Annotated in this window: 52 protein-coding genes, 1 tRNA gene and 1 pseudogene (2 of these 54 running past the window's edge); 37 read left to right on the top strand and 17 right to left on the bottom strand. The window is 66.5% G+C overall.

Annotated features, from left to right (window positions below; genetic code table 11):
- The 9 genes in view from QRM96_RS03450 to xerD are tightly spaced (at most 27 nt apart) and all read left to right on the top strand, a layout consistent with a single transcriptional unit that may run on beyond the window.
- Nucleotides 1-523, top strand: the 3' portion of a protein-coding gene (locus tag QRM96_RS03450) for a hypothetical protein (protein ID WP_285318370.1). It extends 353 nt beyond the left edge of the window; 523 of the gene's 876 nt are visible here — the last part of the coding sequence; its start codon lies off the left edge, out of view; the stop codon is at nt 521-523.
- 6 nt (nt 524-529) lie between these two features.
- The gene (locus tag QRM96_RS03445; protein ID WP_018763497.1) at nt 530-1,519 is read left to right on the top strand and encodes an HAD-IIA family hydrolase; all 990 of its coding nucleotides are present in this window, start codon (nt 530-532) and stop codon (nt 1,517-1,519) included.
- A gap of 9 nt (nt 1,520-1,528) precedes the next feature.
- Nucleotides 1,529-1,780 (top strand): hypothetical protein, encoded by a 252-nt coding sequence (locus QRM96_RS03440; RefSeq protein ID WP_018763498.1) that lies wholly within the window; start codon nt 1,529-1,531, stop codon nt 1,778-1,780.
- Nucleotides 1,780-2,595, top strand: coding sequence for a TlyA family RNA methyltransferase (locus QRM96_RS03435; RefSeq protein ID WP_018763499.1), 816 nt, complete (start codon nt 1,780-1,782; stop codon nt 2,593-2,595). Before QRM96_RS03440 ends, QRM96_RS03435 begins: the two co-directional genes overlap by 1 nt.
- 13 nt (nt 2,596-2,608) lie before the next feature.
- Entirely contained in the window at nt 2,609-3,634 is a 1,026-nt protein-coding gene (locus QRM96_RS03430) for an NAD kinase (protein WP_026265079.1), read from the top strand.
- 4 nt (nt 3,635-3,638) lie between these two features.
- Nucleotides 3,639-5,378 carry a DNA repair protein RecN gene (gene recN, locus QRM96_RS03425; protein ID WP_285318348.1) on the top strand — a complete coding sequence of 580 codons (1,740 nt, stop codon included), beginning with the start codon at nt 3,639-3,641 and terminating at the stop codon, nt 5,376-5,378.
- A gap of 27 nt (nt 5,379-5,405) precedes the next feature.
- Nucleotides 5,406-7,181: a CTP synthase gene (gene pyrG / locus QRM96_RS03420; protein WP_133832200.1), complete on the top strand. Its 1,776-nt coding sequence runs from the start codon at nt 5,406-5,408 to the stop codon at nt 7,179-7,181.
- Nucleotides 7,182-7,208: 27 nt separating this feature from the next.
- A complete protein-coding gene (locus QRM96_RS03415; protein WP_285318346.1) occupies nt 7,209-7,868 on the top strand; it encodes an NUDIX domain-containing protein in 660 nt (219 codons plus the stop codon).
- On the top strand, nt 7,868-8,890 hold the full coding sequence (gene xerD, locus QRM96_RS03410) for a site-specific tyrosine recombinase XerD (protein ID WP_285318345.1): 1,023 nt from the start codon (nt 7,868-7,870) through the stop codon (nt 8,888-8,890). The genes QRM96_RS03415 and xerD overlap by 1 nt, the downstream gene beginning before the upstream one ends.
- A gap of 37 nt (nt 8,891-8,927) precedes the next feature.
- Here the strand turns inward: xerD and QRM96_RS03405 are convergent, their stop codons facing one another.
- A complete protein-coding gene (locus QRM96_RS03405) occupies nt 8,928-9,629 on the bottom strand; it encodes a hypothetical protein (protein WP_109864179.1) in 702 nt (233 codons plus the stop codon).
- Nucleotides 9,630-9,716: 87 nt separating this feature from the next.
- On the opposite strand from QRM96_RS03405, the gene QRM96_RS03400 reads away from it, so the two are divergent.
- Complete coding sequence (locus tag QRM96_RS03400; protein ID WP_285318342.1) at nt 9,717-10,199, top strand: 8-oxo-dGTP diphosphatase; 483 nt, start codon at nt 9,717-9,719, stop codon at nt 10,197-10,199.
- Nucleotides 10,200-10,313: 114 nt separating this feature from the next.
- On the opposite strand, the gene QRM96_RS03395 is transcribed toward QRM96_RS03400, so the two are convergent.
- The 4 genes from QRM96_RS03395 to QRM96_RS03380 form a co-directional block, all read right to left on the bottom strand.
- The gene (locus QRM96_RS03395; RefSeq protein WP_018763507.1) at nt 10,314-11,453 is read right to left on the bottom strand and encodes a bifunctional 2-methylcitrate synthase/citrate synthase; all 1,140 of its coding nucleotides are present in this window, start codon (nt 11,451-11,453) and stop codon (nt 10,314-10,316) included.
- A gap of 62 nt (nt 11,454-11,515) precedes the next feature.
- The gene (gene prpB, locus QRM96_RS03390; RefSeq protein WP_109864181.1) at nt 11,516-12,418 is read right to left on the bottom strand and encodes a methylisocitrate lyase; all 903 of its coding nucleotides are present in this window, start codon (nt 12,416-12,418) and stop codon (nt 11,516-11,518) included.
- Complete coding sequence (locus tag QRM96_RS03385) at nt 12,418-13,938, bottom strand: MmgE/PrpD family protein (RefSeq protein ID WP_285318341.1); 1,521 nt, start codon at nt 13,936-13,938, stop codon at nt 12,418-12,420. Before QRM96_RS03385 ends, prpB begins: the two co-directional genes overlap by 1 nt.
- The gene (locus tag QRM96_RS03380; protein ID WP_018763510.1) at nt 13,931-14,587 is read right to left on the bottom strand and encodes a GntR family transcriptional regulator; all 657 of its coding nucleotides are present in this window, start codon (nt 14,585-14,587) and stop codon (nt 13,931-13,933) included. The genes QRM96_RS03385 and QRM96_RS03380 overlap by 8 nt, the downstream gene beginning before the upstream one ends.
- Before the next feature lie 173 nt (nt 14,588-14,760).
- Between QRM96_RS03380 and QRM96_RS03375 the strand changes: the two genes are divergently transcribed.
- Nucleotides 14,761-16,665, top strand: a complete 1,905-nt coding sequence (locus tag QRM96_RS03375; protein ID WP_285318339.1) for a propionyl-CoA synthetase — start codon at nt 14,761-14,763, stop codon at nt 16,663-16,665.
- 26 nt (nt 16,666-16,691) lie between these two features.
- Here the strand turns inward: QRM96_RS03375 and QRM96_RS03370 are convergent, their stop codons facing one another.
- The gene (locus tag QRM96_RS03370) at nt 16,692-17,405 is read right to left on the bottom strand and encodes a response regulator (RefSeq protein WP_018763512.1); all 714 of its coding nucleotides are present in this window, start codon (nt 17,403-17,405) and stop codon (nt 16,692-16,694) included.
- Nucleotides 17,402-19,036, bottom strand: coding sequence for a sensor histidine kinase (locus QRM96_RS03365; protein WP_018763513.1), 1,635 nt, complete (start codon nt 19,034-19,036; stop codon nt 17,402-17,404). The genes QRM96_RS03370 and QRM96_RS03365 overlap by 4 nt, the downstream gene beginning before the upstream one ends.
- 158 nt (nt 19,037-19,194) lie before the next feature.
- On the opposite strand from QRM96_RS03365, the gene QRM96_RS03360 reads away from it, so the two are divergent.
- From QRM96_RS03360 to QRM96_RS03315, 10 genes and pseudogenes are all read left to right on the top strand, one after another.
- On the top strand, nt 19,195-20,538 hold the full coding sequence (locus QRM96_RS03360; RefSeq protein ID WP_109864344.1) for a cation:dicarboxylate symporter family transporter: 1,344 nt from the start codon (nt 19,195-19,197) through the stop codon (nt 20,536-20,538).
- A 231-nt stretch (nt 20,539-20,769) separates the two neighbouring features.
- The gene (locus tag QRM96_RS03355) at nt 20,770-21,669 is read left to right on the top strand and encodes a ParA family protein (RefSeq protein WP_018763515.1); all 900 of its coding nucleotides are present in this window, start codon (nt 20,770-20,772) and stop codon (nt 21,667-21,669) included.
- A gap of 8 nt (nt 21,670-21,677) precedes the next feature.
- Nucleotides 21,678-22,493 (top strand): segregation and condensation protein A, encoded by an 816-nt coding sequence (locus QRM96_RS03350; RefSeq protein WP_133832205.1) that lies wholly within the window; start codon nt 21,678-21,680, stop codon nt 22,491-22,493.
- Nucleotides 22,494-22,495: 2 nt separating this feature from the next.
- A complete protein-coding gene (gene scpB / locus QRM96_RS03345) occupies nt 22,496-23,164 on the top strand; it encodes an SMC-Scp complex subunit ScpB (RefSeq protein WP_285318369.1) in 669 nt (222 codons plus the stop codon).
- Between the two features lie 112 nt (nt 23,165-23,276).
- Complete coding sequence (locus QRM96_RS03340; RefSeq protein ID WP_018763518.1) at nt 23,277-24,488, top strand: pseudouridine synthase; 1,212 nt, start codon at nt 23,277-23,279, stop codon at nt 24,486-24,488.
- A 3-nt stretch (nt 24,489-24,491) separates the two neighbouring features.
- Entirely contained in the window at nt 24,492-25,601 is a 1,110-nt protein-coding gene (locus QRM96_RS03335; RefSeq protein WP_018763519.1) for a prephenate dehydrogenase, read from the top strand.
- Entirely contained in the window at nt 25,601-26,314 is a 714-nt protein-coding gene (gene cmk / locus QRM96_RS03330) for a (d)CMP kinase (RefSeq protein ID WP_285318335.1), read from the top strand. The genes QRM96_RS03335 and cmk overlap by 1 nt, the downstream gene beginning before the upstream one ends.
- Nucleotides 26,307-27,024: pseudogene (locus QRM96_RS03325) on the top strand (lysophospholipid acyltransferase family protein). Before cmk ends, QRM96_RS03325 begins: the two are co-directional and overlap by 8 nt.
- A 10-nt stretch (nt 27,025-27,034) precedes the next feature.
- On the top strand, nt 27,035-28,585 hold the full coding sequence (gene der / locus QRM96_RS03320; RefSeq protein ID WP_018763522.1) for a ribosome biogenesis GTPase Der: 1,551 nt from the start codon (nt 27,035-27,037) through the stop codon (nt 28,583-28,585).
- A gap of 147 nt (nt 28,586-28,732) precedes the next feature.
- Nucleotides 28,733-28,809 (top strand) — tRNA-Pro (locus tag QRM96_RS03315).
- Between the two features lie 97 nt (nt 28,810-28,906).
- On the opposite strand, the gene QRM96_RS03310 is transcribed toward QRM96_RS03315, so the two are convergent.
- Nucleotides 28,907-29,776 carry an Fpg/Nei family DNA glycosylase gene (locus tag QRM96_RS03310; protein WP_018763523.1) on the bottom strand — a complete coding sequence of 290 codons (870 nt, stop codon included), beginning with the start codon at nt 29,774-29,776 and terminating at the stop codon, nt 28,907-28,909.
- 167 nt (nt 29,777-29,943) lie between these two features.
- On the opposite strand from QRM96_RS03310, the gene gcvH reads away from it, so the two are divergent.
- The 5 genes from gcvH (at nt 29,944) to QRM96_RS03285 (ending at nt 33,031) form a co-directional block, all read left to right on the top strand.
- Nucleotides 29,944-30,330, top strand: a complete 387-nt coding sequence (gene gcvH / locus QRM96_RS03305) for a glycine cleavage system protein GcvH (protein WP_018763524.1) — start codon at nt 29,944-29,946, stop codon at nt 30,328-30,330.
- A 156-nt stretch (nt 30,331-30,486) separates the two neighbouring features.
- Nucleotides 30,487-30,963, top strand: coding sequence for an FHA domain-containing protein (locus tag QRM96_RS03300; protein WP_018763525.1), 477 nt, complete (start codon nt 30,487-30,489; stop codon nt 30,961-30,963).
- Between the two features lie 23 nt (nt 30,964-30,986).
- Nucleotides 30,987-31,703: a transcriptional regulator FtsR gene (ftsR, locus tag QRM96_RS03295; RefSeq protein ID WP_018763526.1), complete on the top strand. Its 717-nt coding sequence runs from the start codon at nt 30,987-30,989 to the stop codon at nt 31,701-31,703.
- Nucleotides 31,703-32,206: a bifunctional nuclease family protein gene (locus tag QRM96_RS03290; RefSeq protein WP_018763527.1), complete on the top strand. Its 504-nt coding sequence runs from the start codon at nt 31,703-31,705 to the stop codon at nt 32,204-32,206. Before ftsR ends, QRM96_RS03290 begins: the two co-directional genes overlap by 1 nt.
- A gap of 231 nt (nt 32,207-32,437) precedes the next feature.
- Nucleotides 32,438-33,031, top strand: coding sequence for a MerR family transcriptional regulator (locus QRM96_RS03285; RefSeq protein WP_018763528.1), 594 nt, complete (start codon nt 32,438-32,440; stop codon nt 33,029-33,031).
- A 66-nt stretch (nt 33,032-33,097) separates the two neighbouring features.
- Here the strand turns inward: QRM96_RS03285 and QRM96_RS03280 are convergent, their stop codons facing one another.
- Nucleotides 33,098-33,916, bottom strand: a complete 819-nt coding sequence (locus QRM96_RS03280; RefSeq protein WP_026265085.1) for a ParA family protein — start codon at nt 33,914-33,916, stop codon at nt 33,098-33,100.
- A gap of 303 nt (nt 33,917-34,219) precedes the next feature.
- Between QRM96_RS03280 and QRM96_RS03275 the strand changes: the two genes are divergently transcribed.
- Nucleotides 34,220-37,618 (top strand): pyruvate carboxylase, encoded by a 3,399-nt coding sequence (locus QRM96_RS03275; RefSeq protein ID WP_285318332.1) that lies wholly within the window; start codon nt 34,220-34,222, stop codon nt 37,616-37,618.
- A 71-nt stretch (nt 37,619-37,689) separates the two neighbouring features.
- Here the strand turns inward: QRM96_RS03275 and QRM96_RS03270 are convergent, their stop codons facing one another.
- Nucleotides 37,690-39,498, bottom strand: a complete 1,809-nt coding sequence (locus QRM96_RS03270; protein ID WP_018763531.1) for an AMP-dependent synthetase/ligase — start codon at nt 39,496-39,498, stop codon at nt 37,690-37,692.
- A gap of 171 nt (nt 39,499-39,669) precedes the next feature.
- Between QRM96_RS03270 and QRM96_RS03265 the strand changes: the two genes are divergently transcribed.
- Nucleotides 39,670-40,761, top strand: a complete 1,092-nt coding sequence (locus QRM96_RS03265) for an ROK family glucokinase (protein ID WP_285318331.1) — start codon at nt 39,670-39,672, stop codon at nt 40,759-40,761.
- Between the two features lie 18 nt (nt 40,762-40,779).
- Here the strand turns inward: QRM96_RS03265 and QRM96_RS03260 are convergent, their stop codons facing one another.
- Genes QRM96_RS03260 through QRM96_RS03250 form a run of 3 tightly spaced genes read right to left on the bottom strand, consistent with a single transcriptional unit; the run spans nt 40,780 to nt 42,915 of the window.
- Nucleotides 40,780-41,334: a hypothetical protein gene (locus QRM96_RS03260; RefSeq protein WP_285318330.1), complete on the bottom strand. Its 555-nt coding sequence runs from the start codon at nt 41,332-41,334 to the stop codon at nt 40,780-40,782.
- Complete coding sequence (locus QRM96_RS03255; RefSeq protein WP_285318329.1) at nt 41,321-42,130, bottom strand: alpha/beta hydrolase; 810 nt, start codon at nt 42,128-42,130, stop codon at nt 41,321-41,323. The genes QRM96_RS03260 and QRM96_RS03255 overlap by 14 nt, the downstream gene beginning before the upstream one ends.
- The gene (locus tag QRM96_RS03250; RefSeq protein WP_018763535.1) at nt 42,127-42,915 is read right to left on the bottom strand and encodes an alpha/beta hydrolase; all 789 of its coding nucleotides are present in this window, start codon (nt 42,913-42,915) and stop codon (nt 42,127-42,129) included. Before QRM96_RS03250 ends, QRM96_RS03255 begins: the two co-directional genes overlap by 4 nt.
- A gap of 111 nt (nt 42,916-43,026) precedes the next feature.
- On the opposite strand from QRM96_RS03250, the gene QRM96_RS03245 reads away from it, so the two are divergent.
- Both QRM96_RS03245 and QRM96_RS03240 read left to right on the top strand, forming a co-directional pair.
- Nucleotides 43,027-43,851, top strand: coding sequence for a lysophospholipid acyltransferase family protein (locus QRM96_RS03245; RefSeq protein WP_285318327.1), 825 nt, complete (start codon nt 43,027-43,029; stop codon nt 43,849-43,851).
- Between the two features lie 91 nt (nt 43,852-43,942).
- Entirely contained in the window at nt 43,943-45,337 is a 1,395-nt protein-coding gene (locus QRM96_RS03240; protein WP_018763537.1) for a class II 3-deoxy-7-phosphoheptulonate synthase, read from the top strand.
- 35 nt (nt 45,338-45,372) lie between these two features.
- Here QRM96_RS03240 and pknB read toward each other — a convergent pair whose 3' ends face one another.
- Together pknB and QRM96_RS03230 are read right to left on the bottom strand one after the other, a co-directional pair.
- A complete protein-coding gene (gene pknB, locus QRM96_RS03235; protein WP_285318325.1) occupies nt 45,373-47,472 on the bottom strand; it encodes a Stk1 family PASTA domain-containing Ser/Thr kinase in 2,100 nt (699 codons plus the stop codon).
- A gap of 108 nt (nt 47,473-47,580) precedes the next feature.
- Nucleotides 47,581-48,987 (bottom strand): lytic transglycosylase domain-containing protein, encoded by a 1,407-nt coding sequence (locus tag QRM96_RS03230; RefSeq protein WP_285318324.1) that lies wholly within the window; start codon nt 48,985-48,987, stop codon nt 47,581-47,583.
- Nucleotides 48,988-49,235: 248 nt separating this feature from the next.
- Here QRM96_RS03230 and QRM96_RS03225 point away from each other — a divergent pair, with 248 nt between their 5' ends.
- Nucleotides 49,236-49,589 carry an Rv2175c family DNA-binding protein gene (locus QRM96_RS03225; protein ID WP_026265088.1) on the top strand — a complete coding sequence of 118 codons (354 nt, stop codon included), beginning with the start codon at nt 49,236-49,238 and terminating at the stop codon, nt 49,587-49,589.
- 9 nt (nt 49,590-49,598) lie between these two features.
- Here QRM96_RS03225 and QRM96_RS03220 read toward each other — a convergent pair whose 3' ends face one another.
- Entirely contained in the window at nt 49,599-50,693 is a 1,095-nt protein-coding gene (locus QRM96_RS03220) for a polyprenyl synthetase family protein (protein ID WP_285318322.1), read from the bottom strand.
- Nucleotides 50,690-51,214 carry a hypothetical protein gene (locus QRM96_RS03215; protein WP_018763542.1) on the bottom strand — a complete coding sequence of 175 codons (525 nt, stop codon included), beginning with the start codon at nt 51,212-51,214 and terminating at the stop codon, nt 50,690-50,692. The genes QRM96_RS03220 and QRM96_RS03215 overlap by 4 nt, the downstream gene beginning before the upstream one ends.
- 105 nt (nt 51,215-51,319) lie before the next feature.
- Between QRM96_RS03215 and dinB the strand changes: the two genes are divergently transcribed.
- The 6 genes from dinB to QRM96_RS03185 form a co-directional block, all read left to right on the top strand.
- Nucleotides 51,320-52,552: a DNA polymerase IV gene (gene dinB / locus QRM96_RS03210; RefSeq protein ID WP_285318321.1), complete on the top strand. Its 1,233-nt coding sequence runs from the start codon at nt 51,320-51,322 to the stop codon at nt 52,550-52,552.
- A gap of 247 nt (nt 52,553-52,799) precedes the next feature.
- Nucleotides 52,800-53,171, top strand: a complete 372-nt coding sequence (locus QRM96_RS03205; RefSeq protein WP_018763544.1) for an SCO2097 family morphological protein — start codon at nt 52,800-52,802, stop codon at nt 53,169-53,171.
- A gap of 332 nt (nt 53,172-53,503) precedes the next feature.
- A complete protein-coding gene (mraZ, locus tag QRM96_RS03200) occupies nt 53,504-53,932 on the top strand; it encodes a division/cell wall cluster transcriptional repressor MraZ (RefSeq protein ID WP_018763545.1) in 429 nt (142 codons plus the stop codon).
- A 165-nt stretch (nt 53,933-54,097) separates the two neighbouring features.
- Entirely contained in the window at nt 54,098-55,090 is a 993-nt protein-coding gene (gene rsmH / locus QRM96_RS03195) for a 16S rRNA (cytosine(1402)-N(4))-methyltransferase RsmH (protein WP_018763546.1), read from the top strand.
- Nucleotides 55,087-55,782, top strand: coding sequence for a cell division protein FtsL (ftsL, locus tag QRM96_RS03190; RefSeq protein ID WP_109864328.1), 696 nt, complete (start codon nt 55,087-55,089; stop codon nt 55,780-55,782). Before rsmH ends, ftsL begins: the two co-directional genes overlap by 4 nt.
- Nucleotides 55,783-55,829: 47 nt before the next feature.
- Nucleotides 55,830-57,253 carry the 5' portion of a peptidoglycan D,D-transpeptidase FtsI family protein gene (locus QRM96_RS03185; RefSeq protein ID WP_018763548.1) on the top strand. Its footprint extends 382 nt past the window's final position, so the window shows 1,424 of its 1,806 coding nt (coding positions 1-1,424); its start codon is at nt 55,830-55,832; its stop codon lies beyond the right edge, outside the window.

Here is a 57,253-nt window from a genome sequence, read left to right as displayed (position 1 = left end):
AGCCGAGCTCGAGATCCAGCAGTTGGACATCAACCGCGCATTTTCCTACAGCCCGCGGCTGTTCCGCGCCTACGCTGACGCCCTCGCCGCTGTTGGCCGCCAAGCAGAGTCGGAAAAGTGGAGCAGGCAGGCCGTCGTTGCCGAAAACGCCCTCGGCCAGGGCGTCGATGAAGAACCCGAAATCATCGACCTCGGCTGGGACGAAGAGGAAGAAGCCCGGGAAGAAGCCGAACGCCGTAAGCTGCTGGACCGTGCGTCCGCGTCCCCGGAAGCACGGGGCTCCGAAACCGAAGACGCCGCCGCTCCTTCCCCGGAAAGCGCCCAGGCTGGTCGCGCCACCGCGGCCAAGACGGTCCAGGACAGCAACCTCGACGACCAGGACGCCGACTACTTCGTCTCCGACGACGCCGAATCCGACCCGGACTCGGTGGAAGAGGACGAGCTTGATACCGACGCCTCGGAACAAAGCCACGAAGACGGGGCAGACAGCGCCCAGCACATCGACGAACGCCGGGAGGACTGACACCGGATGAGTGACGCTTCCCTGGTTTCCCGCTTCGACGCACTCCTCGCAGACCTGGACGGCGTGGTCTACGCCGGCCCGCACGCCATCCCGGGAGCCGTCGATGCGCTGAAGCAGCTCTCCGGGCTGGGCATCGGGCTGGGCTACGTAACGAACAACGCCTCCCGCTCCCCGGCGGAGGTGGCCGGGCACCTTCGCGAGCTCGGTGCCCCGGCAGAGGACAACCAGGTGGTCAGCTCGTCCCAAGCGGCGGCGGACCTGCTGGCCTCGCTTCTCCCGGCCGGCTCACGGGTCCTGATTACCGGCAGTTCCGCGCTGGCCCGGGAAATAGAGTTGGCAGGCCTGGTACCGGTTGGCAGCCAGGACGAGGAACCCGTGGCCGTGGTGCAGGGCTTCAGCCCGTCCATCGGCTGGAAGGACCTGGCGGAAGCCACCTATGTGGTGTCCGCCGGTGCCCTGTGGGTTGCAACAAACACCGACATGTCCATTCCGCAGGCCCGCGGCATCGCACCCGGGAACGGGACCCTGGTGGCCGCCGTCGCGGCGGCGACCGGACAGAAGCCCAAAGTCGCCGGCAAACCCGAGGCGCCGCTGTTCCACTCCGCCGCCAAGCGCCTCGGTGCCGAGCGTCCCTTGGTCGTGGGCGACCGGCTGGACACGGACATCCTGGGCGGCAACAACGCAGGCTTTGCCACGGTCGCCGTCCTGACCGGCGTCGACACCCGGGAAAGCATCCTCGCGGCGCGGTCCGCGGAACGGCCCGACTACATCATCGAAGACCTTGCCGGGCTGCACCGTCCGTACCCGGACGTGACGCACGACGACGGCACGTACGCATGCGGCCAGGCGACGGCACGCGTGGCCAACGGCGCGGTGGGCATCATTGGCAGCAAGGAAGACCTTGATTCCTGGCGGGCAGCATGTGCCGCTTGGTGGGCTGCGACCCCGGACGCATCCGCCCCGCAGGCGCCCAAGCTGGTGTGGATGGATCACTAGGATGGTTCCATGACTGAGCTGACCGAACCGGACAACGTGCCAGCCCAGCCTGCTCCCGAGTGGCCGCAGGCCGTCGGACAGGACATCCCCGATCCAGGCGTGGCGCAGGCGGTCGACCGTCTCCAGGAGATACCCCGGCTTCCAACCGCCGGTCACGAAGACCTGTACAACCGGCTTCACGACGACCTGCTGGCCGCGCTCAACACCGACCCCACGGATAGCGCACCTGCCGCCAATGCTCCCGCAGGAGGCAGCGCCTGATGCCCGTCCGCCTCGACCAGGCACTGGTGGCCCGCGGCCTGGCACGGTCGCGCACGCACGCGGCGTCGCTCATCGCGGAAGGCAAGGTCAGTTCCGGCGGCCAGGTCCTCGCCAAAGCATCCCTCCAGATCGATGACGGCCGGGACATCGCCGTCGAGCATGATGACCAGGATGTTTACGCCAGCCGTGCCGGTCACAAGCTGGCCGGTGCCCTTGACGCCTTTCCGGCGATCACCGTCCAGGGCAAGAGGTGCCTTGACGCCGGCGCCTCCACCGGCGGCTTCACGGACGTCCTGCTCCGCCGCGGGGCCGCGCACGTGGTGGCGGTCGACGTCGGGCACGGCCAGTTGGTGCCGCACCTCCGAAACGACCCGCGCGTGGCCGTCCACGAGGGAATGAATGTCCGGTACATGGCGCCGGAGGACATCGTCGGGACGTGCGCCCTGACGGTGGCCGACCTCTCCTTCATTTCGCTCACCCTGGTGGTGCGGCCGCTGGCGGCCTGCACCGACCCTGGCGGCGACCTGGTGCTCATGGTGAAGCCGCAATTCGAAATCGGCAAGGACCGCCTGGGCAGGACTGGCGTGGTCACGTCGGAGCGCGAACGCAGGCTGGCCGTAGAGAAAGTCGCCATGGCGGCGCTCGACGCCGGCCTGGACCTGTGCGGGCTGGCGGTCAGCCCGCTTCCGGGACAGGATGGCAACGTCGAATACTTCCTGTGGATAAAACGCAGGAACACCCAAGACTTGCCTAAGATCGAAGAGCGAGAGGCAGCAGCCGCTGCGTTGCTCGGACAAATCTGGCCGAACCACTAGAGAGCGGAACCTGATGAGCAGGCGTGTATTGGTCCTTGCCCACACCGGCCGCGAGGAATCACTGAAGGCTGCCTGGGAAGCCTGCGCCCTGCTGCACGCGTCGGGCATCGTCCCTGTGATGCAGGAGTCCGAGCTGGGGGACATGGAGCGTTTTTTTGGCCACCTGGCCCAGCCGGTGGAGGTGCTCCACGACCATGTCCAGCTGTCCGACGTCGAACTCGTCATGGTCCTTGGCGGCGACGGAACCATCCTGCGCGCAGCCGAACTGGTACGCGAGGAGGACGTGCCCCTGCTGGGCGTCAACCTTGGGCACGTGGGCTTCCTGGCCGAAAGCGAACGGGCGGACCTGGCCCAGACCGTCGACTGGATCGCCAGCCGTGAATACACGGTGGAAGAGCGGATGACCATTGACGTCCAGGTGTGGGTCAGGGGACAAAAGATTTGGCACACCTGGGCTTTAAACGAAGCCGCCATCGAGAAGGCCAACCGCGAACGGATGCTCGAAGTTGTGACCGAAGTGGATGAGCGCCCGCTCACGTCCTTTGGCTCGGACGGCATCGTACTGGCCACCCCAACCGGTTCCACGGCCTACGCGTTCTCTGCCGGCGGACCCGTGGTCTGGCCGGAAGTGGAAGCCTTGGTGATCGTGCCCATCAGTGCGCACGCGCTGTTTGCCAAGCCACTGGTTGTCTCGCCCCGGTCCAGGCTGGCCGTCGAGGTGCTCGGCCGGACCGACGCGCAGGGTGTGCTGTGGTGTGACGGCCGGCGCTCCGTGGACCTGCCGCCCGGCGCCCGCGTCGAGGTCACCAAGTCCGCCAACCCGGTGCGGCTGGCCCGCACCCACCAGACCCCCTTCTCCGCCCGCCTGGTCCGCAAGTTCGAACTGCCCATCCACGGCTGGCGCGGCCCCGTGCCCAAAGCCGACGCAGTGCACACCGGCCCCATCCCGCTGGTCCGCACGCCACGGCCCATGCCGCCGCTGCAGGTCCCGGAGCCGGACGGCGCCGGCGGCGACCCCGATCCGTCGACTGCAAAGTGAATCCATGATTGAAGAACTGAGAATCCGCGATCTGGGCGTCATCACCGACGCAACGCTGCCGCTCGGCCCGGGCCTGAGCGTGGTGACCGGCGAAACCGGTGCCGGCAAGACCATGGTGGTCACCGCCGTCGGCCTCCTGCTGGGTGCCCGGTCGGATGCCGGGGCCGTCCGCAGCGGCGCGAAGAGCGCCACGGCCGAGGCCGTCCTGAAGCTTGAAGCCGGGCATCCGGCCATCGCCCGCGCCCTTGATGCCGGCGCGGAAGCAGAAGAGTTCGACGACGGCGCCGAGCTGATCCTGGCCCGCCGCCTGGGCGCGGACGGACGCAGCCGGGCGTTCCTGGGCGGCCGGGCCGCTCCGGTGGGTGTACTGGCCGAGATCGGCGAGTCGCTGGTGGTGGTGCATGGCCAGTCGGACCAGATCCGGCTCAAGAGCGCCACGGCCCAGCGGGAGGCGCTCGACAAGTTCGCCGGCGATGTCCTGGCCGGGCCCTTGGCCGCCTACCAGGAGCTCTACGGCCGGTGGAAGGCCAGCCAGGCAGAGCTGGACAGCCTGCGCAGCGCCGCCCGCGACCGGCTCCGGGAAGCGGAGTCGCTGGAGGCGGCCCTCGCGGAGATCGACGGCGTGGACCCCCAGCCCGGCGAGGACGAGCAGCTGAAGGCCGAAGCCGTAAAGCTTGCGAACGTTGAGGAACTCCGGATCGCCGCCAGCACCGCCCACCAGGCCCTCATCGCCGAGGACTTTGGCGAAGCCGCCGATGCAACCACGCTTGTGGATGCTGCAAAGCGCACCCTGGAGCATGTGGCAGAGCACGATGCCGAGCTCGGTTCCGCCGCCGCACGCCTGGCCGAAGTTGGTTTCCTGCTCAACGACATCGCCACGGAACTTGCCAGCTACCAGGCAGGACTGGACTCGGAAGGGCCGGAACGGCTTGCCGAAATCGAGGACCGCAGGGGCGCCTTGGCCAAGCTGGTCCGCAAGTACGCACCCACCATTGACGAGGTGCTGGTGTGGGCTGAAACTGCGCGGGTTCGGTACGACGAACTGCAGGACGACTCCTCCCGGATCGAGGCGCTGGACGCCGAGGTGGTGCGGGCCGAAGCGGAGCTCCAGAAGCAGTCGGCGGCCATCAGCAAGATCCGGTCCAAGGCCGCCAAGGACCTCTCGGCCCGTGTCAGCGCCGAATTGACGGCGCTGGCCATGGCAGACGCCACCCTGGTGATCAACCTGGAACCAGCCGGACAACTGGGCCCGCACGGCGCGGACGACATCAGTTTCCTGCTCCAGCCCCATTCCGGCGCTCCGGCCCGGCCGCTGGGCAAGGGTGCATCCGGCGGTGAATTGTCCCGCGTCATGCTGGCCATCGAGGTAGTGCTTGCCGCCGTGGATCCGGTCCCCACGTTCGTCTTCGACGAGGTGGACGCCGGGGTGGGCGGACGGGCCGCCGTTGAGATCGGCCGGCGGCTGGCGATGCTGGCCCGACACGTGCAGGTGCTGGTGGTCACCCACCTTCCCCAGGTGGCTGCTTTCGCTGACCAGCACATCACTGTGACCAAAACCTCGGTCAGGGGAGCGGACGGCAAAACCGCCACAGGCTTCACGTCCAGTGATGTCCGCCTCCTTGACGGTCCCGAACGGGTCCGTGAACTGGCCCGCATGCTGGCAGGCCAGGAGGACTCCGAATCCGCGCAGGCACACGCCCGCGAACTGCTGGACGACGCCAAGCTCCTGCCCCAGCGGGCCTGACGGGACAAGGACGGGACGGCTGAATTGATGATAGGCTCGAATTCCGTGGTGCAGCGATCAAATTCCCGTGTAAATTCCCGGTTCCCGGGCTCCTCCAAGACGACGAAGCACATTTTCGTCACCGGCGGTGTGGCGTCCTCGCTCGGTAAGGGACTGACGGCTTCAAGCCTTGGTCACCTGCTCCGGGCCCGCGGCCTGTCCGTGACGATGCAGAAGCTCGATCCCTACCTGAACGTGGATCCGGGCACAATGAACCCCTTCCAGCACGGCGAGGTCTTCGTGACCGACGACGGCGCCGAGACGGACCTCGACATCGGGCACTACGAGCGCTTCCTCGACGAGAACCTTGAAGGTTCCGCGAACGTGACCACCGGCCAGGTGTACTCGACGGTGATCGCGAAGGAACGCCGCGGCGAATACCTCGGCGACACCGTCCAGGTCATCCCGCACATCACGGATGAGATCAAGCGCCGCATGCGCCTGCCCGCCGAGGGAAAGAACGCCCCCGACGTCATCATCACCGAAATCGGCGGCACCGTTGGCGACATCGAGTCCCAGCCGTTCCTCGAATCCGCCCGCCAGGTCCGCCAGGACATCGGCCGCGGAAACGTATTCTTCCTGCACGTCTCGCTGGTGCCCTACATCGGGCCGTCCCAGGAATTGAAAACCAAGCCCACGCAGCACTCCGTGGCCGCGCTGCGCTCCATCGGCATCCAGCCCGAAGCGATCGTGATCCGTTCGGACCGCGAGGTTCCCGAAGCCATGCGGGAAAAGATCGGCCGGATGTGCGACGTCGACATCGACGCCGTGGTCAACGCCGCCGACGCCCCGAGCATCTACGACATCCCCAAGACCCTGCACTCCCAGGGACTGGACTCCTACATCGTCCGCGCCCTCGACCTGCCGTTCAAGGACGTCGACTGGACCAGCTGGGACAAACTGCTCGACGCCGTCCACAACCCCAAGCACCACGTCGAGATCGCCCTGGTGGGCAAGTACATCGACCTGCCCGACGCCTACCTTTCGGTGACCGAAGCACTGCGTGCCGGCGGCTTCGCCAACGAGGCCAAGGTGAAGATCCGCTGGGTCCCGTCCGACGAGTGCGAGACGCGCGAAGGCGCCATTAAGGCGCTCGACGGCGTCGACGCCATCTGCGTGCCGGGCGGCTTCGGCATCCGCGGACTGGAAGGGAAGCTCGGCGCCTTGAAGTTCGCCCGCGAAACCAAGCTCCCCGTCCTGGGTTTGTGCCTGGGCCTGCAGTGCATGGTCATCGAGTACGCCCGCAACGTAGTGGGCCTGGAGGGTGCCTCTTCCAGCGAGTTCGAACCGGACTCCAAATACCCCGTCATCGCCACGATGGAGGAACAGCTCGAGTTCGTCGAAGGGGGCGGAGACCTCGGCGGAACCATGCGCCTGGGCCTCTACGAAGCCAAGCTTGACGAAGGCTCGGTCATCGCCGGAACGTACGGCGCCACGACCGTCAGCGAACGCCACCGGCACCGGTACGAGGTCAACAACAAGTACCGCCAGCAGATTGCCGACAAGGGCCTGGTCTTCTCAGGTACCTCGCCGGACGGCAAGCTGGTGGAGTTCGTCGAGCTGCCCGCCGATGTTCACCCGTACTACGTGGCCACGCAGGCGCACCCCGAGCTGAGCTCGCGGCCCACCCGCCCGCACCCGCTGTTCGCCGGCTTGGTCAAGGCGGCCCTGGACCACCAGGGCGCCGGATCCCAGGCGGTTGCCGACACGGCTGCGCCCGTGGCCGGGAAGGCCGCGGCATCCGGTACGGTTACCGCTAAGTAGTCAATAGAGCAGAAGAAGGACGGCGCGATGCCTGGTACACCTGAAACCACCCCTGCAACGCAGGTTTCGGATGCACCAAGCCCGCGCCGTCTTTTGTCTACCGAGAAGGTGTACCAGGGCCGGATCTGGGACGTCGTCAGCGACACTTTCCAGCTTTCCGAGTCCGGGGATGCGCTGACCCGCGACTATATCGACCACCCCGGGGCAGTGGCTGTCCTGCCCATGGATGCCGGGGGCCGCATCCTGCTCCTAAAGCAGTACCGGCACCCGGTAGGGATGGATTTGTGGGAGGTGCCGGCCGGCCTGCTCGACGTCGAAGGCGAAGACTTCGTGGTGGGCGCCGCCCGCGAACTTGCCGAGGAAGCCGACCTCGCCGCCGGAACCTGGAACGTCCTTGCCGACGTCTTCAATTCGCCCGGCTCGTCCAGCGAAGCAATCCGCATCTACCTGGCCCGCGACCTCACCGAGATCCCGCACCACGAACGCCACGAGCGGACCGACGAGGAAGCGGAGATCGAGTTCCACTGGATCAGCCTGGACGATGCCGTGGCCTCCGTCCTGGCCGGGCGCCTGCACAACCCGTCCGCCGTCGTCGGGATCCTTGCCGCCGCAGCCGCCCGTGCCGGCAACTTCCAGGAACTCCGCCCAGCCGACGCCCCCTGGCCCGCGCACCCCAGCCAGCGCTGATGGGTCCCGGTCCTTCGGCTGAACCGGTGCCTTCCGCCGGACCGGCGCCGCACACCGCACCGGCCGCGGAACCGGCAGCAGGACGTTCCGGGGCCATCGACCGGGCCATCACCGATTATTTGCAACACGTGGGCGTGGAGCGGGGATTGGCCGCCAACACACTGGCGGCCTACCGCCGCGATCTCGCCCGGTACGCCCGGTACCTCGCGGGCGCCGGCTGCAGCCGCCCGGAGGACATCACCCGGCACCACGTCACCGGTTACGTCCGCGCCCTCTCCGACGGTTCCGACGGTGGCTCCGCCTTGGGAGTGCGGTCAGCGGCCAGGACAGTGGTGGCGGTAAGGGGACTGCACAAGTTCTGGGCCCTCGAAGGGTACACGCCGGCCGATCCCGCCAGCGAAGTCCATCCGCCGATGGCCGGCAAACGGCTGCCCAAAGCCATCAGTGTGGACGAGGTGACCCGCATCCTCGAGGCCGCGGGCACTGACACTGCCACCGGGTTGAGGGACCGGGCCCTGCTCGAGTTCCTCTATTCCACCGGAGCGCGGATCAGCGAGGCGGTGGGGCTGGACGTCGATGACATCACCCTCGCGGAGCCCGGGGCGGGTCCCGCCATCGTCCGGCTGTTCGGCAAGGGCTCGAAGGAACGGCTGGTCCCGCTGGGGTCGTACGGGGCACGCGCCCTCGATGCCTACCTGGTCCGCGGTCGCCCGCTGCTCGCCGCCAAGGGCAAAGGCACACCGGCCCTGTTCCTCAATGCCCGCGGCGGACGGATCAGCAGGCAGAGCGCCTGGACCATCCTGAAGGCTGCTGCGGAGAAAGCTAACATCACCAGGGACGTCTCACCCCACACGCTGCGCCACTCGTTCGCCACCCACCTCCTCGAAGGCGGCGCCGATGTCCGGGTGGTGCAGGAACTGCTGGGCCACGCCTCCGTAACCACCACCCAGGTCTACACGCTGGTCACGGCCGATACGTTGCGGGAGATCTACGCCGCCGCCCATCCGAGGGCTCTGGGCTAGCCGGCCCCGGGGCCTGCCGGCGGCAGGAAAAGATCGTTTACCCGGCCAGGTCCAGGGTTACTTCCGCTGCGCCGAGGGACAGGGCCAGGATCGAAGTGCCCAGTCCGGCCACGAGCAGCAGCCCCGGGTGGGCGAGGGCAACCACTACCTGCCGGAGCTGCGGCGAGCGGTGCAGGAACCCTGACGGCACACGCGAATGCACCGGTACCTGGCGCCAGCCCCGAAGGCGTCGCAGGAACCACGCGCAGCGCACGATCAGTGCCATCCACAGCACGGACACAACCAGCGGGACGGCCGCGGCGAGCAGGCTGAGTCCGAGCGAGGTGACTTCCCGCTCCGAATCGCCGGCAAGCGCCTGGACCGTGGTTGAAATTGAGGCGCTGGCCACGACCGAGATGCCCCACACCAGGAAAGCGGCAGTCAACGCCAGGAACCTGACGAAGAAGTGCGACAGCACAGATTCCCGTGTTGGCCGGAGGTACCGGCGCGGAGTTGCGTGAAGCACGGCCACAGTGCACGCCAAGGTGGGCAGGGCGGCCATCCCCACGCAGATGTACCAGGTCCAGCCGGCCAAGTCCAGGTACTCGTCGGCAACGATCAGCACCGCCCACGCACCGGTCCACGCCCACCCGGCATACAGCGGATTCCGGGCCAGCCAGCCCGGCAACGGCACGGGGCGGCGAAGCACGGCCCCAACTTTTGGTGCAGGGGTGGAGTGGTCCTCTCCAGCCGGGTTCATGGGCCTCACTGTAGCAATGGGGAAAGGCCCGTGGCAGCAGGCGTGATGCAGTCCGGTATCCGCGGAGGTGCCGGTTAGGCTGGAGCCATGACCGCAGCCGCCGTGACTCTTTGCTTCCTGCTCCGCGACGGGGCCGACGGGACTGAGGTCCTTCTGGGGCTGAAGCAGACAGGTTTCGGCAAGGGCAAGATCGTGGGCATCGGCGGCCACGTTGAACCGGGGGAGACCGACCAGCAGGCCGCGGTCCGGGAAGTCCTGGAAGAAACCGGTGTGGTTTTGCAGGTGGAAGACCTGGCCGACGCCGGATCGGTCCACTTCGTCTTCCCGGCCCGGCCGGAATGGAACATGCAGACCAGGCTCTTCACCGCCCGCCTGTGGCACGGCGAGCCGGCCCCCAGCGACGAAATCCTGCCCGAATGGTTCCCGGTGGATACCTTGCCGGTCGAGCGGATGTGGCAGGACGCGGACCACTGGCTCCCAGTGGTGCTCGAAGGCGGGACCGTGAGGGTCGTGGTCACCATGGAGGCCGACAACGAATCCATCGCCTCGTCCGAAAGCCTATTGGGCTGACCTGCCGGGCAACCTTCGCCTGGACAGCCACGGTGTTTCAGGACAGCCATGGCGATTAACGCCCGACGGCGGCCCGGGCACTTCGGTGCCCGGGCCGCCGTCGTCCACCACCCGCTAGGGAAGGTGCCGTTCCTCCACGCCGTTGTACTCGCTCAACGGCCTGATCAGCGAGTTCGAGTCCAACTGCTCCATGATGTGCGCGGTCCAGCCGGTGATCCGGCTGGCCACGAACAGGGGAGTGAAGGTAGGGGTGTCGAAGCCCATGAGGTGGTAGGTGGGCCCGGCGGGGTAGTCGAGGTTGGGCTTGATGGCCTTGGCCTCGTCCATCGCGGTTTCCAGCCCGTTGTACAGTCCCAGCAGCTCCGGGCGGCCGTAGTGGGCGATCATCTTGTCCAAGGCGGCCTTCATGGTGGGAACCCGGGAGTCGCCGTGCTTGTAGACGCGGTGGCCGAATCCCATGACCTTCTTCTTCTGGGCCAGGGCATCTTCCATCCATGCTTTGGCCCTGGCAGCGGCTTCTTCGAGGGATTCCTCCTGCCGGATGCCGATCTCGTCGAAGGTGTGCATGACGGCTTCGTTGGCGCCGCCGTGCAGCGGACCCTTGAGGGCTCCGATGGCTCCGGTCACTGCGGAGTGCAGGTCCGAGAGTGTCGAGGTGATCACGCGGGCGGTGAAAGTCGAGGCGTTGAAGGAGTGCTCAGCGTAGAGGATCATCGAGACGTTGAAGGCCTCCACCACTTCCGGGACCTGTTCTTCGCCGAAGGCCATCCAGAGGAAGTTTGCCGAGTAGCCCAGGTCATCGCGCGGTTCAACCACGTCCTGGCCGTGCCTGCGGCGCTGGTCGTAGGCCACCACCGCGGGCATGGCGGCGAACAGGTCGATGGCCTTGGCCATGTTGGCGTCCCGGGACGAATCTTCGGCCAGGGGGTGCCGTGCGCCCATCACCGAGGCTGCGGTGCGGCAAACATCCATCGGATGGGCCGTGGTGGGCAACGCGTCGATGACTGTCTTGACCACCGGATCCAGGGCCCGGCCGGCCCGTTCCCGCGCGGAAAACTCGGCGAGCTGTTCTTTCGCGGGCAGCTCTCCGTTCCACAGCAGGTAGGCGACTTCCTCGAAGCTGCACTTGGCAGCCAGTTCCTGGACAGGGTAGCCGCGGTAGAGCAGCGAGTTGGTGTCCGGGTTGACCTTCGACACCGCGGTGTAATCCACCACGACGCCGGCGAGGCCTTTTTTGATCTCATTTTCAGCCATGCTGAAACTCCTTTGTTCCTAACGCCTGTTGACCGGCCGGGGCCGGCAGTCCGGTGGGGGTGTCAGATTCCGGGGATCTGGAAGTTGAAGACCCCGGTGTCAAAGCGGTTGTAGGCCTCGTAGTCGACGAGGTCATAGAGACGCGCGCGGGTCAGCATGCTCGAAACCTGGGCCTCCTGGGTGCCGTCGGATTTGATCGATTCCAGAGTACGCTCAGCAGCGCCCATGGCACTACGGAGCAGCGTGACCGGGTAGATCACCATGTTGACGCCGACGCCGGCCAGTTGGTCAACCGTGAAGAGGTCGCTTTTGCCGAACTCGGTCATGTTGGCCAAGATCGGGACGTCCACGGCATCGCGGATGGCCTGGAATTCGCTGAGGTCCTTCATGGCTTCCGGGAAGATTGCGTCCGCTCCCGCGTCCACGAGGGCCTTGGCGCGCTGCTGTGCCGCCTCGAGTCCGTCGGTGGCCCTGATATCGGTGCGCGCCATGATCAGGAAGTTCGGATCGCGCCGGGCGTCGGCCGCGGCGCGGATCCGCTTGGTGGCGGTCTCGAGGTCCACCACGTTCTTGCCGTCGAGGTGGCCGCAGCGCTTGGGGTTGAACTGGTCCTCGATATGCAGGCCGGCCAGGCCCGCGTTCTCGAGTTCCTGCACGGTGCGTGCCACATTCATGGGTTCGCCAAAGCCGGTGTCGGCGTCCACGATCGAGGGCAGGTCTGTCATCCGGGCGATCTGCCCAGCCCGGGTAGCCACCTCGGTAAGGGTGGTCAGCCCGATGTCCGGCAGGCCGAGATCGTTGGCGAGGACCGCGCCGGAGATGTACACCCCGGCGAAGCCCTTTTCCTCGATCAGCCGCGCGGAGAGCGGGTTGAAGGCACCGGGGAACTGCTGGATGGTCCCGGAGGCGAGCAGTTCCCGGAACCGGATCCGCTTCTGCTCCGGGGTCGTCTTCGAATACAGCATTAGAAGAGTCCCTTCGGTGCTGCCGCCAGGTCGATGACGCCGGGGGCGGCGGTGATGTTCAGCTGGTCCAGCTCGCCCGCGGCGAGTTCGGGGAGGCGTTCGACGGCGGCGAGGAACCTTTCGATCTCGGCCTCCTCCACGAGCCCGGCGGCAAGGGTGCGGAACTTGTTGACGTACTGCTCCCGGGCGAACGGCCGGGCGCCCAGCGGGTGGGCGTCGGCGACGGCGATCTGGTCGGTGATGACGGTGCCGTCCTTGAGCGTGATTTCCACGGAGCCGCCGAAGGCCTTCTCGGCGATGTCCAGGGAGTGGTAGCGGCGGGTCCATTCGGGATCCTCGACCGTGGTGACCTTGTGCCACAGTTCCACCGTGTCCGGGCGGCCGGCTCGTTCCGGGGCGTACGAGTCGACGTGGTGCCAGGCGCCGTCCTGCAGCGCGACGGTGAAGATGTACGGGATGGAGTGGTCCAGGGTCTCGCGGGACGCGGTGGGGCTGTACTTCTGAGGGTCGTTGGCGCCGGAGCCGATCACGTAATGCGTGTGGTGGCTGGTCTTGATCAGCACGGACTCGACGTTGGCCGGGTCGGTGACCTCCGGGTGTTCCCCGTGCAGCTTGCGGGCCAGGTCGATCCAGGCCTGGGCCTGGTATTCGGCGGAGTGCTCCTTGGTGTAGGTGTCCAGGATGGCACGCTTGGCCTCGCCGTCCTCTGGCAGTGGCACCGAGTAGTTGGCATCGGGTCCATCGAGCATCCACGCGATCACGCCGTCTTCGCCTTCGTAGATGGGCACGGGGGAGGTCTGGCCGCGCATGGCACGGTCGGCGGACTCCACGGCCATCTTGCCGGCGAAGGCGGGGGCGTGGGCCTTCCAGGTGGAGATCTCGCCCTTGCGTGACTGGCGGGTGGCGGTGGTGGTGTGCAGTGCCTGGCCGACGGACTGGAAGATAGTTTCGACGTCGAGGCCCAGCAGGGTGCCGATGCCGGCCGCGGCGGAGGGGCCGAGGTGGGCCACGTGGTCGATCTTGTGTTTGTGCAGGCAGATGGCTTTGACCAGGTTGACCTGGATCTCATAGCCGGTGGCGATGCCGCGCACCAGGTCCTGGCCGCTGGAGCCGACGTGCTGGGCAACGGCGAGGATCGGCGGGATGTTGTCGCCCGGGTGGGAGTAGTCCGCGGCCAGGAAGGTGTCGTGGTAGTCGAGTTCGCGGACCGCGACACCGTTGGCCCAGGCCGCCCATTCCGGGGCCACGCGCTCCTCGATACCAAAGACCTTCGAGCCCTTGCCGCCGGTGGTGGGGCCGTGGGTGAGCGCCTGGGCGCGGGCGGCAACGATGGGGGCCCGGTTCAGGGACGCGATGGCCACGGAGGCGTTGTCGATGATCCGGTTGATCACCATGTCGGTGACGTCATCGGTAACCGCCACAGGATCCGCGGCCACCTTGGCGATCTTGAAGGCAAGCTGGTCCTCGCGGGCCAGGTTCTCTTCGCTCTTGTAGACGCGGACGTGGTGTTCCTTAACCATGGTGCTCCTTGTGGTGGGATGCGTGGGTTGCTTTGACGTGGGAGAGGCTGCGGTGCAGGTGCACAATCGTGGCTGCTTCGGCGAGCCTGGGGTTGCCTGCGGCGATTGCCTCGGCGATCGCGGCGTGCTCGGCGGCCGCGGCCGCCAGGCGCGCGGCGTCATCGGCGGCCAACCTGCGGATGCGGACCAAGTGCACGCGAAGGCTTCGCATGGCCTGGGCCAGGTAGGAGTTGGAGATGGCGGCATCGATGGCGGTATCCAGGCGTCCCACCAGCTCGTAGTACTCGTGGCGCGTGGGATCGTTACCGTTGATCATCTCCGGTGCGCGGACCAGTTCACCCCGCAACTGTTCGAAAGTGGCGGCATCGCCTCGGCTGGCAGCCAGCGCAGCAGCCTTGCCTTCAAGGGTTTCGCGCAGTTCGAACAGTTCGTCGATGTCCTCAAGGGAGATATCCGTGACCACCACACCGCGGCCGCCCGGCGTCGTCAGGCCTTCCGCGGTGAGCCGGCCGAGGGCCTCGCGGAGCGGGGTGCGCGAGACGCCGAGCCGTTCGGACTGCTCCACCTCGGCCAGGACCGTCCCGGGGGCAAGCCGCCATTCGACAATGTCGTCCCGGAGGGCGGCGTAGGCCTTCTCGCTGGCACGCACGGGAGTCTCCTTCCTCGGTAGATGAACATCATTGTATACAAAGACTGCTGATCGACCAAGCAAATTCACCCATCTCCTGCCTTTTGCCGCAGTTCTGTATACACGGGTCTTGTGGTGAGCCTCCTAAGGAACTAGCATGACCTGCATCACAATGTCGTGGACGGGTTGACTTCATGGGCACCAGCAGCTATCGGGAATGCTATGGGCGCAGCGTGCAGCGGCCGGAGGACTTCTGGCGAGACGCCGCCCGGGCCGTCGACTGGAGCGTCCAGCCCACCCGCGCCCTGGATTCGAGCCGCGCCCCGCTCTACCGCTGGTTCCCCGACGGTGAGCTGAATACCTGCTACAACGCGCTGGACCGGCATGTGGCCGCAGGCCGCGGAGACCAGACGGCACTGATCTACGACTCCGCCATGCTGGGCATCCAGCAGCGCTTCAGCTATGCAGAACTCACCGAACTTGTGGCCCGTTTCGCCGGAGTGCTCCGGCGTAACGGTGTGGGCAAGGGCGACAGGGTGGTGATCTACCTGCCCATGATTCCTGAGGCCGCCATCGCCATGCTGGCCACTGCCCGCCTGGGCGCGATCCATTCGGTGGTCTTCGGCGGCTTCGCCCCCAAGGAACTTGCCGCCCGGATTCGCGACGCCGCCCCCGCCGTCGTCGTCACCGCCTCGGGAGGGCTCGAGCCCTCCCGCCGGATCGAATACCTGCCGGCCGTCGCCGAGGCGCTGGAGCTCGCCGGAACGCCGGCGACCCCGGTGCTGGTCAAGGGCCGGGACGGCTTCAAGGACTCCGCGGCGGACCACGCCGGCTGGCTGGACTGGGAGAGCGAAATGGCATCCGCGGATCCCGCCGCACCGGTGGACGTCATGGCCACGGATCCCCTCTACATCCTGTACACCTCCGGGACCACAGGCACCCCCAAAGGCGTGGTGCGGGACAACGGCGGCCACGCCGTCGCCTTGCGCTGGACCCTGGAAAACATCTACGACGTCGGTCCCGGCGACGTCATGTGGACCGCCTCGGACGTGGGCTGGGTGGTGGGCCACTCCTACATCGTCTACGGTCCGCTGCTCGCCGGCGCCACCACCGTGATCTACGAGGGCAAACCGGTGGGAACCCCCGACGCCGGTGCGTTCTGGCGGGTGATCCAGGACCACAGGGTCAACGTGCTCTTCACCGCCCCGACCGCGCTGCGGGCCATCCGCAAGGCCGACCCGGAGGCCATGCTGCTGAAGAACTACGACATCTCCAGCCTGCGGACCCTCTTCGCCGCGGGGGAGCGGCTGGACACGGACACCTTCCACTGGGCCTCCCGCGTCCTCGGCGTGCCCGTGGTGGACCACTGGTGGCAGACCGAGACCGGCTGGGCCATCTGCGCCAACCCGCGCGGACTGGACAAACTGCCGATCAAGCCGGGCTCGCCCAGTGTTCCGATGCCCGGCTTCAGGCTGCGGATCCTCGACGCGGCCGGCCAGGAGGTGGAAGCCGGCACCGAGGGCAACATAGTCCTCGACCTGCCGCTCCCGCCAGGCACCCTTGCCACCCTGTGGCGGAATGACGAACGGTTCATCTCCTCCTACCTGCAGGCGTTCGAGGGGAGCTACGCCACCGGAGACTCCGGCTACCGGGACAAGGACGGCTACCTCTTCGTGATGGGCCGCACCGACGACATCATCAACGTCGCCGGGCACCGGCTTTCCACCGGTGCCATGGAGCAGGTGATCGGCCAGCACCCGGCCGTTGCCGAATGCGCGGTGATCGGCGTCGCGGACTCCCTGAAGGGCCAGCGCCCCAGCGGCTATGTAGTGCTCAAATCCGGGGTGGACATACCCCCGGAACTCCTGGAGAAAGACCAGGTCGCCCTGGTGCGGCGGGACATCGGCGCGGTGGCGGATTTCAAGCACGTCACGGTGGTGGAGGCCCTGCCCAAGACCCGATCCGGAAAGATCCTCCGCAAGACCATGCGGCAGATCGCCGACGGAGAGGAGTACACCGTGCCGTCAACCATCGAGGACCCCGGGGTCATCGGCCAACTGGCCGGCGTACTGCGGCCGGAACGCGCAGCCGGAGACTGAGCCGCAGGAGTATACGGCCCTGGACCTCAGCGGGCGGTCCACCGGTATTCGTTCTCCGGCCTGCCGGGGGTGCCGTAGCGGGCCGTACGGGAAACGGTGCCGGCATCGGCAAGGTACTCCAGGTACCTCCGTGCCGTTACCCGGGACATTCCCAGGGCCTCCATGACTTCGGTGGCAGAGACTGCCCCGGGCTGTTGGCGGAGGAACTCCTGGACTGAACCGAGGGTGGAGGTGGAAAGCCCCTTGGGCAGCGGCAACTCCGAGGGAGCCCGCAAGCTGGCGAAGGCCTGGTCCACATCACTCTGCGAAGCGCCCCCTCTGCCTGCCCCGGCACCTGCCCCGGCCAGCTGCTGCCTGAACTGGCGGTAGCTTTCGAGCTTGTCGGAGAACGTGGCGAACGTGAACGGCTTGATCAGGTACTGGACCACGCCGATGGCGACGGCACTGCGGACGATGGCCAATTCGCGGACGGCGGTGATGGCGATGATGTCGGCAAGGATTCCGGCCGAACGCATGCGCCGGGCAATGTCCAGGCCGTGCAGGTCCGGCAGGTTCATGTCCAGCAGGACCAGTTCCACGGGCTCTCCGGCCGCCACGAACTCGTTCAGCAGCCGCAGGGCCGACTGGCCGTCCGGGGCGGTCCCGGCGAGCTCGAATCCGGGCAGCCGCCCCACGTAGGCGGCGTGGGCTGCGGAGGCGATCGCTTCATCCTCAACGACGAGGACCCGGATGTTGCTCACTGGCTGTGCTCCTTTTCCGGGGGCACCGCCGCGGGCAGGAATACTTCGAACTTGGCGCCGTTCCGTCCATTGATGGCCAGCGTACCGCCCAAACGCCCCACAGCCTGCCGGACCAGCGCCAGTCCGACCCCCCGGCCTCCGGGACCGGCCGGCTTCGTGCTGAAGCCATGCCGGAAGATCAGTTCGGCATCGGCCGGGTCGATGGGGGTCCCGGAATCGTTGACGGCGATGTCCAGTCCTTCCTCGTCCGCTTCCAGGGTCAGCTGGACCCGCCGCGGAGCGGGAGCATCGGCTGCCGCGTCAATGGCGTTGTCCAGCAGGTTGCCCATGATCGTCACCAGGTCCTGGACGGCCACACCAGGCGTCGAGCCCGAACCCAGGGTGGACACGTCCAGCTGCACCCCGCGTTCGTGGGCCTCGGCCACTTTTCCCATGACCAAGGCGCCCACCACCGGTTCGTCGATGGAGCTCACCATGTCATCGGTCAGCTGCTGGCTCAACGCCAGGTCCTTCGTGGCAAAGTCCAGGGCCTCCCCGGTCCGGCCCAGCTCAAGGAGCGAGACCATGGTGTGCAGCCGGTTGGCGTGTTCGTGGGTCTGCGCCCGCAACGCATCGGACAGGGTCCGCATGGTCTGCAGCTCGTTGCCCAGCGCTTCGATCTCCGTCCTGTCACGGAGTGTCGCAACCGTTCCGTACACCGGCACCTTGCCGCGCGCACCGGGGGACTCCGGACCCCGGGCGGGGCCTTGGTTGACCACCAGCACGCGGGAACCTGTCAGGACCATCTCGTCCTTGGTGGTACGTCCGGACTCGAAGAGGCTGCGAAGCTCGCTGTCCAGCGGGAGATCGGCCAACGACGGCGGCTTGGTGGGATCATTGCTTCCGGTCTCGGCAAGGCCCAGCAGCTCGGCGGCCTGGTCGTTGTACATCACCACCCGCTTCCTGGCATCGATCAGGATCAGCCCTTCGCGGACCGAGTGGAGTACCGACTCGTAGTAGGCGAACAGCTGGGCCAACTGTTCGGGGCCCCAGCCGCGGGTCACCCGGCGGAGGTACCGGCCCAGCAGCCACGAAGCCAGGGACCCGCCCACCAGCAGGGCAATTCCCAAGGCGAGCAGCACGGGGAGCCGGGCAGCGAAGGCAACGTCGACGTTGCGGACCGTAACGCCAACAGCCACCAGTGCCTTGATTGTTCCTGCCGAATCCTTGACCGGAACGATGGTCCGGACGGAAGGGCCCAGGGTACCCGCCGTGACTTCCGTAAAGGTGCGCCCCTGGAGGGCGGCATCGATGGAACCGATATATGGCCGGCCCAGTTCCTCATCCCGGGGATGCGTCCAGCGGGTCCGGTCGGGAGCCATGATGGTGATGAAGTCCACCCGTGCCGCGGCGGTGACATCCTTGGCGTACGGCTGCAGCAGGACGGAGGGATCCGGCGTGGCTGCTGCTTGGAGCACCAAGGGATTGGCGGCGATGGAGGCAGCCACGCCCTCCATCCGGCGGCCGGCTTCATCATAGGTCCGGTCCCGTGCGTCGAGGTAGGCGGCAGTTCCTACGATGGCGATGAAGCACACCACGATCAGCAGGTTTGCCACGAAGAGCCGGCGGGCGATACTCCAACGGTGGATCATGCGTACCTCCATCTGACCCTGCGGGTGCCGCGACCAATATGAACGCAACGGTGAGCTGGATCACGGGGTGCCCAATGATGGATATCACATTGCAAGGACGTGTCGAGCCCAGAGCCTGTGCCGCAGCGTCTATCAGAATATCCACAAGGAGACACATCATGGCTTCTCAACGAGGAGAGTCGCTCGGAACTGCGACGCCGCGGCGCAAGGGACTGGACAAGTCCCACTACCTGTACATCGCCGTCATCGCGGCAGTTATCCTGGGCGCACTGGTGGGCCTGCTGTTCCCGGAGGTCGCCAAGAACCTCAAGCCGCTGGGCGACGGGTTCATCAAGCTCATCAAGATGATGATCGCGCCGGTCATCTTCTGCACTATCGTCCTGGGCATCGGTTCCATCGCCAAGGCGGCTACCGTGGGCAAGGTGGGCGGCCTGGCGCTGGGTTACTTCGTCATCATGTCCACCTTCGCCTTGGCCATCGGCCTGGTGGTCGGCAACCTGATCCACCCCGGTGAGGGCCTGAAGCTCACGCCCTACGATCCCAACAAGAAGGCAGCTACGGACAGCACCGTCGACTTCCTGCTTGGCATCATCCCCAGCGACATCCCCGTGCTGCCCACCCTGCTGGCGGCAATCCTGGTGGGCTTCGCACTGCAAAAGATGGGCCCCCAGGGCGCTCCGATCCTGAAGGCCATCGGCCACGGCCAGGCCCTGGTGTTCCGCATCCTCATCATGATCATGTGGCTCGCTCCGGTCGGCGCCTTCGGTGCCATCGCCGCCGTCGTGGGCGCCACCGGCGTCCAGGCCATCGTGAGCATGTTCACCCTGATGGTGGCGTTCTACATCACCTGTGCGCTGTTCATCGTCGTGATCCTCGGCGGGCTCCTCCAGGTGGTGGCCGGCGTCAACATCTTCAAGCTCATGAAGTACCTGGCCCGCGAATACCTCCTCATCTTCTCCACGTCCTCCTCCGAGGCTGCGCTCCCGCGGCTGATCGCCAAGATGGAACACCTGGGCGTGTCCAAGCCCGTCGTCGGCGTCACCGTTCCCACCGGATACTCCTTCAACCTTGACGGAACAGCCATCTACCTGACCATGGCGTCCCTCTTCGTTGCCAACGCCATGGGTACCCCGCTGGACCTCGGCGCCCAGATCTCCTTGCTGATCTTCATGATCATTGCGTCCAAGGGCGCCGCCGGCGTGACCGGCGCCGGGCTGGCCACCCTCGCCGCTGGCCTGCAGGCACACCGTCCCGAGCTGCTCGGCGGCGTGGGAATGATCGTCGGCATCGACCGCTTCATGTCCGAAGCCCGTGCGCTGACCAACTTCACCGGCAACGCCGTCGCCACCGTCCTGATCGGCACCTGGGTCAAGGAGATCGACGGCGGCCAGGTCACCCGCGTCCTCTCCGGCGAGGCCCCGTTCGATGAGCAGACCATGATCGCCGGGCATGGCGAAATGGCACCAAAGGAAGAAGGCGCCCGCGAGGTCGCCAAGGCCTGACCGTCACCTGCGGCAACGCCCGAAACCGCCCCTGCAGCCCCCGCTGCAGGGGCGGTTTTGTTGTATTCAACCCACAACCTTCGACCTCAACTAGAGGGTCAAGGCTCAACATTCGCGGAAAGTCAAGTTCCGTCGAATGCCGTGTCGGGCGCTGTAACCTAAGGATCAGAACGAACGGCGCTGGCGAGCCAGCGGCAGGAAATCACCGTCATCGAAAGTGTGGACAGATACGTGAGCAGCGAACAGGGTTCAGCAACTCTGGAGGGCACGGAATTCGACCTGGAAAACGCGGTGATGGGCCCCACCGGGCGCCCATACCGGGAGTTCCCGGAACCCGCGCCGCTGTCCTCCCACGGCCCGGCCCGCGTCATTGCCATGGTCAACCAGAAGGGCGGCGTCGGGAAGACGACCTCCACCATCAACCTCGCCGCAGCGCTCGCGGAATACGGCCGCCGCGTCCTTCTGGTGGACTTTGACCCCCAGGGCGCGCTCTCGGCTGGCCTGGGCGTCAATCCGCACGAGCTTGACCTCACCGTCTACAACGTCCTGATGGACCGCAAGGTGGACATCCGCGACGCCATCCACCAGACCGGCGTTGAGAACGTCGACCTCCTGCCGGCCAACATCGACCTCTCCGCCGCGGAAGTCCAGTTGGTCAACGAAGTGGCACGCGAGCAGGTCCTGGACCGTGCGCTCAAGAAAGTCGAAGACGATTACGACGTCGTCCTCATCGACTGCCAGCCGTCCCTCGGCCTCCTGACTGTCAACGCCCTCACGGCAGCGCACGGTGTCATCATTCCGCTGATCTGCGAGTTCTTTGCGCTCCGCGCGGTGGCGCTCCTGGTCGAAACCATCGACAAAGTCCAGGACCGGTTGAACCCGCGCCTGCAGGTGGACGGCGTGCTGGCCACCATGTACGACGCCCGCACCCTGCACAGCCGGGAGGTCATTACCCGCCTGGTGGAGGCCTTCGGCGACAAAGTCTTCGAGACCGTCATCAAGCGCTCCATCAAGTTCGCCGACGCCACCGTCGCCGCCGAACCCATCACCAGCTACGCGGGGAACCACGTGGGGGCTGACGCCTACCGCAGGCTGGCCAAGGAACTGATCGCCCGCGGCGGCGCACCGTAACCAACGCCGTGGCCGAATCAAAGCCCGGCTTCGAGGTGCGGCTGGCCAACTTCACCGGCCCTTTCGATCTCCTCCTGGGCCTCATTGCCAAGCACCAGCTGGACATCACCGAGGTGGCCATCGCCACGGTGACGGATGAGTTCATCAAGTACATCCGGAAACTCCAGGAGCTCGGCGAAGAATGGGCGCTGGATGAGGCAAGCGAATTCCTGGTGATTGCCGCGACGCTTCTTGACCTGAAGGCGGCACGGCTCCTCCCCGCCGGCGAGGTCGAGGATGACGAAGACATCGCCCTCCTCGAAGCGAGGGATCTGCTCTTCGCCCGGCTGCTCCAGTACAAGGCCTTCAAGCACGTGGCCGGAATCCTGGGCGAGACCCTGCACCAGGAGGGCCGGCGCTTCCCGCGGCAGGTGGCACTGGAGGAGCAGTTCGCGGCGATGCTTCCCGAACTCGTCTGGAAGCACACGCCTGAACAATTCGCCGCCCTGGCCGGGGCCGCACTGCGGCCCAAGGCCCCGGCGCAGCCGCCGCAGGTGGCCCTTGGCCACCTCCACGGGGGCAACGTCAGCGTCAAGGAGCAGGCCGAGATGCTGGGCCTGCGCCTGCAACGGCAGTCCCCGCTGACCTTCCGCTCCCTGATCGCCGACGCCGGGTCAACCCTGGTGGTGGTCGCCCGGTTCCTGGCGCTGTTGGAGCTGTTCCGGGACAAGGCGGTCTCGTTCGACCAGCTGTCCCCGCTGGCAGAGCTGGCGATCCACTGGACAGCCGATGGCCGGGACTGGTCGGCCGAGCATCTCAGCGAAGAATACGAGGAACAACTGTGAACCTGGAACCGCAACAACCGGAGCCGGGGGCGGACTTTGGGGATGACCACGACGCCGACGGGCTTCCCGGGGGCGCCAAGGCCGCCCTTGAGGCCGTCCTGATGGTCCTGGACGAGCCGGCCACGGAGGATGAGCTCGCCGCGGGGGTTCGCCTCACGCCCGCCACGGTGCGCTCCCTGCTGGAAGAACTTCAACGCGAGTATGACGGCTATACTGTTAACGCCCCGGATATGGAGAATGCCAGCCACGCTGGCTTTGGCTCCAGGCCCCGGGGTTTTGAATTGCGGAACATCGCCGGTGGCTGGCGGATCTACTCCCGCGCCGAATTTGCCGACATCGTGGGCAAGTACGTGCTCGACGGGCAGACCACCAGGCTCACCCAGGCGGCATTGGAAACACTGGCTGTCATCGCGTACCGCCAACCCGTTTCACGGGCCAGGGTGTCTGCAATTCGCGGAGTCAATGTTGATTCTGTCGTACGGACACTCGCCCAGCGCGGGCTGATCGAAGACGCGGGAACCGATCCCGAGTCCGGCGCAATCCTTTACCGGACCACCTCCTATTTCCTTGAACGGATGGGAATCGGTTCAGTGGAGGAGTTGCCCCACCTGTCGCCGCACCTACCGGGTCTCGACGGGATCGCAGAGTTCTACGACGCCGACATGATGTAGGCAGGGCACTCCCTGTCCGCGTCAATTCACTTACCAGGGCAGACGAAGTCTGCACGGCTGGCTAGGGTTGTCCTTGGACATCTCTGCGGGCCAAAACATCGAAGGACGGGTCATGACACAGGCGGGACGCCAGGGTTCACCACGTAACGGATCAGGACGCGGCGGGAGCGACCGCAACGCGTCACAGCGCGGGAATTCACCCCAGCGCGGCAACCAGGGCGGAGGCTCCCGGGGCGGCGCGGCAAAGCGTTCGTCCGCCTTCGGCGGCGACCGCCCGCAGCGGGCGCCGAAGCCGCGCGAGGAGCGCTTCATCGACCCCGACCTTGCCGGGGACCAGCAAGGACGCCCAGCAGGAGGCTCCAAGCCGGCGGCGCCGTCGTCGCGCAAGCCCGCTGCCCGCAAACCGGGATCCAAGAAGGCACCCGGAACTCCCGGCGCACCCAAGACCAAATCGCGCACGGGTGCACCCGGCGCTGCTGCGTCCCGCGCCTTCGGCAGCGAACGCTTCGGCCAGAACCTTGGCCCGGTCCGCAAACCTGCCCGCAGGAAGGGCCCCCGCGGCAACGTTCCCCAGTCCGAACTCCACGATGCCGACGGCGTCCGCCTCCAGAAGGTGATGGCGTCGGCTGGTGTGGCGTCCCGGCGTGTCTGCGAAGAGATGATCGCGGAGGGCCGCGTGGAAGTGGACGGCCAGGTGGTCACCGAGCTCGGTGTCCGCGTCGATCCCAAGACCGCCGTCATCCACGTCGACGGCCTGCGGATCCAGCTGGACGAAAACCTGGTCTACATGGTGTTCAACAAGCCCAAGGGCGTGGTGTCCACCATGGAGGACCCGGAGGGCCGCCCCTGCATCAGCGATTTCCTCAAGAACAACAAGAACACCGGCGAACGCCTCTTCCACGTGGGCCGGCTGGACGTCGCCACCGAGGGGCTGCTGCTGCTGACCAACGACGGCGAGCTCGCCAACCGGCTGACCCACCCCTCCTACGAGGTACCCAAGACCTACCTGGTCCAGGTGCGCGGGCCGTTCCCGCAGGGTGTCGGTGCCCAGCTGAAGGCCGGCGTCGAGCTTGAGGACGGCTTTGCCAGCGTCGATTCCTTCCGGCTGGTGGACTCCACGCCCGGCCACGTGCTGATCGAGGTTGTGCTCCACTCCGGCAAGAACCGGATTGTGCGCCGCCTCTTCGACGCTGTCGGGTTCCCGGTCCAGCGGCTTGTCCGCGTCAAGGTGGGCCCCATTGGGCTCGGAGACCAGCGCCAGGGCAGCATCCGCAACCTGGGCAAGCAGGAAGTCGGCCACCTGCTGGCATCCGTAGGGCTCTGATCCATGTCCGCGTTCAAAAGCCACGGCCGCGGCCACCTGGACGGGCCTGTGGTGGTCATTGGCGCCGGACTGCTGGGTGCCAGCATCGGGCTGGGCCTGCGTGGGCGCGGCGTAGCGGTGTTCCTGTCCGACCCCTCACCCACCAACCAGGCGGTGGCGGTGGATATCGGGGCGGGCCGCCCGCTGTCCGAGCTCGGCAGCGGAAAAGCCCAGCTCGTCGTGGTTGCCGCCCCGCCGGACGTTACGGCCGATGTCGTCTGCCAGGCACTCTCCGACTACCCTGACGCCGTGGTGGTGGACATTGCCAGTGTCAAGGCGGACATCCTTGCCCGGCTCCGGAGCCTGGGCGCCGACCTTTCACGGTATGTGGGCACCCATCCCATGGCAGGAAGGGAAAAGTCCGGTCCGGTAGCCGCCCGCGGCGAGCTGTTCACTTCCATGCCGTGGGTGCTCTGCCCGTCGGAGGAAACCTCGGACCACGCTTTGCAGGTGGCCCGCTCGCTTGCCTCGGACCTGGGAGCCGTCGTCTCGCAGTTCACGGCGGAAGAGCACGATGAAGCCGTCGCCCTGGTGTCGCACCTGCCCCAGGTCATGTCTTCGCTGCTGGCGAGCAGGCTGCAGGGCACGCCGCTGCATGCCCTGTCCCTGGCGGGCAACGGCCTGCGCGACGTCACCAGGATCGCCGCCAGCGATCCCACCCTGTGGGTTCAAATCCTTGGCGGCAACGCGGCCAAGGTCGTGGAGATCCTTTACGGCGTCCGCGAGGACCTGAACCGGCTCATCGGAACCTTGGAGCAGCCCACTGCACCGGGCGCCCGCCTGGACCTTGCCCAGCTCATCAGTGAGGGCAACGCCGGGCAGGCGCGGATTCCCGGCAAGCACGGCGGGCCACCACAGGCGTATTCCTGGCTGACGGTGCTGGTGGATGACAAACCGGGCCAGATCGCGCAGCTGCTCACCGAGATCGGTGAAATCGGCGTGAACGTCGAAGATCTTCGGCTGGATCATTCATCCGGACAAAACGTCGGCATGGTGGAATTGTCAGTGTTGCCGAACAAGCACGACCACCTGATCGAAGCCCTCAACGACCGCGGATGGCGGGTACTTCAGTAATGACACAGGAACTTCTCGAAACCATGCGCGCGCTGCGCATCGGCCGGCCCCTGGTGGTCGCCATCGACGGGCCGTCCGGCTCCGGCAAATCCAGCGTGAGCAAGGAGGTCGCCCGCCGCCTCCGTCTTGCCTACCTGGACACCGGTGCCATGTACCGTGCCCTGACCTGGTACTGCCTGAGCGAGGGCATCGACCTGGCGGACACCCCGGCCGTGGAGCAGGCGTCCCGCGACTTTGTGCTGGAATTGAGCACCAGCCCGCAGGAGGAATACGTACGGGTAGGCGGCGTGGACGTCACTGACGCCATCCGTGAGCCCGCGATCTCTTCGGCCGTCAGCGCCGTCGCCACCACGCTCGGCGCCCGGACCGAACTGATCCGCCGGCAGCGGGACCTGATCGAAAAGCACCACCGCCGCATGGTGGTGGAAGGCCGGGACATCACTACCGTCGTCGCGCCCGGCGCCGAAGTGCGCATGCTCCTCACCGCCAGCGAGGAAGCCCGGCTGCGCCGGCGCGGCATCCAACTGGGCGGCACCCAGAACGCCGAGCAACTTGCCGCCCAGGTCACGCACCGGGATGCCAAGGACTCAACCGTGGTCAATTTCACGCAGGCGGCGGACGGCGTGGTCACCCTGGACTCCTCGGACTTGGACTTCGAGCAGACGGTGGACGCCGCGCTCGTGATCGTCACCAAGGTGCTCAACCGTGACTGACGCCGGAGCCGGCCTGCCGTCCGGTTTGACCACGGTATGGAGCAGGCCCGTGGGCTGGGTGCTGGACCATGTGGTCTACCGGACCTCCGTGACCGGCAGGAGCAACGTCCCCACCGGCGGTCCCGTCATCTTTGCGGCCAACCACATCAGCTTCCTGGACGGGCCGGTGATGTTCGGCGCGGCCCCACGGCCCATGCACATCCTGGTGAAGCAGGAGATGTTCAAAGGCTTCCTGGGCCGGGTGCTCACCGCCTCGGGACAATTTCCCGTTGACCGCCGGGGGGACAGGGGTGCGCTGCAGCGCTGCAAGGCCGTGCTCGACGCCGGACGCTGCGTTGGGATTCTCCCCGAGGGAACGCGGGGGAGCGGGGCAGCAGAAGACATCAACGGCGGCGTGGCGTGGCTGGCCCTGAACACCGGCGCGCCGGTGGTTCCGGTGGCCATCCTCGGGACCCGCCAGGGAGCCGAACGCCTGGATTCGGTTCCGCGGCCCGGGCGGCGTTTCCACGTCAGCTTCGGGACAGCCCTTACCCTGGCCCGCCGGGCCGGCGAAAGCGGGCGTGCTTCAATGGACAGGGCGGCGCAGGAAATCCGCGCGGCCCTGGCGGGGCATGTCCAGGACACCATCACCATCAGCGGGCAGCCCTTGCCTTTCGCTGATCACCAAGACCTGACAGCAGTAGCCGGGGACGCCGGCAGATGACCACTAAGGACAGTGCAATGAGCGACACCACCCAGACTTCCGGGCATTCCGGTGCCGGCGATGACGAATACGTACCCTCCGGCAGCGACCAGGTCGCCGAACGGCTGGCGGCAATAGACGACGACGAAGCGGAGCTGCGTGCCGCCTCCCTCCGGGCCGGCCTTGAGGACTACGACCTCGACGAGGACGACGCCGCCCTGCTCAGCGGAGACTACGGCGACGAAGACCTTGAGGGTCCCCTTAAGCTGGATCCGGTCCTGGCCATTATCGGCCGCCCGAACGTGGGCAAGTCCACGCTGGTGAACCGGATCCTGGGCCGGCGTGAGGCCGTGGTGGAGGACACCCCCGGCGTCACCCGGGACCGCGTCATGTACTCGGCGAACTGGAACGGCCGCAACTTCACTTTGGTGGACACCGGCGGATGGGAACATGACGCCCGCGGCATCCACGCCCGCGTGGCCGAGCAGGCCGAGATGGCCGTGGAACTTGCCGACGCCGTCCTCTTCGTGGTGGACTCCGCCGTCGGAGCCACCGCCACGGACGAAGGCGTCATGAAGATGCTTCGCCGCAGCAAGAAGCCGGTCATCATGGTGGCCAACAAGGTGGACGACTTCGCCCAGGAAGCGGACAGCGCCGCACTGTGGGGCCTCGGCTTCGGCCAACCGTACCCGGTATCAGCGCTGCACGGCCGCGGCGTGGCAGACCTCCTGGACCACGTCATGGACATCCTCCCCGAGTTCTCCACCGTCGAGGGCGTGGAACGATCCGGCGGTCCCCGCCGGATCGCCCTGATCGGCCGTCCCAACGTGGGCAAGTCCTCCCTGCTGAACAAGCTCGCCGGATCCGAACGCGTGGTGGTGGACAACACCGCCGGCACCACCCGTGACCCCGTGGACGAATTCATCGAACTCGGCGGCCGCACGTGGCGCTTCGTGGACACCGCCGGTATCCGCCGCCGCCAGCACATGGCCCAGGGTGCGGACTACTATGCTTCCCTGCGGACGCAGGCCGCCCTCGAAAAGGCGGAGGTCGCCGTCGTACTCCTGGCGGTGGACGAGGTCCTCAGTGAACAGGACGTCCGTATCCTGCAGCTGGCCATCGAGTCCGGACGCGCGTTGGTGCTGGCCTTCAACAAGTGGGACCTGCTCGACGACGAACGCCGCCGCTACCTCGAGAGGGAAATCGAGCAGGACCTTGCCCACGTCGAATGGGCTCCGCGGGTCAACATCTCCGCCAAGACCGGATGGCACAAAGACCGCCTGGTTCCGGCCCTGGACCTGGCCCTGGAGAACTGGGACCGGCGCATCCCCACCGGGCGCCTCAATGCCTTCCTCGGCGAACTCGTGGCCGCGCACCCGCACCCGGTCCGTGGCGGCAAGCAGCCGCGCATCCTCTTCGGCACCCAGGCCTCCAGCCGGCCGCCGAAGTTCGTCTTGTTCACCACCGGCTTCCTGGACCCCGGGTACCGCCGGTTCATCACCCGGCGGCTGCGGGAAACCTTCGGCTTCGAAGGTACTCCCATCGAGGTGAGCATGCGCGTGCGTGAGAAGCGCGGCCGCAAGCGTTAATTGCGACACACCTTGGGGCTGATCGCCGGAAAGTGTCACTGGCACCCCTCCGGATCGTGTAAGCTCTTCTAGGTGGTTCGGCCGGACTGCTGATGGAAATCCTTGGAGGAATCCTTGGATCCGGTCAGCGGAGAACGGCGGAACCAGCGGGCTGTAGCGCAGCTTGGTAGCGCACTTGACTGGGGGTCAAGGGGTCGCAGGTTCAAATCCTGTCAGCCCGACCAAAAAGCGGAAAGCGCCGGAGATCATCTCCGGCGCTTTCCGCTTTTTTGGCGTTCCCGGCCGTTCCCGGTCCGGCCGGATGCCTGGTTCCGGGACTGCCTATTTCAAGAACTTCGACGTCCTCCGGTCCGCCAGGATCTTGCCCTTGGTCTGGCACGTGGGGCAGTACTGCAGCGCCGTGTCCGCGAACGACACTTCACGCACGGTGTCGCCGCACACGGGGCAGGGCTGGCCGGCGCGGGCGTGCACCCGCATGTGGCTTCGCTTGACGTCCTTGAGGTCTTTGGGCGGCTTGCCGCGGGCTTCCACCAGCGCCTGGCCCAACACGCTGTGGATGGCGTCGTAGAGCACCTGGACCGTCTCCCGGTCCAGGGACTTGGCGATGGCGAACGGAGAGATCCGCGCGGCGTGCAGGATTTCGTCGCTGTAGGCATTGCCGATGCCGGCAATGACGCTTTGGCTGCGCAGCAGCCCCTTGATCTGCTGCGAACTGCCCTGCAGGATCTCCGCCAGCATGCCGGCGTCGAACGCCTCCGTGAACGGATCGGGACCCAGCGCCGCAATTCCCGGCACATCCTGCGGATCGCGCACCACATAGACCGCCAGGCTTTTCTTGGTGCCCGCTTCGGTCAGGTCCAGGCCCCGCGGGCCGTCCGGACCGGCAAAGGTGCACCTGACGGCGATCAGGCCCTTGCCCATTCGAAGCTGGCTGTCGGCGGGGGAGTCGGTGAAGCGCACCCACCCCGCTCGCGCCAGGTGGAATACCAGCGACACGCCCGCAGTGTCGATGCTGATGAATTTGCCGAACCGCCGGACCCCGGAGACCAGCTGTCCCTCAAGGGCGCTGAAGGGCGGGTCGGCGGTTTTGAGGACGGCGAAGGACACGATCTGCAACCTTGAGATCGTGCACCCGCGCAGCTGCTCGTCCAGGAACGTGGCCAGGCCGGCCACTTCGGGCAGTTCCGGCATGGCTTACCCGCCCCGCCGCAGGGATGCTGCACCAGTGCTTGCACTCATGGGTCCCATCTTGTCAGAAACCCCGGTGCCCGCCCCGGCAGTTGTGCCTATACTTTCAGCGGCGGCCCGATTTCCGGGCCCCTCGTGACCTTGGCGCGCACCCCGATGAAAGGCCCCCCATGAGCAACATTCCCGAAGACCTGTCCTACACCGCCGAACATGAGTGGGTCACGGCCCCCAATGCCGACGGCGTGGTCCGCGTGGGAATCACCGACTTCGCCCAGGACGCGCTTGGTGACGTCGTCTACGCCCAGATGCCCGAAGTCGGCACGAAGATTACGGCGAACGAAGTGGTGGGCGAGGTCGAGTCCACCAAGAGCGTGAGCGACATCTACGCACCCGTTTCCGGCGAAGTCGTGGCGCGCAACGACTCCCTGGACAGCGATTCCGCCCTGATCAACACCGATCCCTACGGTGATGGCTGGCTGATCGAGGTCAAACTGGCCGAACCTGACGCCGTCGAGTCGCTGCTCAGTGCATCGGAGTACGAACAACAGGTAGGCTAAAGCTAACCGGTTAATCCGGTCCGGCCCCGCGTCGCAGGCAGGACGTCTTCGCACGTCAGTGGCCGGATCGGGCGCCGGCGCCGGACCTGCCGGGCAGGGCCGGTGAGCAATCGTCGGTTGCGGGCCAAGGCCCTGCACATCTAAGAGGAGGAATCCATGGCTGGCCACAGACACAACCCTGCCGATGGGGATTACGGCACGGGTGCGGCTAAGGCGTCGGAGACCACCTCGATCCATCTCACGCCGGTCACCGATGAGCCCACCATCGCCCCGAAGCTTTCTTCGGACGAGCGCAATTCCGTGGAGGCCCTGCCTGCCGGTTCCGCGCTGCTGGTAGCGCACAGCGGCCCGAACGCCGGTGCCCGGTTCCTCCTGGATTCGGACGTGACCACCGCCGGCCGCCACCCGGATGCGGATATCTTCCTGGACGATGTCACGGTCTCGCGCCGGCACGTCGAATTCCGCCGCACCGCTCGCAGCTTCGAAGTCGTGGACAAGAACAGCCTCAATGGCACCTACGTCAACCACGACCGGGTGGACAGCGTGGAGCTCAAGTCCGGCAGCGAAGTCCAGATCGGCAAGTTCCGCCTCACCTTCTACCTGAGCCCTGCCACGGCTGCAGGCCGCAGCTGACCCGGGGACCACTGCCTGTGGCAATGGCACAACCGGAACGCCGGGGCCCCCAGGTCCTGAATATCGGCGAGGTCCTCGCCCAGCTCAGCGCTGACTTCCCGGGCATGACGGCGTCGAAAATCCGCTTCCTTGAGGAAAAGGGCCTGATCAATCCGCGCCGCACACCTGCCGGCTACCGCCAGTACTCCGACGGCGACGTCGAACGCCTGCGGTTCGTGCTGGCCCTGCAGCGCGACCAGTACCTGCCCCTGAAGGTCATCAAGGACTACCTTGACGCAATCGACAGGGGAGAGCGGCCGGAAAACCTGCCCCCCGGCGTCGTGGTGTCCCCTCGTATTGTCTCGGACGAACTTGCCGCCGAGTTGCAGAACCGGGGCAGGAAACTGAGCGAGGAGCAGCTTCGGACCGAATCCGGAGCCAGCGTCCCCCTGCTGCAGTCCCTGCTGAGCTTCGGCCTCATCAGCCACAGCAACGGCCAGTTCGATGAGCATGCCCTCCAGGTTGCCCGCGCGTGCGTGCAGCTGGAAAGCCATGGGCTCGAGCCGCGCCACCTTCGCCCCTTCCAGGCGGCGGCCGAGAGGGAATTCGGCCTCGTGGAACGTGCCGTCGCGCCGCTGGCCTCGCGCAAGGACTCGGCATCGCAGGCACGCGCGGCCGAGGCCGCCCGCGAGATCAGCGATCTTTGCCTCACCCTGCACCGGGCCCTGGTGCAAGACCACATCTCACGCATGGACATCTGATGATTGAAGTAGAGATCGTAGGCGTTCGCATCGAATTGCCGTCCAACCAGCCGCTGGTCCTGCTCAAGGAGATGCACGGCGAACGCCACGTGCCCATCTGGATCGGCACCCCCGAGGCCAGTGCCATTGCGCTCGCCCAGCAGGGTGTTGTCCCGCCCCGGCCCATGACGCACGATCTCCTGGTGGACGTGGTGGAGTCGCTGGGGCACTCCGTGGTCAGCGTCAACATCGTGGCCGTGGAAGACAACATTTTCTATGGCCAGCTGCAGTTCGAGAACGGCACCACGGTCAGCTCCCGGGCCTCCGACGCCCTGGCCATCGCGCTGCGGGCCAAGTGCCGGATCTGGTGTGCCGATTCGGTCATGGACGAGGCCGGAGTGCGCATCACGGAACATGATGAGGGGGAGGACACCGAGCCGGGCCCCACGGTGGACGAAGAACGCGAAATGCGCCGGTTCCGCGAGTTCCTTGACGACGTGGAGCCCGAGGATTTCGACGGCTAAGGTCACGTTAAGGTTAAAGTTGAGGCTGAAAGTTTCGACACGCCTCTTTCAACCCCCCAACGTCTTTGACCTGGGGACCTGCCGGGCCTAACGTCGAAGTATCAAGTTCCCTTGCTTACGGCAGCCGCGCAAGTCACACTGGAAAGTGCGCCCCGCGACAATTACACGCATGGTCTTCATGCCGAAGCTGCCTTAGAGAGTTCCTGGGAGCGTACGACAAGGAGGATCCAGGTGAGTCCCAAAGGCGAAGCAGGCGGGCTGAAACAGCCCACAGCTGGTGTTGCTGTGCCCGTGAGCGGTGCCCAGGGCCTCCTGTTCACCGAGGACCTTCCGGTACTGGATGAGGACGCAGGCTACCGCGGCCCCACTGCCTGCAAAGCCGCAGGCATCACTTACCGGCAGCTCGACTACTGGGCGAGGACCGGTTTGGTTGAACCCGCCGTCCGCGGTGCCGCCGGCTCCGGCTCACAGCGGCTGTACGGCTTCCGGGACATCCTGGTCCTCAAAGTGGTCAAGCGCCTCCTGGATACCGGGGTCTCCCTGCAGCAGATCCGGACCGCCGTCGAACACCTCCGGGAGCGCGGCGTCGAGGACCTGGCACAGATTACGCTCATGAGCGACGGTGCAAGCGTCTACGAGTGCACGTCCGCGGATGAGGTCATAGACCTCGTCCAGGGTGGCCAGGGAGTCTTTGGCATCGCCGTTGGCCGTGTCTGGCGGGAAGTGGAAGGCAGCCTCGCGTCGCTGCCCAGCGAACATGCCGCGGAGCAATCCTTTCCCGACGACGAACTGAGCAAGCGCCGTGCGGCGCGGAAGATCAGCTGACACCCGTTCCAATATTTAAGGGCCACCCTCCGGACGGAGGGTGGCCCTTAATTGTTGGAACGGGTCCTAGCGGGTACGGCTCCGCAGGCCGGCGCCTGCGGCCATGAGGTTGGCCAGGAGGTCGTCAAACAATGCCGCCGCGGACTTGGCCGAATCGCCGGGCCAGTGATGCACGGGGTGGGCCGCACCCTGGATCTGCTGCCAATTGGCCTGCTCCGGGATCCTCGGGCTCAGCAGGAGTTCGCCGAACATGGACTCCATCTCCGCCAGCCGGTAGGTGTGCTCGGAGGAACCCGTGCGGACCCGGTTGGCCACGATGCCGGCAGGCGAAAGATTGGGGGCGAACTCCTGGCGGAACAGCTGGATGGCGCGCATGGTGCGTTCCGTGCCTGCCACCGAGAAGAGGCCGGGCTCGGCGACCAGGGCCACCTTGTCGCTGGCGGCCCATGCCATGCGGGTCAGCCCGTTGAGGGACGGCGGGCAGTCGATCAGGACCAGCTGGTAGTCCCCGGCGCCGGCAAGTACGGCCGACAGCCTGCGGAGGTCGCGGCGGCCAAGGTCCGGCCGATCGTAGATGCCCGTGTAGGCGGAGCCGACGGCGACGTCCAGGACGGCGGGCCCGGAACCGTTGGCCGGGACGCGGTCAGCCCAGTTGCTTCGCACCACGTTCTCGGCCATCTTTGCCCGGCGGGGGCTCTTCAGCATCCTGCCGATGTCCAGATGGTCTCCGGGCTGGACTCCCAGTGCCGTGGTGGCGTCGGCGTGCGGATCCAGGTCCACCACCAGTGTGCGAATTCCGGCGGCCAGCGCCGCAGACGCCAATCCTGTGGTGACGGAAGTCTTGCCGACTCCACCCTTAAGGCTGCTGATGCTGACTACTTGCACTTGAGAGACCAAAACCTAACGCCGGATGCCGTGTTGGGGGTAATGTTTGCCTCGGCAGAGCCGAAGCCGGACGGTCCTGCCGCCCTACTCATCATATGTTGATGCGTCGGCGAATCCTGTTTTATCGGGCGTCGGCATGGCACCGACTGTGCTGCCGGGGCGGTTTCCGCCAGCCACGCTGAAAGCGTTCGGGACATGACGGGGAAATCTGTGATGGTGGCCACAAAGATTTGTGTTTGTCCTTGTGGGTCCTAGACACTGTGACCACTCATTCGATCCACCCCGCAATGATGCAGGAGAAGTATGTTTTCCAAAGTTCTGGTGGCCAACCGCGGTGAAATCGCGATCAGGGCCTTCCGCGCCGGCTATGAGCTGGGTGCCAAGACCGTTGCCGTTTTTCCGCAGGAGGACCGAAACTCGATCCATCGCCAGAAAGCGGACGAGGCCTACCTGATCGGCGAGGAAGGACACCCTGTCCGGGCCTACCTGGACGTGGCTGAGGTGGTCCGGGTTGCCAAGGAGTCGGGCGCGGACGCGATTTACCCGGGTTATGGCTTCCTCTCCGAGAACCCGGAGCTTGCCCGCGCGGCGAAGGCCGCCGGCATCACCTTCGTTGGTCCGCCTGCGGAAGTGCTGGAGCTTGCCGGCAACAAGGTGGCGGCCCTCAAGGCTGCCCGCGAGGCCGGTGTCCCCGTACTGAAGTCCAGCGAGCCCTCCAGGGACCTGGACGAGCTGCTGGCGGCCGCCGACGAGATCGGATATCCCATCTTCGCAAAGGCTGTAGCGGGCGGCGGCGGCCGCGGCATGCGCCGGGTGGACACCCGCGACGCCCTGCCTGAGGCCCTGAAGTCCGCCATGCGCGAGGCGGACGCGGCCTTCGGTGACCCCACCATGTTCCTGGAGCAGGCCGTCCTGCGCCCACGCCACATCGAGGTGCAGATCCTTGCCGACGCAGAGGGCAATGTCATGCACCTCTTCGAGCGCGACTGTTCCATCCAGCGGCGGCACCAGAAGGTCATCGAGATCGCTCCCGCCCCCAACCTCGATGAGGGAATCCGGCAGGCCCTCTACCGGGACGCCGTGAAATTCGCCAAGGCCCTGAACTACGTCAACGCGGGCACGGTCGAATTCCTGGTGGACACCGAGGGTGAGCGGGCCGGCCAGCACGTCTTCATCGAAATGAACCCTCGCATCCAGGTGGAGCACACCGTCACCGAGGAAGTCACGGACGTGGACCTGGTCCAGGCCCAGATGCGGATCGCCTCCGGCGAGACCCTGGCCGACCTTGGACTGTCCCAGGACACCGTTAAACTCCGCGGCGCCGCCTTGCAGAGCCGCATCACCACCGAGGATCCCGCCAATGGTTTCCGGCCCGACGTCGGAAAGATCACCGGCTACCGCTCGGCCGGCGGCGCCGGCGTGCGGCTCGACGGCGGCACTGTGTACTCCGGTGCCGAGATCAGCCCCCACTTCGACTCCATGCTGGTCAAGCTCACCTGCCGCGGCCGGGACTACCCGTCAGCGGTGGCCCGTGCCCGCCGTGCCCTGGCCGAGTTCCGCATCCGCGGTGTCTCCACGAACATTCCCTTCCTCCAGGCCGTCCTGGACGACCCCGATTTCATCGCAGGCGATGTCGCCACCAACTTCATCGACCAGCGCCCTGAACTGCTCAAGGCCCGTGTGTCGGCCGACCGTGGCACCAAGCTCCTGACGTGGCTGGCCGAGGTCACCGTCAACAAGCCCAACGGCGAGCTGACCGTGCACTCCAACCCCGCCGACAAGCTGCCGGACGTCAAGGGCAAGGAGGCGGCAGCGGGTTCGCGCCAGAGGCTCCTTGAGCTGGGCCCGGAGGGCTTCGCCAAGGCATTGCGCGAGCAGACCGCCGTGGCGGTCACGGACACCACGTTCCGCGACGCACACCAGTCCCTGCTGGCCACCCGCGTCCGCACCCGCGACCTCGTTGCCGCCGGGCCCGCCGTCACGGCGTTGCTCCCGCAGCTGCTGTCCGTTGAGGCGTGGGGCGGCGCAACCTACGATGTCGCCCTCCGCTTCCTCGGTGAGGACCCCTGGGACCGGCTCGCCGCGCTGCGCAAGGCGATGCCGAACGTGTGCATCCAGATGCTCCTTCGCGGCCGCAATACGGTTGGCTACACGCCGTACCCCGAAGAAGTGACGGAGGCCTTCGTGAACGAGGCCGCCGCCACCGGCATCGACATCTTCCGTATCTTTGACGCCTTGAACGACGTCAGCCAGATGGCCCCGGCCATCCGGGCGGTCCGCGCCACCGGCACCGCCGTCGCCGAAGTGGCGCTCTGCTACACCGGCGACATGCTGGACCCGGAAGAGAAGCTGTACACCCTTGACTACTACTTGGAGCTGGCGCAGAAGATCGTGGACGCCGGCGCCCATATCCTGGCCATCAAGGACATGGCGGGCCTGCTCCGCCCTGCGGCCGCGGCAAAGCTCGTGGCCGCCTTGCGGGAACGGTTCGACCTGCCCGTCCACCTGCACACGCACGACACGGCGGGCGGCCAGCTGGCCACCCTGCTCGCCGCCATCGACGCCGGTGTGGACGCCGTGGATGTCGCAGCGGCATCGCTGGCCGGCACCACCAGCCAGCCCTCGGCGTCGGCCCTTGTAGCGGCCCTGGCCCACACGCCGCGCGACACCGGCATCAGCCTGGACGCGGTCAGCTCGCTGGAACCGTACTGGGAAGCGGTGCGCCGCGTGTATGCCCCGTTCGAGTCCGGCCTGCCGGGCCCCACCGGCCGCGTATACAAGCACGAAATCCCCGGCGGCCAGTTGTCCAACCTCCGCCAGCAGGCCATGGCATTGGGCCTGGGGGAGCGCTTCGAAGCGATCGAGGACATGTACACGGCCGCGGACCGGATCCTGGGCCACTTGGTGAAGGTGACGCCGTCCTCGAAGGTGGTGGGTGACCTCGCGCTCCACCTGGTGGGCCTCAACGCCGATCCCGCGGATTTTGAAGCGAATCCACAGAATTACGACATCCCCGACTCCGTCATCGGTTTCCTGTCCGGCGAGCTAGGTGATCCTCCGGGAGGCTGGCCCGAGCCCTTCCGCACCAAGGCCCTGCAGGGCAGGAGCGTAAAGGTCCGCGATGCCGAGCTCAGCGCCGACGACAGCGCGGCCCTGAAGTCCGATTCGAAGACCCGCCAGCACACGCTGAACCGGTTGCTTTTCGACGGACCCACCAAGGACTACCTCAAGAGCGTGGACACGTACGGCAACATCTCCGTGCTGGACACCCGGGACTACCTCTACGGACTCCAGCGCGGCACCGAGCACGAAATCCAGCTGGAACGCGGCGTCCGCCTCATCGCCTCCCTGGAAGCCGTCTCGGAGCCGGACGAGAAGGGCATGCGCACGGTCATGTGCACCCTCAACGGCCAGTCCCGGCCGGTCGTGGTGCGGGACCGTTCCGTGGTCAGCAACGTCAAGGCGGCCGAGAAAGCCGATCCCGGCCAGCCGGGCCAGGTGGCGGCACCCTTCGCCGGCGCCGTCACTGTCACCGTCAAGCCCGGCGACACCGTCAAGCCCGGAGACACCGTGGCAACGATCGAAGCGATGAAGATGGAAGCTTCCATCACGACGCCGGTAGCCGGCAAGGTGGCCAGGCTCGCCATCTCCGCCGTCGAGCAGGTCCAAGGCGGGGATCTGCTGCTGGTGATCGAGGAGTAGACGGGCCACAGCCAGGTAAACGAAGGGGGCCTCCCGGCAACGGGAGGCCCCCTTCGTCTGCCGGCGCCTTGCTACGAACGCGGCGCGGAGTACATTTCCTCGATGACCGTTTCGAAGTCCTTTATCACCTGGGCCCGCTTCACCTTCATGGAAGGGGTCAGGTGCCCGGAAGCCTCGGTGAAGTCCGCCGGAACAATCCGGAAGGACTTGATGGCTTCGGCCTGCGAGACCGACGTGTTTGCCGCGGTGATCAGGTCCTGCACCGCCGCCTTCACTACCGGATTGCCCGCGGCCTGCTCGAGCGTCGTGTCCGCTGGAAGGCCGTGGCGCTGGAGCCAGCCCGGCAGTGCTTCCTGGTCCAGGGTCACCAAGGCGCCGATGAAGGGCCTGTTGTCGCCCACCACCAGGACCTGGGAGACCAGGGCGTCGGCGCGGATCTGGTCCTCCAGGAGGGCCGGGATCACGTTCTTGCCGCCGGCGGTAACGATGATCTCCTTCTTCCGCCCGGTGATCCATACGAAGCCTTCCTCGTCCAGCCGGCCGATGTCTCCGGTGTGGAACCAGCCGTCGGTGAACGCTTCGCCGGTGAGGTCCTCCCGTCGGTAGTAGCCCCGCATGACGCAGACGCCCTTGGCCAGGATCTCGCCGTCGTCGGCGATCTTGACCGCGTTGCCCGGCAGCGGCTTGCCCACCGATCCGATCTTGATCCGTGACGGCGTGTTGACCGTGATGGGAGCGGTGGTCTCGGTGAGGCCGTATCCCTCCAGCACCTGCAGCCCGATTCCTTGGAAGAAATGACCCAGCCGCTCGCCCAGGGGGCCGCCGCCGGACACGGCGTGCGCGACGTGTCCGCCCATTGCCGCCCGCAACTTGCCGTACACCAGTTTGTCGAACAGGGCGTGGCGCAACTTCAGGCCCAGCCCCACCCGTCCGTCCTGGCGTGCCTTGGAGAACGCAATGGCGGTGTCGGCTGCCCGGTGGAAGATGGCGCCCTTGCCGCCGTCCTCCGCTTTGGTCAGTGCGGAGTTGTAGACCTTCTCGAAGACCCTCGGTACCGCCAGGATGAAGGTGGGCTCGTAGCTCTGCAGGTCGCCCAGGAGGTTCTTGATGTCGGGGGTGTGGGCCACGGTGGTGCCGGCGGCCATCGCAAGCACGGAAATGAAGCGGGCGAACACGTGGGCCATCGGCAGGAACATGATGGTCTTGGCGTTCTCGTGGACGATGTCGCCGATGATGGCCAGGGCGTTGTCCGAGAGCTCCACGAAGTTCCCGTGCGTCAGCTCGCAGCCCTTGGGCCGTCCCGTGGTTCCGGAGGTGTAGATGATGGTGGCGACGTCGCCAAGGTTCGCTGCGCTGCGTCGCTTTTCGAGTTCTTCATCGCTGACGTCCCGGCCGGCATCGCGGAGCGCGTCCAGTCCCTGGCCCTCAAGCTGCCAGACGTGCTGCACGGCGGTGAGCCCCTCAGCCGTAACGGCCTGGCGGATGACGTTCTCGTGGTGCGCGGATTCGCCGAAAGCGGCCACAGCGCCCGAATCCCCGAGGTTCCAGGCGACTTGGGACGGGGACGACGTTTCATAGATGGGGACCGACACTGCACCGGCGAACCAGATGGAGAAGTCGACCAGTGCCCACTCGTAACGGGTGCGGGACATGATGCCCACGCGGTCGCCTGCAGCAACGCCGCTGGCGATCAGGCCCTTGGCCAAGGCTCTGACATCTGCCAGGAAGTCCGTGGCGGCAACGTTCTGCCACGCGCCCCCGGCATCCAGGCGCGAAAACAGTGCCGGATTGCTGGCCTTGCCTGCCTGCCGCAACACCAGGTCGGTGATGTTGGATTCGGGTGGGACAACAACCAGGGGCGGAACACTGAATTCGCGCACTATAGCTCCTTTGATATCTGAAGTCCCGCGCAGGGGGTTGCCTAAAGACTAATACCCCGGGCGGGACTGTGCAGTACATAAACCTACTGGCGAGTAACTTAGCCGTCAATGAGAGCCGTGTGCGCCCGCGTATGTCAAGACAATTCCGGTGCCCGCCTAGAATGGTGGACTATGTACGGAGCGTTGCCCGGCGATCAGGCCGGCCCCCTTGGAAGACCGGCTCCCTGGCGGCGCCGTCCCGCCATCCAGCGCGCCGGACGGTTGCACGGCGGCGGCGTCCGCGGGCACCTCCGCCTTGGCCGCAAGGGATTGGCCATCGGGATCGATATCGGGGGGACCAAGGTCGCCGCGGGCGTTGTGGACGCCGAAGGCCGGATTCTCAGCGAAGCGCGCCGGTCCACGCCTGGCACCGACCCGCGGGCGGTGGAGCAGGTCATTGTCGAACTCGTCGAGGAACTGGGCCGGGGCCACCGCATCTGGTCGGTGGGAATCGGCGCCGCAGGGTGGATGGACCTGGCCGGCGGAACCGTCCTCTTCAGTCCGCATCTGGCCTGGCGCAACGAGCCTCTCCGCGAGAACCTGCAAAGGCTCCTTCGCCGTCCCGTGCTCCTGACCAACGACGCCGATGCTGCGGCCTGGGCGGAATGGCGCTTCGGTGCCGGCCAAGGGGAGGACCGCCTGGTGTGCATCACCCTTGGGACTGGAATCGGCGGGGCCATGGTGATGGGCGGCAGGGTGGAACGCGGCCGCTTCGGAGTTGCCGGCGAGTTTGGCCACCAGATCATCATGCCCGGCGGCCACCGGTGCGAGTGCGGCAACCGCGGATGCTGGGAACAATACGCATCGGGCAACGCCCTGGGCCGGGAGGCCCGGCTCCTCGCCCGGGCAAATTCGCCCGTAGCCCAGGACCTGCTGGCGGCCGTGGGCGGACGTCCGGAAGCAATCACGGGTGCAATCGTCACGGAACTGGCCCTGGCAGGCGACCGTGCCTCGCGCGAACTGATCGAGGAAGTGGGCGAATGGCTTGGCCTGGGACTGGCCAACCTGGCCGCAGCCCTCGATCCAGGCATGTTCGTCATCGGCGGGGGCTTGTGCTCTGCGGGTGACCTGCTGGTGCAGCCGGCCCGCAAGGCGTTCTCCCGGAACCTCACCGGCCGTGGCTTCCGGCCGGAAGCGGCCATCGAACTGGCGGCCCTGGGTCCCAATGCCGGCCTGATCGGCGCAGCCGACCTCTCCCGCGTCAGCAGCCGCGTCCGCAGCTGACCTGGCCGGCGAGCCCTGCTAGACCCTCGCGCCGTCGTCGTCGCCGTTCTTTTCCTGCGGCAGCTTCATGATCAGGTACACGGTCGCGAGCACGAAGACGGCAACAATGCCGACGATCGCCAGCAGGGGTGCCGACCGCCAGAACATTGCCGACAACAGCAGCGCCACCGGTCCGCCCACGGCTCCCAGCCACGCCAGCACGGTCAGCGGATCGGTGCCGGCCAGGCTGGGCGGCTCCTCGGGCACGAACTCACCGCCGTCGTCGTCAACCTCATAGTCGCGGGGTCCCTCGGACGGGCCGGCAGGCTCCGTGCCCGTCCCGCCGGCGGCTGCCGCCTGGCGCTCCGCCGCCGGCATCCCGGCCAGCCCCAGGGGGTCGAAGTCCTGGAACGACGGCGGCTGGTGGGTTTCCGGCGCTCCGGACACCTTCCCGGACGGTGGCAGCTGGCCGCCTGCCGGGGTATCAGGGCGCGTTGCCACGGTGTCCGATTCGAGCCGTGCCACCAGGTCCAGCCAGACGGCGTCATCCTGGCTGGCCCCCGGATCCGGCTGGCCCGGGTCATGCCTGTTCATGGCGGCCCTCCTGCCCAGCAGCGGCGGGACTGGCCGTGGGCGCGGCGTTCAGGACCCGCCGAATGAAATCCACCGAGCCCTCGAAAATCAGATCTGCGTCGTTGTCCAGGGTGGCGACGTGGTAACTGTTTTCCAGCCGGACCACGTCCAGGGGTGCGTTCGCCAGCCCGCGCCGAAGGACAGCCATGCTGGCATCGGACACCACATGGTCCACGGTTGACCGGTACACCTGGACCGGGGCGGTGATCCGGGGGAGGAGCCGGACGGTGTCCTTGAACATCTTGTTGAGTTCGTGGGCGGCGGCCACCGGGGTGCGTGCGTAGGCGCCCTCATCCACGCCGGCTTTGAGGATGTCGTTGCCGATCGACGGGGTGCTCTTCAGGACCAGCTTCAGGATGCCCGCCAGCGGCGCGCGGGGGTCGTCGACCACCAGGCCGGGGTTCACCAGGACCACTCCCGCCACCGGCCTGGTTGCGGCAATCCTCAGCGCCAGGGCACCGCCCATGCTCAGCCCGGCAGCGAAAACCCGGTCGCACTGGGAGTCCAGCTCGAGGAACGCTTCATCGAGGGCGCTGTGCCATTGCTGCCAGCGGGTCCGCGAGAGGTCCTGCCACGTCGTGCCGTGGCCCGGAAGCAGCGGCATCCGGACGGCGAACCCGGCCTCGGCGAACGCCGTGGCCCAGGCGCGCAAACCATGCGGGCTTCCCGTGAAGCCATGGGACAGGACGATTCCGGTGCGGGGACCCTCGCCGCTGAAGGCACTGGAGAAGGGGCTGTGGTCGGGGCCGGAGGTCATGGGGTCTCCAAGGTACTGGTGCGGCGGGCGTGGGCGGCGACGAATGCTTCCGATTTCTCGAAGATCGCGGGCGCGTCCACGTCCAGAGTAGCCACATGTCCGCTGCTGGCAAGCTCCACCACCTCGGCGAGGTTTCCCCGCAGCCCTTTCTCCAGGAGGGCCAGGGATGATGGCGGGACCACGGCGTCCGTCCGCGATTTGAAGACCTGGACCGGGGCGTCCACTTTCGGCAGCCCGCGGATTGCGGCGCCAAAGAGCTTCTTGAGCTCATGCACGGCCGCCAACGGAGTCCGCGAATAGTCGCCGTCGTCCGTTGCCGCCGCCGTAGGCTGGTCCTCCTGGATGGGAATCGTGGTCCGCTGGAAGTACTTGAGGACACCGATCACGCGCACCCGGCGGTCATAGAAGCTCAGGCCCGGGTTGACGATGGTGACCCCCGCAGCGTGGTGGCGGGAGGCCGCAAGCAGGGCGATCGCACCGCCCATGGAGAGGCCGGCGGTAAACGTCATTTCCGTCCGCGCGGAAAGATCCAGGAAGGCTTCCTCGTAACTGCGGTACCAGTCCTGCCACCCTGTTCGGGCGAGCTGGCGCCAGTGGGTCCCATGTCCCGGCAACAGGGGAACGGACACCGCGTATCCCTGGTCCGCCAAGTGGGTTGCCCACGGCAGCACGCTTAGCGGGCTGCCGGTGAACCCGTGGCAGATGGCGATGCCAATCCGCGCATTGGGGCCGTGACCTGGATAGCTGAAAGCGGCCGGACGGGGCGGGGTGCTGCTTTCAGTCATGACTCCATCGTGTCACTGTTCCTGCCAAATCTCACTAGAGTAGGGTTGCATTGAATCGCTGGCCAGGCCCGACGCCGGGGCTGGAAGCCGCCTTCCGGAGAGGTTCGCCACGTGTTCTATTGGGTCATGAAAAGGATCTTCCTCGGTCCGGTGATCAAGATGCTTTTCCGGCCGTGGGTCAAGGGCCTGGACAACATCCCTGCGCAGGGGGCCGCCATTATCGCCTCCAACCACCTGTCATTCTCGGATTCCATCTTCATGCCGCTCATGGTCCGCCGCCCGGTGGTGTTCCTGGCAAAGTCGGAATACTTCACGGGAACCGGGATCAAGGGCAGGTTGACGGCGGCGTTCTTCCGCCTGACCAACCAGCTGCCCATGGACCGGTCCGGCGGTGCGGCCTCGGCGGCGTCCCTGAACGCCGGGATGGACGTGCTCACCTCCGGCGGCCTGCTGGGCATCTACCCCGAGGGCACGCGCAGCCCGGACGCCCGGTTGTACCGCGGGAAAGTGGGTGTGGCCCGGCTGGCGCTGCAGGCGGGAGTTCCCGTCATTCCGGTGGCCATGATCGGCACCGACAAAGTCCAGCCCATCGGCAAGCGGCTGCCCAACATCCGCAGGATCGGCATGATTTTCGGCGAGCCGCTGGATTTCAGCCAATACCGCGACCAGGCGGAAGACCGCACCGTGCAGCGGCTTGTCACCGACGAGATCATGACCAACCTGATGCGGCTGTCCGGCCAGGAGTACGTGGACGAGTACGCCGCCGTGGTCAAGCTGCGGCTTGCCGGCAAGCCCGTGAAACCTCAGGCGGCAGCCGAGCCACTGGCCGCGCCGGTCGCCGCCGACGGCGAGTTCGTCCAAGGCAGCGGCCCGATGGCCCCGGCGGAAGGCACTCCGGCCCCGGAGGACGACGCCGGGACATCCGCCGCCAAGTAACAGCACTGGGCTTTCCTGTGCTGTTATGACGCCGGTGCCGGGCTGAGTGACGACGCTGTGCCCGCCGGTCCCGCCCGGACGCTAGTCTTAGATGGTGACTGAGCTATCCGCAAAACCTGCCTTTTCGCTGTCCAGTACCGCCCAGAGCGGGGCGGCCAACTATCCCGGACTCGACAATTGGCGGGACCTTCCCATCTCGCAGCAGCCCAGCTGGCAGGACCGCGGCGTCTTCGAGGCCTCGGTAAAGGAACTTTCCGTCCTCCCCCCGCTGGTTTTCGCCGGTGAAGTGGACGTGCTGCGCGAGCGGCTCGCCGCCGCGGCCCAGGGCAAGGCCTTCCTGCTGCAGGGCGGCGACTGCGCCGAAACGTTCGAGGCCGCCACGGCGGACAAGATCAGCGCCCGCGTCAAGACCATTCTGCAGATGGCGGTGGTGCTCACATACGGGGCGGCAATGCCGGTCATCAAGATGGGCAGGATGGCGGGCCAGTTCGCCAAGCCCCGTTCCTCAAACGACGAAACCCGCGACGGCGTCACGCTTCCCGCCTACCGCGGCGACATTGTCAACGGCTACGATTTCACGCCCGAGTCCCGCGGCCATGACGCCGCCAGGATGCTCCGCGCCTACCACACCTCGGCGTCCACCCTGAACCTCATCCGGGCCTTCACCCAGGGTGGATTCGCGGACCTCCGCTCGGTACACCAGTGGAACAAGGGGTTCACCGAAAACCCGGCCCACGCGCGCTACGAGTCACTGGCCCGGGACATCGACCGCGCCATCAAATTCATGGATTCCTGCGGCGCCGACTTCGAAGCCCTCAAGCGGGTGGAGTTCTTCGCCAGCCACGAGGCATTGCTGCTTGATTACGAGCGCGCCCTGACGCGCATCGACTCCCGCACCGGTTTCCCCTACGACACCTCGGCCCACTTCTTGTGGATCGGGGAGCGCACCCGGGAACTGGACCACGCACACGTCGACTTCCTCTCGCGGGTGCGCAACCCCATCGGGGTCAAGCTCGGCCCGTCCACCACCGGTGATGACGCCCTGCGCCTGATCGACAAGCTGGACCCTGACCGCGAGCCCGGCCGCCTGACCTTCATCACCCGCATGGGTGCCGGCAACATCCGCGAGAAGCTGCCTGCCGTCGTCGAGAAGGTCACAGCGTCCGGTGCCCAGGTGCTGTGGGTCACCGACCCCATGCACGGCAACACCGTCACGTCGCCCAACGGCTACAAGACGCGCAATTTCGACGACGTCATCGACGAAGTGCGCGGCTTCTTCGAAGTGCACCACGGGTTGGGCACGGTACCGGGCGGCCTGCACGTGGAGATGACCGGCGACGATGTGGCCGAGTGCCTGGGCGGCGCGGACCCGATCGACCAGGATGCCTTCCTGGACCGCTATGAATCCGTGTGCGATCCCCGCCTGAACCATATGCAGTCGCTGGAAATGGCGTTCCTCGTCGCCGGGGCCCTCGCCAAGAACTAGGCCAGGTTGGGGCCGGCACTGCCGGCCCCAACCTCCTACACCACGGTGATGGTGATGACGGAACCCTCCGGGACCTTCCGGTTCACCGGTTCCTGGTCCCGGACGGTGCCGAAGAAGCCGCCGAGGATGTTGTTGACCCGGACCTGGAAGCCCAGCGCTTCCAAGGCCTTCCGCGCGTCTGCAGCCTGCTTGCCGATGAAGCTGGGGACATCCACCATCTTTGGCCCCTTGGAAAGGGTCAGGGTGACCGTCCCGCCGCGGGTCAGTGTCCCGGTGGCCGGAGTCTGGCTGACCACGGCGCCCTCGGGAACGGATTTGTCGAACACCGCATCGGGTGATGTGTCGGCAGTGAGCCCCGCGGCCTTGATCGCGGCGACGGCGTCGTCCTTGGCTTTGCCCACGACGGAGGGAACGGGGATCGGCTGCGGTCCCCTGGATACCACCATCTCCACGGGCGTGCCGTGCCGGGCGGGAGTGCCGGCCGCCGGATTTTGCGAGAGCACCGTGCCGGCCGCGGTTTGGTCGTCATACTGTTCGTTGACCGGGCCCAGCGCCATTTGGGCTGCGTTGAGGGCGTTCTTCGCGTCCGTCAGGGTCGCGCCCGTGAGTTTGGGCAGGGGGAAGAGCTGCGGTCCCTTCGAGACCAGCAGGGAGACCGGTTGGAATTTCCGGATCTCCGTTCCGGCGGACGGATCGCTGCCCACCACCAGCCCGGTGGGCACCTGGTCATCGAAGACATCGCTGGTGGTGGAATGGAAACCCACCCCGTTGAGCAGCTGCTGGGCCTGCGCCACCGTTTTATTGGCGACGGCCGGCACCTCGGCCGCGGCGCCTGGTCCCATGCCGAAAAACCATCCGGCGCCCGTGGCCAGCAGGGCGGCAACAATAAGCACGACAATCCACACGATGCCGCGTCGGCGGGGGTTGCCCTCCCGGAGTGTCCGCGCCGGAGTGGCGGCCGCCCGCGCGCGGACCTTTTCGTCCTCCCTGTCCGACCGGCGCTGCGCCCGCTTGCTGAGCCGGGGCGGCGGCGCAGTCCAGGCGTCGTCGGCGTCGTCGGCGTCGTCGGGAAGTGCGAGGTCCGGCCGCCTGGAGTGGAACATCAGGGCTTCCGTAGCAGCCCCGCCGTCCGTGCTGTCCTGCTGCAGCGGTTGCCGTCCGGGGGGATAGCCGGGGGCAGCCGGCCGTGCGGGGGGGATCAGCGTTGTGGGATTGCTGGCGCGGGCCAGGACCTCGGTCTGGTGCTGGGCCGTTGCTGCTGCAGCTGCGGGCGGCTGCAGGTCAAGTTCGGCATCCGTGAGGTTGGTCCGGATGTGGCGCAGCTCCTGGAGCAGCGCATTGCCGTCGACCGGCCGGTTTTCCGGATCATTGGCGGTGCACCACTGCACCAGCTCATCGACTTCCGCTGCGAGGCCGGGAACCAAGGCCGACGGCGGCCCGACCGTTCCGTTGACATGCTGGTAGGCGACCTGGATGGGGACGTCACCCTCGAACGGCTGCCGCCCCGTCAGCATTTCGTACAACGTGATGCCCACGGAATAGACATCGCTGCGCTCGTCCGCCGGTTGGCCCAGGACCAGCTCGGGGGAGATATAGGCGACGGTGCCGATCAGCGCACCGGTGCTGGTGGAACTGGTGACCGCGCGGGCCAGGCCGAAATCGCCAATCTTTATCCTGCCGTCATCGGCGATCAGGACATTCTCCGGCTTGACGTCCCGGTGGATGAAGCCTGCTGCGTGCGCGGCTCCCAGGCCCTCCACCACGGGATCGATCAGGGCCAGCGCCAGCCGCGGCGAGAGGGCGCCCCGTTCCCTGAGGACGTCCCGAAGCGTGTGGCCCTTGATGTACTCCATGACGAGGTAGGCGGTGTTGCCGTCGTTGCCCTGGTCCAGGACACCCACCACGTGCGGGTGCGAGAGGCGCGCGGCGGCCTTCGCTTCGCGGCCAAGCCTGCCAAGGAAGCTTTCGTCGGCGGCGAGGTGCGGGTGGAGCACCTTGAGCGCCACTTCGCGGTCCAGCCTCTGGTCGACGGCCAGGTAGACGGTGGACATTCCGCCGCGGGCGAGTCTGGAGGCCACTGCGTAGCGGTTGTCCACCAGTGTCCCTGCAAGGGGGTCTGTCACGTGTTCCTGCACCTTACGATCCTAATCCCGCGGCAAAAGGCATCCGAAACGGAAGCGGGTCCGAACCGGTAACGGTTCGGACCCGCGGTGTTTCATCCGGAGCCGGTGATGCCCGGGGGCTCAGCTGTAGTTTTTCTGGTTTGCCTTGATAGCGGCTACGTAGGCCTTGGTGTCGTCGTACATTCCGTACTTGCTCACCGAGTACTGGCCTTGGTAGTACCCGGCGATGGCCGTGTCCTGGTCCTTGCTGGTTGCCAGCAACTGGCGAAGGATGGCGATGCCTGCCGTCGCGTTGTCGTAAGGGTCGAGCAGGTTCAGCTTGCGCCCGACCAAGTCGGATGCCCACTGCCCGGAGCTGGGAATGACCTGCATGGTTCCGATCGCGTTCGCCGGTGACACGGCCCGCTGGTTGAAGCCTGACTCCTGGTAGGCAAAGGCGAGGGCCAGCGAAGTATCCACGCCCATTCGACGGGCGGTATCCGCCACGATGTTCTTCATTTCATCCCTCGAAGGGACGGGGGACGCGTTGAGGAGGGCTTTGTTCTCGTTGGCCGAACTCACGACCGCTGCCGGGTAGCTGAAGCCGAGGAAGGTGCTGGGGACCAGGGGAGCGGGGGCAGGCTGCGGGGCTGCGGGGGCGGGCTGCGGGCCTGCCTGTCCGGCGCCGCCGGGGATGACCAGTTTGCTGCCGGGGTAGATGACGGTGGTCATGCTCAACTGGTTCGCGGAGAGCAGGTCCGACAACTTGACCCCGTGCCGGGAGGCAATGGCTGAGAGGGTGTCACCGGCCTTGATCGTGTAGGAACCGGAGGCCGGAGCGGACGTGACGGCCAAGGCGGGTGCAGGAGCAGCCGGGGCGGGAGCCGCCGGTGCCGGTGCAGCAGGGGCGGGAGCGGCGTTTCCGGCGCTGACCTTGATCTTCTGGCCCGGGTAGATGATGGAGCGCATCGACAGGTTGTTCCAGGCAAAGACGTCGGAGAGGCCCACATTGTGCCGCGCGGCAATGGCACCCAAGGTGTCTCCAGGCTTCACCGTATAGGTTGCGCCGCCCGGGGCTGCCGGTGATGCCGGAGCCTGCGCTGCCGGAGCCGGCGAGGGGGCTGCCGGTGCTGCCGAGCCGGACAGTTTGATCTTCTGGCCGGGGTAAATGATGGTGTTCGGCTGGAGGTTGTTCAGCTTGAGGATTTCCCCTGTGTCCAGTCCGAAGCGGCCGGCGATCGCGCTCACGGTGTCGCCCCGGACGATGGTGTACTCCGCAGGGGGCGCCGGCTGTGCGGGCTGCAGGGTGGCCGGAATGGTGGTGGAGACAGAAGAGGCGGGGATGACCGCGCCGGAAACCTGGGCAGCTGCCTGGGCTTTCATGGCCGCTGCAAGGCTGCTGGGAATGGTGCGTACCGGCTGCGCTGCCGCTGCGGGTTGGGCAAGGGCCAAGGATGACAGGACAACCGCTGGCAGTGCCGCGGTGGTGGCGGCAATCATCGGCAGGCTCGGCTTGGGGGGCTGCTTGGGCGAGCGGGACATCGACATGGAAAGAATCCTCTTCTCAACTGCGGGCGCGGACGCGGGCGGGGATGCCGCTGTCAATCTTGATACTACTGTGACTTAAGTTATTCGTGTTACAACTGTGATCAAAGTGAATCTCTCACGAATTTGCGATTAGCACAAGAAGCCGGAGAATGCCCGGAATGGCCACTTTCATGGAGTGTCCCGGGGCGGCCAGGCAAATGAATTGCCCCGACTAGGCGACAAGGTACGCAGCGTGGCAACCTTGGTCCGTGAGTAATGTAGAAAACCTGGTGGGCGAGTGGTTGCCGCTGCCCGACGTCGCACGTTTGTTGGATGTTTCCGTCACGAAGGTCCATGGCCTGATTGACGACCATGCTTTGGCCGCGGTGCGGGTTGGGGAGCGGAAGATCCGTTCGGTTCCCGCAGAATTCATCCAGGATGGCCAGGTAGTGGACAGCCTTAAGGGCACCATTGTGGTGCTCTCCGATGCAGGTTATTCGGATGAAGACCTCATTGTGTGGCTGTTTACCGCCGATGAATCATTGCGCGGCCGCCCTATTGATGCATTGCGGGAAGGCCGCAAGACGGAAATCAGGCGCAGGGCCCAAACTCTCGCCTGGTAAATTGCCGCTTTAGGAGGCTCGGCTGACGGTTGCTTCAGCCAGCCTCCGCAGGGCGGTCTTGGGCAGGTCTTCCAGTTCGAGTTCCTCGAGGGCATCAAATGCCGCAGCACCGAATTCCCCGATCAGGACCTCCGTAGCCTGCAGCGCGCCGGAATTCTCGATGATCCGCCTGATGTCGAGGATGTCCGCCTCGGAAAGATCGGGGCTGCCGAGGCTGGCGTCGATAAAGGCCGACTCCGCGGGTGATGCCTGGTCCAGGGCCAGCGCCACCAGGACCGTGCGCTTGCCCTCCCTTAAATCGTCCCCCGCGGGCTTGCCCGTGGTCAGCGGATCGCCGAATACCCCAAGGACGTCGTCGCGGAGCTGGAATGCTTCGCCGAGCGGCAGGGCGAACGCCGAGTAGCCGCGGAGCAGCTCGTCGGACGCTCCAGCCAAGGCTCCGCCCAGTGCCAGCGGATGTTCGGTGGAGTACTTGGCGCTCTTGAACCGGATGATGGACTGGGCCCTGCCGACCGCTCCGGCGCGGTCCCGGACCGGCCCTGCCACTTCCTCAAGGATGTCCAGGTACTGTCCGGCCATTACCTCGGCGCGCATGAGGTTGAAGATCAGCCGTGCCCTGCTGCCTGAGGCTGCACGCTCGCCGATGTCGGTGAACGCTTCCTCGCTGAAGGACAGGCAAAGGTCGCCGGCAAGGATGGCTGCTGCCTGGCCGAAGCGTTCGCCGTCCAGGGCCCAGCCCTGCGCGGTATGCAGCTGGCTGAAACGCCGGTGCACGCTGGGACCGCCACGCCGGGTGTCCGAACGGTCGATGATGTCATCGTGGATCAGGGCCGCGGCCTGGAACAGTTCCAGTGCGGCACCTGCCGTCACAATCTGGCTGGCTCCGGCCTCCCCGCCGGCGCCGCGCCAGCCCCAGTAGCACATGAGCGCCCGCAGGCGCTTGCCGCCGGTGACCAGGTTCGAGATGGAGCCCATGATGGGCTCGATGTCCGGCGAGATGCCGGACATGATGGACTGTCGCTGGGTCAGGAAGCCGGTCAGTTCGCCGGCAACTCCCGCCACGAAGTCTGCCTGTTCATTCCTCAGCTGCTCCGCGGCCGTCACTTGGCCGACTCAGCTGCGACGTTCGCGCCGATCGTAAACGTGGAAACGCCGGAAGCCTCCACCACCGCGAGGTTCACGGTCTCATTGTCGCCACGGACGAAGTCCTTGGAAGCAACCCCGCCCACGGTATCGCCTGGCACCGCCTTGAAGCCCTGGCCTTCTAGGGCCTTGGTGTAGAAGTCGATGACGGCGCTGGTGGGAGCCGATACCGTGCCCACCAGCGCGGCCGTTGCCGGGGTGGATGCCTTGTCAAAGCTGCTGGACACTACCGTGGCCCCGGTCATCAGGGGAAGAAGCTGCTGGGGAAACCCTTCGACGACGGCGCCGACCGTTGCCGACGTGTTGGGGGATGCCGACGGGCTGGGCGAGGCCGTGAGGGTGGACTGCGTGGCGGCAATGGAAGCGGTCTGGGAGGACTCTGCCTGGCCTGACGGGGCTTGGCTGCACGCGGCAAGGGCGAGGACCCCGACGGCGGCAAGCGCGGCCAGGCCAGCTGGCTTGAAGTTTCCAATAACCGTCACAGAGACTTTCCTCCTGGTGTTGTGGGCGGAATCAGCCTCCAGTTTAGCCAGCCTCCGGAGGGGGCGGCGCAAACCGATAGGATTGCAGCCGTGGTGCCCGCAGGTATGAACCAGCCAGCCGCCGCGCCCCTTCCGGGCCGCCGGCGTTCCTGCATCATGCATGTGGACATGGATGCCTTCTTTGTCTCTGTCGAACTCCGTACCCGCCCCGAACTCCGCGGCAAGCCCGTGATCGTTGGCTTCCCGGGGGAACGGTCCGTGGTCCTGTCGGGTTCCTATGAAGCCCGGGCTTTTGGAGTGAAGTCTGCGATGCCCATGGCCGTGGCGATGCGGATGTGCCCGCAGGCCGTGGTGATTGAACCCCGGCACAAGCTCTACTACGAGGTCTCCGGGCAGCTGATGGCGATTTTCGAATCCATCACCGGGCTCGTGGAGCCGTTGAGTGTTGACGAAGCCTTCCTTGACGTCACCGGTGCGCTGCGCCGGCTGGGGCCGCCCCGGGGGATCGGGGAGCTGATCCGGCGCAGGGTGGCCGCGGAGCTGGGGATCACCGCCTCGGTGGGGATAGCGGAAACGAAGTTCGTGGCCAAGATCGCCTCCACCCGGTGCAAGCCCGACGGGCTCCTGATGATTGGGCCCGACGAAACCGTTCCGTACCTCCACAGCCTCCCGGTTGGCGCACTGTGGGGCGTCGGCGCCAAGACGGGTGAGGCGCTGGCGAACATGGGCATCAAGACCGTGGCCGACGTCGCGGCAACCCCGGTCTCCTCGTTAAAGAAGGTCCTCGGCGCCGCCGGGGAACACGTGCACCAGCTCGCCTGGGGCATTGACCCCCGTCCCGTGACCCCGGTGCGGCTGGAAAAGAGCATCGGGGCGGAAGAGACGTTCGCCGTGGATACGGCCGACGACGCGCTCCTGAGGCGGGAACTGCTCCGGCTGTCCCACCGGACGGCGACCCGGCTGCGCAGCTCGGGCATGGTGGCGCGGACCGTAGCCTTGAAGCTCCGGTTTGCAGACTTCTCCACCATCACCCGCAGCAGGACGGTCCACACCCCGGTCGACAGCGCCCAGCTGATCTATGCGGTGGTACTCCAGCTGTTGGAGTCCCTTGGAACCAGGGCAATGACCGTGCGGCTCGTGGGGGTTCGGGCCGAACAGCTTGAGGAAGCGGCGCGGACCTCGCTGCAGCTGAGCATCGACCGCAGGGATGAGAACTGGCGGGCCGCCGAGCAGGCGCTGGACGAGGTAACGCGCAGGTTTGGCAGCAAGTCTGTCCTGCCCGCACGCCTGATGGAGCCGGACATCCCTTCAGGGGACGGAACGGCAGGTCCGGCCTGACCGCCGAAGTCATTGCCGTCTTTCAGATCAGGCCTCAACAATCTATCCTTGGATATACATAGTTTTCGAGTGAATGGACTTACTGCCGGACCCTCTTGGACATGCTCCCGCCCCCGCGACTGCATGTAAGGTTCCCGTCTTGGCCGCCGCCGGCCGGACGGGAACTTTCCAGCTACAGCAGACGTTCTAGGGGTCAGAAGTAGTGGCTGGGATCAGCCCGGACGTTGGCCTACAAAAGGAGGTCGTGATGCCGCTGTCGGAGCACGAACAGAAGCTGCTTGAGCAGCTTGAGAAGCAGCTTCACGAGGACGATCCGAAGTTCGCGAACTCGATGGGTTCGGACCCCGGGCGGTCATGGTCCACGAGGCACGTGGTCATCGGAGTCCTGTGCGCGCTTGCCGGCGTCTTCCTGTTACTGGTTGGCGTCACCCTGCAGAACATTTTCGTCGGCGTCCTGGGCTTTGTGGTCATGGGCGGCGGAGTATATTTTGCCACCATGCGCAGTTCCCGGGGCCGCCCTGGTTCCAAGGCCGGAACGGGAAAGGCCGGCAAGCCCCGGAGTTCCTTCATGAGCAGCCTCGAGGAACGATGGGACGAGCGCCGCAGGGGAGAGTCCTGAGCGGCCTCCCGGCTACGCCGCCCCGCCCCTCCATTTCGCTCCCCTGACGTTGGGGAATCGCACGTAAAGGCCCGCTTCGGCGGGCCTTTCCTTGTTTAACCGGCGGGTGGCCGCCTCATGGTCCCGAGTGGGCCGGTTTCGGGTAAAAGTCCTCCACTTTCCACCACCAGGGCATTTTCCGCATCTTTTCAGGGGTGACATCCCATAAACGCGGCGCTGGAAAGGCCGTTTTGCGTTGACTGTGGTGGAAAGTGGAGTAATGTGGAGGACATAAGAGGGTGGTTGCAACACAGGGGATGTGCAGTTCCTGACGGCGGACAGGCGGTGGGCCAGTGTTTCTGGGCACTCACTCGCCACGTCTGGATGAAAAGGGACGGATCATTCTCCCCGCAAAGTTCCGGGAGGAGCTTGCCAGCGGGCTGGTGCTCACAAGGGGCCAGGAACGTTGCATCTACGTCTTCAGCGAGAAGGAATTTGCACGGGTCCACGAGCAGATGCGGGAGGCGCCAATCTCCTCCAAGCAAGCACGTGACTACATCCGCGTTTTTCTCTCTGGAGCCTCGGACGAGGTACCTGACAAGCAGGGGCGCGTGACCATTCCACCAGCGCTCCGGGAGTATGCAGGACTCGGAAGGGAACTTGCCGTGATCGGCGCCGGTACCCGCGCCGAGATCTGGGACGCCCAGGCTTGGAATGAATACCTTGCGGAGAAGGAAACCGCCTTCTCCGAAACTGACGATCCCATTCCTGGCATTCTCTGAATCCGGAACGGGCAGCAGGTGGCTTCTTGGATGAGATCTCCAGCCGGCCCATCGGCTGCCAACCTGGCTCAACTTCCCCTGAGCCAGGCGGGCAGGACGGTAGGCGCGGATGGGGATCTGGTCCCAGAAGCAGAAGGTGACAACGACGGCGGGAAAGGACCAGGCATGACAGATGAACCGAAGCCCACGTCCGAACGCCATGTGCCGGTCCTTCGGGACCGGTGCATCAATTTGTTGGCACCGGGATTTGAAGCTGCGAGGCTGCGGGGCCAGACTCCTATAGCCGTCGACGCGACCCTGGGCATGGGCGGTCACTCAGAGGCGATGCTCCAGCGGTTTCCCGACCTCCACCTCATCGGGATCGACCGCGACGAAGAAGCGCTGGCCCTCGCGGGGGAGCGGCTGGCGCCTTTTGCGGCGCGCACCGACCTCGTCCACGCCGTCTATGACGAAATCCCGGAGGTGCTGGCAGACCTCGGCGTAGCCGAAGTACACGGGATCCTCATGGACCTGGGGGTCTCCTCCCTGCAGCTGGATGAGCGTGAGCGCGGCTTCGCGTACTCCTTCGACGCACCCCTGGACATGCGGATGGACACCAGCCGGGGCCAAACGGCGGCGGATGTTGTTAACACCTACAGCGAAGCGGACCTGGTCAGGATCATCCGCAAATGGGGCGAGGAAAAGTTTGCAGGACGCATAGCAAACCGGATTGTCGCCGCCCGCGCCGTCAAGGAGTTCACCACCACCGGCGAGCTCGTGGAACAGATCCGCTCGGTTGTCCCTGCCTCGGCCGCGAAGTCGGGCGGACATCCCGCCAAGCGGACGTTCCAGGCGTTGCGGATCGAGGTCAACGAGGAACTGGACGTCCTGGAACGGGCCGTACCTGCCGCCGTCGACTCCCTGGCCATGGGCGGGCGCATCGTGGTGATGTCCTACCACTCCCTGGAAGACAAGATCGTCAAGGGCGTGTTCCAGGCGCGGTCCAAGTCATCGGCTCCCCTCGGCTTCCCGGTGGAGCTGGAAGAGCACAAGCCCGAGCTGAAAACCCTCACCAAGGGCACCGAGGTGCCCACCGCCGTCGAAATCGCCGAAAACCCGCGCGCTGCCTCCGCCAGGCTTCGTGCCGCAGAACGAATCAGAGCCAGGAGAGCTGCATGAGCACCGCCGCCGTCAAGAACTTTCCCGTCGTTTCCGGCAGCTCGGCGCCCGCCAGCAGGCCCGCGGGCCGGCCTGACGAAGTTCGCAAGGGACGGACCCCGCTCTCCGTGGTCCGCACGGCCCCGCGCAAGCGCCGGGCCCCGTTCGTCGTGATGTGCTTCGCCATGCTGGCCGTCGCGCTGGTGGCAGTGCTCGTCCTTAACATTTCGGTCTCCACGGCCCAGTACCAGCTCGTTGAGCTCCGGGCCAAACAGAGCTCCTTGACCAAGGCAAACCAGGACCTCACCCAGCAGGTGCAGAACTTCGAGGCACCGCAGAACCTGGCCGCCAAGGCAACTGAACTGGGCATGGTGGCCTCCACGGTCAAAGGCCAGATCGACTTGTCCACATTGTCCGTGACCGGAAAGGCGACGCCCGCGGTCAAGGGCGCACCGGCAGGGGCAGTCATCCCGTCGCCGGCTGTGGCGGGCCAGCTCATCGTGCCCCCGGCGGCCAATGACGCAACGGCAGGCAAGGCGACGCCGCCGGACGCCGGCAGGACGTCCTCGGCCCCGGCAGCGGAGGCGGCCCAAGCCGCGGCACAGGCACAAGCCGCCGCGCAGGCCGCAGCAGCGGCCGCTGCAGCGGCTCCGGCGCCTGAACTGCACGGCGGCTCCATCCCGGCGCCGCAGCAGAAGGTCCCCGGACAGTAAGTCGCCAGGCAGGACAAGCAGCAGGTCGAACAGCAAGGAATATCACGGTGGCGCAAACGACCGGCAAAGCCGGAAAAGGCAAGGCACCCAACGCCACGAAGCGCTTGCGTCTGGGGCTGGGAATCATGCTCACCCTCCTGCTGGTGGTGGGCGGGAAGTTGTTCCTGGTCCAGGGACTCGACGTCGGCGGCATGGCGGAAGCAGCCCTGAACAGCCGGATGACCTCGGCGATCCTGCCGGCCGAACGCGGCAGCATCCTGGACTCCCGCGGCACCGTGCTCGCCAACAGCGTGATCCGCTACAACATCGTGGTGGACCAGCGCGTCAACACCAAGACAGACTCCTACAAGCGGTACGAACCGCAGGCTGACGGCCACGACAAACTGGTGGACATCAGCCGCGACCAGGCAATCTCGGAACTCGCTGCAGCCCTCGGAATGGACACCGCCGCTGTCCGGGACGCCGTGACCGGCCAGCAGCCCTATTACATCGTGGCCAAGGACGTGAAACCCGACGTCGAGGACCGCATCTCCAAGCTCCAGGTCCCGGGCATTGTTGCCGAGGGCGTCAGCAAGCGCGTCTACCCCAACGGCGCGGTTGCGGGCGGCGTGGTGGGATTCCTGCAGGACGGCACCACCGGCCAGGCCGGCATCGAGCAGACACAGGACGACAAGCTGAAGGGCACGGACGGCAAGCGGCTGTTCGAGATCGGCGCGGACGGACTGCGCATCCCCGTGGGCCTCGACCAGCTGACACCGCCCCAGAATGGCAAGGACGTCAAGCTCACCCTCAACTCCGACCTCCAGTACTTCGCCCAGCAGGCCATCCAGAGCCAAGCGGACAAGCTCAGTGCCGAATGGGGCGTCATCATCGTGATGGATGCCAAAACCGGCAACCTCCTTGCCCTGGCGGACACCAACGCACCCGATCCCAATAACCCGGGGCTGGTGGCCGCGAAGGACCGCGGCACACGTTCAGTGACCGCGGCCTACGAGCCCGGATCAGTGGAAAAGATGATGACCGCGGCGGCGGTCATCGATGAAGGGCTGGCAAGCCCGCTGGACAAGTTCACCATTCCGCCGACGTACACCGTGGACGGCCAGACCTTCAGTGACGCCTTCACCCACGGGACAGAGGAACGGACCCTGGCCGGCATCATCGGGTATTCCATGAACACCGGAACCGTCATGGCCGGCCAGCGGCTCAGCAAGGAACAGCGCTACGACTGGCTGAAGAAATTCGGCATCGGCGAAGCGCCCGACATCGGACTGCCCGCAACGGCAGCGGGCATCCTGTCGCCGGCTGACCAGTGGGACGGACGCCAGCAGTACACCGTCCTGTTTGGACAGGGCGTTTCCCAGTCCACGCTCCAGACCGTCCGCGCCTACCAGAGCATCGCCAACAACGGTGTCATGCTGCAGCCGCGGCTGATCGATTCCTACATTTCCCCCGACGGCACGGAAGAGAAGGT

This window comes from Pseudarthrobacter sp. lyk4-40-TYG-27 (assembly GCF_030209295.1).
Taxonomy (GTDB): domain Bacteria; phylum Actinomycetota; class Actinomycetes; order Actinomycetales; family Micrococcaceae; genus Arthrobacter.
The sequence above is the reverse complement of the archived record's forward strand: the minus strand, read 5'-3'. Positions and strand labels throughout refer to the sequence as shown.

Coding starts and splice junctions, on each gene's coding strand:
- QRM96_RS03405 (WP_109864179.1), bottom strand. CDS start 9,629: ATGAACCCGGCTGGAGAGGACCACTCCACCCCTGCACCAAAAGTTGGG.
- QRM96_RS03290 (WP_018763527.1), top strand. CDS start 31,703: ATGATTGAAGTAGAGATCGTAGGCGTTCGCATCGAATTGCCGTCCAAC.
- QRM96_RS03385 (WP_285318341.1), bottom strand. CDS start 13,938: ATGGTTAAGGAACACCACGTCCGCGTCTACAAGAGCGAAGAGAACCTG.
- cmk (WP_285318335.1), top strand. CDS start 25,601: ATGACACAGGAACTTCTCGAAACCATGCGCGCGCTGCGCATCGGCCGG.
- QRM96_RS03360 (WP_109864344.1), top strand. CDS start 19,195: ATGGCTTCTCAACGAGGAGAGTCGCTCGGAACTGCGACGCCGCGGCGC.
- rsmH (WP_018763546.1), top strand. CDS start 54,098: ATGACAGATGAACCGAAGCCCACGTCCGAACGCCATGTGCCGGTCCTT.
- der (WP_018763522.1), top strand. CDS start 27,035: ATGAGCGACACCACCCAGACTTCCGGGCATTCCGGTGCCGGCGATGAC.
- QRM96_RS03335 (WP_018763519.1), top strand. CDS start 24,492: ATGTCCGCGTTCAAAAGCCACGGCCGCGGCCACCTGGACGGGCCTGTG.
- QRM96_RS03230 (WP_285318324.1), bottom strand. CDS start 48,987: ATGTCGATGTCCCGCTCGCCCAAGCAGCCCCCCAAGCCGAGCCTGCCG.
- QRM96_RS03340 (WP_018763518.1), top strand. CDS start 23,277: ATGACACAGGCGGGACGCCAGGGTTCACCACGTAACGGATCAGGACGC.
- pyrG (WP_133832200.1), top strand. CDS start 5,406: ATGATAGGCTCGAATTCCGTGGTGCAGCGATCAAATTCCCGTGTAAAT.
- QRM96_RS03275 (WP_285318332.1), top strand. CDS start 34,220: ATGTTTTCCAAAGTTCTGGTGGCCAACCGCGGTGAAATCGCGATCAGG.
- recN (WP_285318348.1), top strand. CDS start 3,639: ATGATTGAAGAACTGAGAATCCGCGATCTGGGCGTCATCACCGACGCA.
- QRM96_RS03365 (WP_018763513.1), bottom strand. CDS start 19,036: ATGATCCACCGTTGGAGTATCGCCCGCCGGCTCTTCGTGGCAAACCTG.
- QRM96_RS03445 (WP_018763497.1), top strand. CDS start 530: ATGAGTGACGCTTCCCTGGTTTCCCGCTTCGACGCACTCCTCGCAGAC.
- dinB (WP_285318321.1), top strand. CDS start 51,320: ATGAACCAGCCAGCCGCCGCGCCCCTTCCGGGCCGCCGGCGTTCCTGC.
- ftsR (WP_018763526.1), top strand. CDS start 30,987: ATGGCACAACCGGAACGCCGGGGCCCCCAGGTCCTGAATATCGGCGAG.
- QRM96_RS03430 (WP_026265079.1), top strand. CDS start 2,609: ATGAGCAGGCGTGTATTGGTCCTTGCCCACACCGGCCGCGAGGAATCA.
- QRM96_RS03240 (WP_018763537.1), top strand. CDS start 43,943: ATGGTGACTGAGCTATCCGCAAAACCTGCCTTTTCGCTGTCCAGTACC.
- QRM96_RS03400 (WP_285318342.1), top strand. CDS start 9,717: ATGACCGCAGCCGCCGTGACTCTTTGCTTCCTGCTCCGCGACGGGGCC.
- prpB (WP_109864181.1), bottom strand. CDS start 12,418: ATGCTGTATTCGAAGACGACCCCGGAGCAGAAGCGGATCCGGTTCCGG.
- QRM96_RS03395 (WP_018763507.1), bottom strand. CDS start 11,453: ATGGCTGAAAATGAGATCAAAAAAGGCCTCGCCGGCGTCGTGGTGGAT.
- QRM96_RS03250 (WP_018763535.1), bottom strand. CDS start 42,915: ATGACTGAAAGCAGCACCCCGCCCCGTCCGGCCGCTTTCAGCTATCCA.
- gcvH (WP_018763524.1), top strand. CDS start 29,944: ATGAGCAACATTCCCGAAGACCTGTCCTACACCGCCGAACATGAGTGG.
- QRM96_RS03440 (WP_018763498.1), top strand. CDS start 1,529: ATGACTGAGCTGACCGAACCGGACAACGTGCCAGCCCAGCCTGCTCCC.
- QRM96_RS03415 (WP_285318346.1), top strand. CDS start 7,209: ATGCCTGGTACACCTGAAACCACCCCTGCAACGCAGGTTTCGGATGCA.
- QRM96_RS03310 (WP_018763523.1), bottom strand. CDS start 29,776: ATGCCGGAACTGCCCGAAGTGGCCGGCCTGGCCACGTTCCTGGACGAG.
- QRM96_RS03375 (WP_285318339.1), top strand. CDS start 14,761: ATGGGCACCAGCAGCTATCGGGAATGCTATGGGCGCAGCGTGCAGCGG.
- QRM96_RS03435 (WP_018763499.1), top strand. CDS start 1,780: ATGCCCGTCCGCCTCGACCAGGCACTGGTGGCCCGCGGCCTGGCACGG.
- QRM96_RS03300 (WP_018763525.1), top strand. CDS start 30,487: ATGGCTGGCCACAGACACAACCCTGCCGATGGGGATTACGGCACGGGT.
- QRM96_RS03205 (WP_018763544.1), top strand. CDS start 52,800: ATGCCGCTGTCGGAGCACGAACAGAAGCTGCTTGAGCAGCTTGAGAAG.
- ftsL (WP_109864328.1), top strand. CDS start 55,087: ATGAGCACCGCCGCCGTCAAGAACTTTCCCGTCGTTTCCGGCAGCTCG.
- xerD (WP_285318345.1), top strand. CDS start 7,868: ATGGGTCCCGGTCCTTCGGCTGAACCGGTGCCTTCCGCCGGACCGGCG.
- QRM96_RS03260 (WP_285318330.1), bottom strand. CDS start 41,334: ATGAACAGGCATGACCCGGGCCAGCCGGATCCGGGGGCCAGCCAGGAT.
- QRM96_RS03265 (WP_285318331.1), top strand. CDS start 39,670: ATGTACGGAGCGTTGCCCGGCGATCAGGCCGGCCCCCTTGGAAGACCG.
- QRM96_RS03255 (WP_285318329.1), bottom strand. CDS start 42,130: ATGACCTCCGGCCCCGACCACAGCCCCTTCTCCAGTGCCTTCAGCGGC.